The 56,682-nt window shown below is 62.6% G+C and carries 55 protein-coding genes and 1 tRNA gene; 44 read left to right on the top strand and 12 right to left on the bottom strand.

The annotated features are described in order from the left end of the window. Nucleotides 1–420: 420 nt before the first annotated feature. From AC72UB_RS11940 to AC72UB_RS11900, 9 genes are all read left to right on the top strand, one after another. Nucleotides 421–1,995, top strand: a complete 1,575-nt coding sequence (locus tag AC72UB_RS11940) for a 2-isopropylmalate synthase (RefSeq protein WP_505189987.1) — start codon at nt 421–423, stop codon at nt 1,993–1,995. 181 nt (nt 1,996–2,176) lie between these two features. Then, the gene (locus tag AC72UB_RS11935; protein WP_463291141.1) at nt 2,177–3,214 is read left to right on the top strand and encodes a rod shape-determining protein; all 1,038 of its coding nucleotides are present in this window, start codon (nt 2,177–2,179) and stop codon (nt 3,212–3,214) included. Nucleotides 3,215–3,358: 144 nt separating this feature from the next. Continuing rightward, nucleotides 3,359–4,300 carry a rod shape-determining protein MreC gene (mreC, locus tag AC72UB_RS11930; RefSeq protein ID WP_463291142.1) on the top strand — a complete coding sequence of 314 codons (942 nt, stop codon included), beginning with the start codon at nt 3,359–3,361 and terminating at the stop codon, nt 4,298–4,300. After that, on the top strand, nt 4,293–4,883 hold the full coding sequence (locus tag AC72UB_RS11925) for a rod shape-determining protein MreD (protein ID WP_505189986.1): 591 nt from the start codon (nt 4,293–4,295) through the stop codon (nt 4,881–4,883). The genes mreC and AC72UB_RS11925 overlap by 8 nt, the downstream gene beginning before the upstream one ends. Then, nucleotides 4,880–6,823: a penicillin-binding protein 2 gene (gene mrdA / locus AC72UB_RS11920; protein WP_505189985.1), complete on the top strand. Its 1,944-nt coding sequence runs from the start codon at nt 4,880–4,882 to the stop codon at nt 6,821–6,823. The genes AC72UB_RS11925 and mrdA overlap by 4 nt, the downstream gene beginning before the upstream one ends. A gap of 14 nt (nt 6,824–6,837) precedes the next feature. Beyond that, the gene (gene rodA, locus AC72UB_RS11915; protein WP_505189984.1) at nt 6,838–7,977 is read left to right on the top strand and encodes a rod shape-determining protein RodA; all 1,140 of its coding nucleotides are present in this window, start codon (nt 6,838–6,840) and stop codon (nt 7,975–7,977) included. 243 nt (nt 7,978–8,220) lie between these two features. Further along, complete coding sequence (locus AC72UB_RS11910) at nt 8,221–9,162, top strand: 2-hydroxyacid dehydrogenase (protein WP_505189983.1); 942 nt, start codon at nt 8,221–8,223, stop codon at nt 9,160–9,162. Between the two features lies 1 nt (nt 9,163). Next, a complete protein-coding gene (locus AC72UB_RS11905) occupies nt 9,164–10,543 on the top strand; it encodes an amidase family protein (RefSeq protein WP_505189982.1) in 1,380 nt (459 codons plus the stop codon). A 62-nt stretch (nt 10,544–10,605) separates the two neighbouring features. Continuing rightward, nucleotides 10,606–11,487 (top strand): DMT family transporter, encoded by an 882-nt coding sequence (locus AC72UB_RS11900; RefSeq protein WP_505189981.1) that lies wholly within the window; start codon nt 10,606–10,608, stop codon nt 11,485–11,487. 81 nt (nt 11,488–11,568) lie between these two features. Here AC72UB_RS11900 and AC72UB_RS11895 read toward each other — a convergent pair whose 3' ends face one another. Then, on the bottom strand, nt 11,569–12,435 hold the full coding sequence (locus AC72UB_RS11895; protein WP_505189980.1) for a MurR/RpiR family transcriptional regulator: 867 nt from the start codon (nt 12,433–12,435) through the stop codon (nt 11,569–11,571). 114 nt (nt 12,436–12,549) lie between these two features. Here AC72UB_RS11895 and AC72UB_RS11890 point away from each other — a divergent pair, with 114 nt between their 5' ends. From AC72UB_RS11890 to AC72UB_RS11855, 8 genes are all read left to right on the top strand, one after another. Continuing rightward, the gene (locus tag AC72UB_RS11890; RefSeq protein WP_505189979.1) at nt 12,550–13,326 is read left to right on the top strand and encodes an N-formylglutamate amidohydrolase; all 777 of its coding nucleotides are present in this window, start codon (nt 12,550–12,552) and stop codon (nt 13,324–13,326) included. Beyond that, complete coding sequence (locus AC72UB_RS11885) at nt 13,323–13,880, top strand: TRAP transporter small permease subunit (RefSeq protein WP_505189978.1); 558 nt, start codon at nt 13,323–13,325, stop codon at nt 13,878–13,880. The genes AC72UB_RS11890 and AC72UB_RS11885 overlap by 4 nt, the downstream gene beginning before the upstream one ends. Then, entirely contained in the window at nt 13,881–15,224 is a 1,344-nt protein-coding gene (locus AC72UB_RS11880; RefSeq protein WP_505189977.1) for a TRAP transporter large permease, read from the top strand. A gap of 54 nt (nt 15,225–15,278) precedes the next feature. Further along, nucleotides 15,279–16,319, top strand: a complete 1,041-nt coding sequence (locus tag AC72UB_RS11875) for a TRAP transporter substrate-binding protein (RefSeq protein WP_505189976.1) — start codon at nt 15,279–15,281, stop codon at nt 16,317–16,319. Nucleotides 16,320–16,543: 224 nt separating this feature from the next. Then, nucleotides 16,544–17,911: a glutamine synthetase family protein gene (locus AC72UB_RS11870; RefSeq protein WP_505189975.1), complete on the top strand. Its 1,368-nt coding sequence runs from the start codon at nt 16,544–16,546 to the stop codon at nt 17,909–17,911. 78 nt (nt 17,912–17,989) lie between these two features. Further along, a complete protein-coding gene (locus tag AC72UB_RS11865) occupies nt 17,990–19,372 on the top strand; it encodes an aldehyde dehydrogenase family protein (protein WP_505189974.1) in 1,383 nt (460 codons plus the stop codon). Between the two features lie 5 nt (nt 19,373–19,377). After that, a complete protein-coding gene (locus tag AC72UB_RS11860) occupies nt 19,378–20,550 on the top strand; it encodes an iron-containing alcohol dehydrogenase (RefSeq protein ID WP_505189973.1) in 1,173 nt (390 codons plus the stop codon). A 94-nt stretch (nt 20,551–20,644) separates the two neighbouring features. After that, entirely contained in the window at nt 20,645–21,889 is a 1,245-nt protein-coding gene (locus tag AC72UB_RS11855) for an NAD(P)/FAD-dependent oxidoreductase (RefSeq protein WP_505189972.1), read from the top strand. Between the two features lie 14 nt (nt 21,890–21,903). On the opposite strand, the gene AC72UB_RS11850 is transcribed toward AC72UB_RS11855, so the two are convergent. Both AC72UB_RS11850 and AC72UB_RS11845 read right to left on the bottom strand, forming a co-directional pair. Next, nucleotides 21,904–22,362 carry a pyridoxamine 5'-phosphate oxidase family protein gene (locus AC72UB_RS11850; RefSeq protein WP_505189971.1) on the bottom strand — a complete coding sequence of 153 codons (459 nt, stop codon included), beginning with the start codon at nt 22,360–22,362 and terminating at the stop codon, nt 21,904–21,906. Between the two features lie 3 nt (nt 22,363–22,365). Further along, nucleotides 22,366–23,352, bottom strand: a complete 987-nt coding sequence (locus tag AC72UB_RS11845; protein WP_505189970.1) for a 2-hydroxyacid dehydrogenase — start codon at nt 23,350–23,352, stop codon at nt 22,366–22,368. A gap of 140 nt (nt 23,353–23,492) precedes the next feature. Between AC72UB_RS11845 and AC72UB_RS11840 the strand changes: the two genes are divergently transcribed. From AC72UB_RS11840 to AC72UB_RS11820, 5 genes are all read left to right on the top strand, one after another. Continuing rightward, complete coding sequence (locus tag AC72UB_RS11840; RefSeq protein ID WP_505189969.1) at nt 23,493–24,227, top strand: SH3 domain-containing protein; 735 nt, start codon at nt 23,493–23,495, stop codon at nt 24,225–24,227. Nucleotides 24,228–24,309: 82 nt separating this feature from the next. Further along, entirely contained in the window at nt 24,310–25,194 is an 885-nt protein-coding gene (locus AC72UB_RS11835; RefSeq protein WP_505189968.1) for a cation diffusion facilitator family transporter, read from the top strand. Between the two features lie 114 nt (nt 25,195–25,308). Further along, nucleotides 25,309–25,938, top strand: a complete 630-nt coding sequence (locus AC72UB_RS11830) for a TetR/AcrR family transcriptional regulator (protein WP_505189967.1) — start codon at nt 25,309–25,311, stop codon at nt 25,936–25,938. After that, complete coding sequence (locus AC72UB_RS11825) at nt 25,935–27,134, top strand: pyridoxal phosphate-dependent aminotransferase (protein WP_505189966.1); 1,200 nt, start codon at nt 25,935–25,937, stop codon at nt 27,132–27,134. Before AC72UB_RS11830 ends, AC72UB_RS11825 begins: the two co-directional genes overlap by 4 nt. After that, on the top strand, nt 27,131–28,702 hold the full coding sequence (locus AC72UB_RS11820; protein ID WP_505189965.1) for a 5-guanidino-2-oxopentanoate decarboxylase: 1,572 nt from the start codon (nt 27,131–27,133) through the stop codon (nt 28,700–28,702). Before AC72UB_RS11825 ends, AC72UB_RS11820 begins: the two co-directional genes overlap by 4 nt. A gap of 30 nt (nt 28,703–28,732) precedes the next feature. Here the strand turns inward: AC72UB_RS11820 and AC72UB_RS11815 are convergent, their stop codons facing one another. Then, a complete protein-coding gene (locus AC72UB_RS11815) occupies nt 28,733–29,380 on the bottom strand; it encodes a glutathione S-transferase family protein (RefSeq protein ID WP_505189964.1) in 648 nt (215 codons plus the stop codon). Further along, nucleotides 29,380–29,835 carry a GNAT family N-acetyltransferase gene (locus AC72UB_RS11810; protein ID WP_505189963.1) on the bottom strand — a complete coding sequence of 152 codons (456 nt, stop codon included), beginning with the start codon at nt 29,833–29,835 and terminating at the stop codon, nt 29,380–29,382. The genes AC72UB_RS11815 and AC72UB_RS11810 overlap by 1 nt, the downstream gene beginning before the upstream one ends. A gap of 108 nt (nt 29,836–29,943) precedes the next feature. Between AC72UB_RS11810 and AC72UB_RS11805 the strand changes: the two genes are divergently transcribed. Then, the gene (locus AC72UB_RS11805) at nt 29,944–31,311 is read left to right on the top strand and encodes an aspartate aminotransferase family protein (protein ID WP_505189962.1); all 1,368 of its coding nucleotides are present in this window, start codon (nt 29,944–29,946) and stop codon (nt 31,309–31,311) included. 12 nt (nt 31,312–31,323) lie between these two features. Further along, on the top strand, nt 31,324–32,706 hold the full coding sequence (locus tag AC72UB_RS11800; RefSeq protein ID WP_505189961.1) for a glutamine synthetase family protein: 1,383 nt from the start codon (nt 31,324–31,326) through the stop codon (nt 32,704–32,706). A gap of 27 nt (nt 32,707–32,733) precedes the next feature. On the opposite strand, the gene AC72UB_RS11795 is transcribed toward AC72UB_RS11800, so the two are convergent. After that, a complete protein-coding gene (locus AC72UB_RS11795) occupies nt 32,734–33,438 on the bottom strand; it encodes a sirohydrochlorin chelatase (protein WP_505189960.1) in 705 nt (234 codons plus the stop codon). Nucleotides 33,439–33,556: 118 nt separating this feature from the next. On the opposite strand from AC72UB_RS11795, the gene AC72UB_RS11790 reads away from it, so the two are divergent. The 3 genes from AC72UB_RS11790 to AC72UB_RS11780 all read left to right on the top strand — a co-directional run bounded on the left by AC72UB_RS11790 (nt 33,557) and on the right by AC72UB_RS11780 (nt 37,429). Beyond that, on the top strand, nt 33,557–34,660 hold the full coding sequence (locus AC72UB_RS11790; RefSeq protein ID WP_505189959.1) for a mandelate racemase/muconate lactonizing enzyme family protein: 1,104 nt from the start codon (nt 33,557–33,559) through the stop codon (nt 34,658–34,660). 54 nt (nt 34,661–34,714) lie between these two features. Next, nucleotides 34,715–36,514: a translation elongation factor 4 gene (lepA, locus tag AC72UB_RS11785; RefSeq protein ID WP_505189958.1), complete on the top strand. Its 1,800-nt coding sequence runs from the start codon at nt 34,715–34,717 to the stop codon at nt 36,512–36,514. 174 nt (nt 36,515–36,688) lie between these two features. Further along, nucleotides 36,689–37,429 (top strand): hypothetical protein, encoded by a 741-nt coding sequence (locus AC72UB_RS11780; RefSeq protein ID WP_505189957.1) that lies wholly within the window; start codon nt 36,689–36,691, stop codon nt 37,427–37,429. A 568-nt stretch (nt 37,430–37,997) separates the two neighbouring features. Here the strand turns inward: AC72UB_RS11780 and AC72UB_RS11775 are convergent. Then, a complete protein-coding gene (locus AC72UB_RS11775; protein ID WP_505189956.1) occupies nt 37,998–38,225 on the bottom strand; it encodes a hypothetical protein in 228 nt (75 codons plus the stop codon). A 194-nt stretch (nt 38,226–38,419) separates the two neighbouring features. Continuing rightward, nucleotides 38,420–39,352: a fatty acid desaturase gene (locus AC72UB_RS11770; protein ID WP_505189955.1), complete on the bottom strand. Its 933-nt coding sequence runs from the start codon at nt 39,350–39,352 to the stop codon at nt 38,420–38,422. Nucleotides 39,353–39,454: 102 nt separating this feature from the next. Here AC72UB_RS11770 and AC72UB_RS11765 point away from each other — a divergent pair, with 102 nt between their 5' ends. Next, on the top strand, nt 39,455–40,306 hold the full coding sequence (locus AC72UB_RS11765) for a helix-turn-helix domain-containing protein (protein WP_505189954.1): 852 nt from the start codon (nt 39,455–39,457) through the stop codon (nt 40,304–40,306). Here AC72UB_RS11765 and AC72UB_RS11760 read toward each other — a convergent pair. The 3 genes from AC72UB_RS11760 to AC72UB_RS11750 all read right to left on the bottom strand — a co-directional run bounded on the left by AC72UB_RS11760 (nt 40,303) and on the right by AC72UB_RS11750 (nt 42,364). Continuing rightward, the gene (locus AC72UB_RS11760) at nt 40,303–40,803 is read right to left on the bottom strand and encodes a lipocalin family protein (RefSeq protein WP_505189953.1); all 501 of its coding nucleotides are present in this window, start codon (nt 40,801–40,803) and stop codon (nt 40,303–40,305) included. The two genes, AC72UB_RS11765 and AC72UB_RS11760, sit on opposite strands and share 4 nt — an antisense overlap. Next, a complete protein-coding gene (locus AC72UB_RS11755) occupies nt 40,791–41,252 on the bottom strand; it encodes a hypothetical protein (RefSeq protein ID WP_505189952.1) in 462 nt (153 codons plus the stop codon). The genes AC72UB_RS11760 and AC72UB_RS11755 overlap by 13 nt, the downstream gene beginning before the upstream one ends. Nucleotides 41,253–41,323: 71 nt before the next feature. After that, nucleotides 41,324–42,364, bottom strand: coding sequence for an aldo/keto reductase (locus AC72UB_RS11750; protein ID WP_505189951.1), 1,041 nt, complete (start codon nt 42,362–42,364; stop codon nt 41,324–41,326). Between the two features lie 119 nt (nt 42,365–42,483). On the opposite strand from AC72UB_RS11750, the gene metG reads away from it, so the two are divergent. The 16 genes from metG to AC72UB_RS11670 all read left to right on the top strand — a co-directional run bounded on the left by metG (nt 42,484) and on the right by AC72UB_RS11670 (nt 55,839). Continuing rightward, a complete protein-coding gene (gene metG, locus AC72UB_RS11745) occupies nt 42,484–44,202 on the top strand; it encodes a methionine--tRNA ligase (RefSeq protein WP_505189950.1) in 1,719 nt (572 codons plus the stop codon). Then, nucleotides 44,202–45,257, top strand: coding sequence for a GlxA family transcriptional regulator (locus tag AC72UB_RS11740; RefSeq protein WP_505189949.1), 1,056 nt, complete (start codon nt 44,202–44,204; stop codon nt 45,255–45,257). Before metG ends, AC72UB_RS11740 begins: the two co-directional genes overlap by 1 nt. Nucleotides 45,258–45,469: 212 nt before the next feature. Then, complete coding sequence (gene hisD, locus AC72UB_RS11735) at nt 45,470–46,777, top strand: histidinol dehydrogenase (RefSeq protein ID WP_505189948.1); 1,308 nt, start codon at nt 45,470–45,472, stop codon at nt 46,775–46,777. A 298-nt stretch (nt 46,778–47,075) separates the two neighbouring features. Continuing rightward, nucleotides 47,076–47,933, top strand: a complete 858-nt coding sequence (locus tag AC72UB_RS11730; RefSeq protein WP_505189947.1) for a hypothetical protein — start codon at nt 47,076–47,078, stop codon at nt 47,931–47,933. Nucleotides 47,934–48,606: 673 nt separating this feature from the next. Further along, complete coding sequence (locus AC72UB_RS11725; protein WP_505189946.1) at nt 48,607–49,113, top strand: transglutaminase-like cysteine peptidase; 507 nt, start codon at nt 48,607–48,609, stop codon at nt 49,111–49,113. Between the two features lie 120 nt (nt 49,114–49,233). Next, the gene (locus tag AC72UB_RS11720) at nt 49,234–49,710 is read left to right on the top strand and encodes a UPF0262 family protein (protein ID WP_463291219.1); all 477 of its coding nucleotides are present in this window, start codon (nt 49,234–49,236) and stop codon (nt 49,708–49,710) included. Continuing rightward, a complete protein-coding gene (locus AC72UB_RS11715; protein WP_463291218.1) occupies nt 49,707–50,168 on the top strand; it encodes an arsenate-mycothiol transferase ArsC in 462 nt (153 codons plus the stop codon). Before AC72UB_RS11720 ends, AC72UB_RS11715 begins: the two co-directional genes overlap by 4 nt. A gap of 105 nt (nt 50,169–50,273) precedes the next feature. Further along, complete coding sequence (locus AC72UB_RS11710; RefSeq protein WP_505189945.1) at nt 50,274–50,687, top strand: ketosteroid isomerase-related protein; 414 nt, start codon at nt 50,274–50,276, stop codon at nt 50,685–50,687. Next, a complete protein-coding gene (locus AC72UB_RS11705; protein WP_505189944.1) occupies nt 50,680–51,264 on the top strand; it encodes a GNAT family N-acetyltransferase in 585 nt (194 codons plus the stop codon). The genes AC72UB_RS11710 and AC72UB_RS11705 overlap by 8 nt, the downstream gene beginning before the upstream one ends. A 2-nt stretch (nt 51,265–51,266) precedes the next feature. After that, on the top strand, nt 51,267–52,130 hold the full coding sequence (locus tag AC72UB_RS11700; protein WP_505189943.1) for a carbon-nitrogen hydrolase family protein: 864 nt from the start codon (nt 51,267–51,269) through the stop codon (nt 52,128–52,130). A gap of 112 nt (nt 52,131–52,242) precedes the next feature. Next, on the top strand, nt 52,243–52,461 hold the full coding sequence (gene infA, locus AC72UB_RS11695; RefSeq protein WP_108434436.1) for a translation initiation factor IF-1: 219 nt from the start codon (nt 52,243–52,245) through the stop codon (nt 52,459–52,461). A 60-nt stretch (nt 52,462–52,521) separates the two neighbouring features. Continuing rightward, nucleotides 52,522–53,097, top strand: a complete 576-nt coding sequence (locus tag AC72UB_RS11690) for a Maf family protein (RefSeq protein WP_505189942.1) — start codon at nt 52,522–52,524, stop codon at nt 53,095–53,097. Next, nucleotides 53,094–54,140, top strand: a complete 1,047-nt coding sequence (locus AC72UB_RS11685) for a ribonuclease E/G (RefSeq protein WP_505189941.1) — start codon at nt 53,094–53,096, stop codon at nt 54,138–54,140. Before AC72UB_RS11690 ends, AC72UB_RS11685 begins: the two co-directional genes overlap by 4 nt. Beyond that, a complete protein-coding gene (locus AC72UB_RS11680; protein WP_463291212.1) occupies nt 54,137–54,313 on the top strand; it encodes a DNA gyrase inhibitor YacG in 177 nt (58 codons plus the stop codon). The genes AC72UB_RS11685 and AC72UB_RS11680 overlap by 4 nt, the downstream gene beginning before the upstream one ends. 95 nt (nt 54,314–54,408) lie before the next feature. After that, nucleotides 54,409–54,484, top strand: a tRNA-Phe gene (locus AC72UB_RS11675). A 557-nt stretch (nt 54,485–55,041) separates the two neighbouring features. Continuing rightward, nucleotides 55,042–55,839, top strand: a complete 798-nt coding sequence (locus AC72UB_RS11670; protein ID WP_505189940.1) for a hypothetical protein — start codon at nt 55,042–55,044, stop codon at nt 55,837–55,839. An 85-nt stretch (nt 55,840–55,924) separates the two neighbouring features. Here the strand turns inward: AC72UB_RS11670 and AC72UB_RS11665 are convergent, their stop codons facing one another. Continuing rightward, a complete protein-coding gene (locus AC72UB_RS11665) occupies nt 55,925–56,500 on the bottom strand; it encodes a hypothetical protein (protein WP_505189939.1) in 576 nt (191 codons plus the stop codon). Between the last annotated feature and the right edge of the window lie 182 nt (nt 56,501–56,682).

Below are 56,682 nucleotides of genomic sequence, written 5' to 3'. Positions count from 1 at the left end.
CTGGAACTGGTTTGCAGCCGATACACATGGGCCTGCGCGTGAAGTCAAGGGCAAGCGGCGCTCATCGTCGGGCTGACGCCCGCTCTTCGCGGCGGTTTTTCGCGTGACGGGACCGCTTGGGGCGGGCCGGGGCCTCCGGCGGGAGTATTTCGCAAGGCGCAAATCGGGGGCGTTGCATTTTTTCGGCCCACCCCCTTCCCTTCCGGGTCTGGCCTTGTATAGTCCAGCCCCATGGCACGGATGCGCACCCTTTGTGGCACTGAGATGCCCGCTTCGGCGGCCATGTGCCGCATTTTGCCCCGGCCTTTGCCCGGCGGCCTGCTTCTTCTTAGCTGCCTCTGAGCGTGCCGAAGGGCGCGACCGCTCGGAGGTGACCAGCGCCCACAGACAGGCCCAGCTAAGATCACAGGATATCCCGATATGACCAAATCCGCCCAACCCCGCGTCATCATTTTCGACACCACCCTGCGCGATGGGGAACAATCCCCCGGCGCGACCATGACCCATGAGGAAAAGCTGGAGATCGCCAGCCTTCTGGATGAAATGGGTGTCGATGTGATCGAGGCGGGGTTCCCCATCGCCTCGGAAGGCGATTTCGCCGCCGTGTCCGAGATTGCCAAGCGGTCGAAGAATTCGACCATCTGCGGGCTGAGCCGGGCAAACTTCAAGGACATCGACCGCTGCTGGGAGGCGGTAAAGCACGCCGCCTCGCCGCGCATCCACACCTTTATCGGCACCTCGCCCCTGCACCGCGCCATCCCGAACCTGACCATGGACGAGATGGCCGAGCGGATCCATGACACCGTGACCCATGCGCGTAACCTCTGTGACAATGTACAGTGGTCGGCGATGGATGCAACGCGGACCGAGCATGACTATCTGTGCCGCGTGGTCGAGATAGCGATCAAGGCCGGGGCCACCACCATCAACATCCCCGACACCGTGGGTTACACCGCCCCACGCGAAAGTGCCGATCTGATCGCCATGCTGCTTAACCGCGTGCCGGGTGCCGACAAGGTGATCTTTGCCACCCATTGCCACAATGACCTTGGCATGGCGACCGCCAACGCCTTGGCCGCCGTCGATGCAGGTGCGCGCCAGATTGAATGCACGATCAACGGTCTGGGCGAGCGCGCGGGCAACACCGCCTTGGAAGAGGTCGTGATGGCGATGAAGGTCCGCAATGACATCATGCCTTACCGCACTGGGATTGACACGACCAAGATCATGAACCTGTCGCGCCGGGTGTCGTCGGTCTCGGGTTTTCCGGTGCAGTTCAACAAGGCCATCGTCGGCAAGAACGCTTTCCTGCATGAAAGTGGCATCCATCAAGATGGCGTGCTGAAGAACGTCGAGACCTTCGAGATCATGAGGCCGGCCGATATTGGCCTGACGGCGAAAAACATCGCCATGGGCAAGCATTCGGGCCGGGCCGCCCTGCGCGCCAAGCTCAAAGAGCTGGGCTATGAATTGGCCGACAACCAGTTGAACGACGTCTTCGTGCGCTTCAAGGCGTTGGCCGACCGCAAGAAGGAAGTCTACGACGACGACCTGATCGCGCTGGTGGCCGATGAGCAGACCAATGACGCCCATGAATTCCTGCAACTGAAAAAGCTGCGGGTCGTCTGCGGCACCGAGGGCCCGCAAGAGGCCGACATGGTTCTGACCATCGACGGGGTCGATCACCACATCGACGCCACCGGCGACGGCCCAGTTGATGCAGCCTTCATGTGCGTGAAAATGCTCTTCCCCCACAAGGCCCAGTTGGAGGTCTATCAGGTCCATGCCGTGACCGAAGGCACCGACGCGCAGGCCACCGTCTCGGTGCGCCTGCAAGAGGAAGGGCGCATCGTCACCGGCTCTTCGGCCGATACCGATACGATCGTGGCCTCGACCAAGGCCTATATCAACGCCTTGAACAAGCTGATCGTGCGGCGCACAAAATCGGCCCCTGACAGCGATATAAAGTCGGTAAACTACAAGGATGTGACTTAGTTCCAGCGGTTTACTGGTCTCAATTGTTCGTTTTGTGAAAGCCTCAAAATCCCGGGCGGATTAATGCCGCCCGGCCCCTTGGGCCTTTTCCTTCTGCCGCCCAAAGCCTATACCAAAGCGCCTGCCTCATGAGCATGAGTCGTGGGTACAGTTTCGTTCGTGGATCAAGGACCAGACCTGCATGTCACTTTTCAACGGCCTCTTCTCGTCCGACATGGCCATCGACCTCGGCACGGCGAACACGCTTGTATACATGCGCGGCAAGGGGATCGTGCTGAACGAACCTTCGGTCGTGGCCTACCACGTCAAGGACGGCAAAAAGCAGGTTCTGGCCGTGGGCGAAGATGCCAAGCTGATGCTCGGCCGCACCCCCGGCACCATCGAGGCGATCCGGCCGATGCGCGACGGGGTGATCGCCGATTTCGACAGTGCTGAGCAGATGATCAAGCACTTCATCCGCAAGGTCCACAAACGCACCACCTTTGCCAAACCCAAGATCATCGTCTGCGTGCCCCATGGCGCCACCCCGGTGGAAAAGCGCGCCATTCGCCAGTCGGTTCTGTCGGCAGGTGCCCGCCGTGCGGGTCTCATCGCGGAACCCATCGCCGCCGCCATTGGCGCGGGCATGCCGATCACCGATCCCACCGGCAACATGGTCGTCGACATCGGCGGCGGCACCACCGAAGTCGCGGTGCTCTCGCTTGGTGACATCGTCTACGCCCGCTCGGTCCGCGTTGGTGGCGACCGTATGGACGAGGCGATCATCTCCTACCTGCGCCGCCACCAGAACCTCTTGATCGGGGAATCCACCGCCGAACGGATCAAGACCTCCATCGGCACGGCCCGCATGCCCGATGACGGACGCGGGCTGTCGATGACCATCCGGGGCCGTGACCTGTTGAACGGCGTGCCCAAGGAAACCGAAATCAATCAGGCCCAAGTGGCCGAGGCGCTGTCCGAACCTGTGCAGCAGATCTGCGATGCGGTGATGCAGGCCTTGGAAACGACGCCCCCCGACCTTGCAGCCGACATTGTCGACCGGGGCGTGATGCTCACGGGCGGCGGCGCGCTTCTGGGCGATCTGGATCTGTCCCTGCGCGAACAGACCGGCCTGTCGATCTCGGTCGCCAATGAGCCCTTGAACTGCGTCGCCCTCGGCACCGGCAAGGCGCTGGAATATGAAAAGCAGCTCAGCCACGTCATCGACTACGACAGCTGATGCTGGCGGCCGCCTCTGCCAGCCCGGCCACCCGCATAATTTGATTTAAATTGTGTTTCATCTTGGCCTAAATACTCTGCGGGGGTCCGGGGGTGCACAACCCCCGGCGGCTTCCGCTAAGATCCCGCATCAGATCAGGCACCCATGGCCCGCAACGCGACCGATCCAGAAGAGTTCCACCGCCCGCTGCGCCGGGTGCTGATCGGTCTTCTGGTTTTGGCACTGATCGGCCTGTTCACCCTGTGGCGCATCGACAGCCCGCGCGTCGAACGCTTTCGCGCCGCGCTGATTGACCGGTTCGTGCCCTCGATGCAATGGGCCATGGCCCCGGTGACCTGGGCCGCCGATGTGATGGACAACTTCCAGTCCTACCAAAGGCTATTGGCCCAGAACCAGCAGCTGCGCGAAGAACTCAAGCAGATGAAGCAGTGGAAAGAGGCCGCACTGCAGCTGGAACAGAAAAACGCCCGCCTGTTGGACCTTAACCAGGTACGGCTGGATCCGCGCCTGACCCATGTCACCGGCGTTGTGCTGGCCGACAGCGGCAGCCCCTTTCGCCAATCGGTGCTTTTGAACGTCGGCGCGCGCGATGGCATCATTGATGGCTGGGCCACGATGGACGGTCTGGGCCTTGTCGGCCGCATCTCGGGCGTGGGCGAAAAGACCAGCCGTGTCATCCTTTTGACCGACAGCAACAGCCGCGTGCCCGTTGTGGTGCAACCCTCGGGCCAGCGGGCGATCTTGTCGGGCGACAACGGCGATCTGCCGCCGCTTGATTTCCTCGAAGACCCCGCCGAGATCCGTCCCGGCGATCAGGTCATCTCCTCTGGCGATGGTGGGGTGTTCCCGGCAGGGCTTTTGGTGGGCTCGGTTGTGCTTGGCACCGACAAGCGGCTGCGGGTGGCCTTGGCGGCCGATTACCAGCGGCTCGAATTCCTGCGCGTCTTGCGCAGCCACGCGCTTGAGGCGATCACCGATCAAGGCGCGCTTCTGGCACCCGACCCGGCCGAGGTGCAGGGCCCTCCTGCCCCGCCCGCGCTGCGCCCGGGGGTGAACGCCTCGGCGGCAGGGGGCGGCAATGATTGATCCGGCCAACCGCGACGTCTGGCTGCACCGGGTTCTGTTCGTCGCCTTGGCGCTGGTGTTCTTGTTCTTCCGCCTCTTGCCGATGGGCACCGCCCCCGCCGAAAGCTGCGCGCCCGATGCAGGCTGGTGCCGCGCGATGGACTGGCTTGCCCATATGCCGGGCCCCGATCTGATGTTGTGCATCATCTTCGCCTGGACCATGCGGCGCCCCGATTATCTGCCAACCCTTCTGATCGCCGCCGTGGTGCTGACCGAGGACATCGTGCTTCTGCGCCCGCCTGGCCTGTGGACCGCGCTGGTCGTCATCGCCTCGGAGTTCATCCGCAGCCGCGTGGCGCTGACGCGCGAATTGAACTTTGGGGTCGAGTGGCTCTTGGTCTCGGCCCTGATGGTGGCCATGCTGATCCTGTACCGCATCGGCTTTGGCCTTGTACTTCTGCCGCAGCCGCCCTTTGGCTTTGCGCTGGTGCAGGTGATCTGGTCAATCTTGTGTTACCCCCTTGTGGTCTTTCTTTCCCGCGTGGTCTTGCAACTGTACAAACCCGCCATGGGCGAAGTTGACGCATATGGGAGACGGCTGTGAAACGGGTCGCGCGCGACAATGAGGCCAGCGCCCGCCGCGTCACCCGACGCGCGCTTTTGCTCACCGGCGGCATGGCGGCGATGTTTGCCGCCCTTGGGGCGCGCATGCGCTACCTTGGCGTCGAACAGGCCGACCAGTTCCGCCTTCTGGCCGAAGAAAACCGCATCTCGATCCGGCTCGTGCCGCCCACGCGCGGGGTGATCCATGATCGCAACGGCAAGATTTTGGCCGAGAACGAACAGAATTACCGCGTGGTGATGACGCGCGAAGATGCGGGCGATGTCGAGGCGGTTCTGAACCGGCTCAGCCATGTGATCCCGCTGACCCGCGCCGACATCGATGACGCGCTTGCAGCGCTGAAAAAGAACAGCTCCTTCGTGCCGATCACCGTCAAGGACCGGCTGAACTGGGAAGAGTTTTCCCGCGTCGCCCTCAACGCCCCCGCCCTGCCCGGTGTCACGCCCGAAACCGGCATGTCGCGCATTTACCCGCGCGACGCCGATTTCGCCCATGTCTTGGGCTATGTGGGGCCGGTGTCTGAAAAAGACCTCGAAGGTGTCGAAAACCCCGACCCGGTGCTGCAAATCCCGAAATTCCAGATCGGCAAGATCGGGGTGGAACGCTGGCTGGAAGATACGCTGCGCGGCACCGCAGGCACCAAGCGGATCGAGGTCAACCATATCGGCCGCGTCATGCGCGAGTTGGACCGGGTTGAGGGCGATCCGGGCAGTGATGTGCATCTGACGATCGATGCCGGGATCCAGAACTTCATTCAGGCCCGTCTGGGCGAGGAAAGCGCCTCGTGCGTCGTGATGGATGTGACCAACGGCGACATCATCGCCGCCGTCTCTTCGCCGTCGTTTGATCCCAACCTCTTTGTGCGCGGCATTTCCAGCACCAATTTCCGCTATCTGATGGACCATGACCACCGCCCCATGGCCAACAAATCGGTGCAGGGCGCCTATCCGCCGGGCTCGACCTTCAAAATGGTGACGGCTTTGGCCGCGCTGGAAGAGGGGATGATCACCCCCGAGACCACCTTCCGCTGCCCTGGATATCTGGAATCCGGGGGCCGCAAATTCCACTGCTGGCGGCACGGCGGCCATGGCACGGTGGATCTGGAACGCAGCCTGTCGGAAAGCTGCGACGTCTATTATTACGAGGTCGCCCTCAAGGTAGGCATCGACAAGATCGCCGAAATGGGCCGCCGGTTGGGCCTTGGGATGCGCCATGACCTGCCGATGTCGGCCATCGCGGAAGGCAATATGCCGGACAAGGCCTGGAAGATGGAACGCCACAAGGCCGAATGGCGTATCGGTGACACGGTCAACGCCTCCATCGGTCAGGGCTATGTGCTGGCCTCGCCCTTGCAACTGGCCGTGATGACGGCGCGGCTTGCCACCGGGCGGGCGGTCAACCCGCGTCTCGTCCGCGCCATCGAGGGTCGCGAAATTCCGGTTGAGCCTGCCGAGCCCTTGGGGCTGTCCACGTCGAACCTGACGGCGGTTTTGGGCGGGATGGATGCGGTGATGAACGGCAAATCCGGCACCGCGCGCTCGTCGCGCGTTGTGGCCGAGGACATGCGCATGGCCGGCAAAACCGGCACCGCGCAGGTGCGCAACATCTCGGCCGCCGAACGCGCGAGTGGCGTGATCTCGAACGATCAACTGCCGTGGAACCGCCGCGACCATGCGCTGTTTGTTGGCTATGCGCCTTATGACAACCCCCGCTATGCCGTCTCGGTGGTGGTCGAACATGGCGGCGGTGGATCTACCGCCGCCGCCCCCATCGCCCGCGACGCGCTGTTGCGCACGCTCTATGGGGCTGTGCCGCCGCTGGATGCCTATCCGACCGATCAGCGCGGGCGGATGGACAGCCTGCTAAGCACGCTGGTGTTGCGCGATGAAGAGGGCCGCTATCCCGGCCCTTCGGAAACCTGACGGGGGCCGCGCGGATGAGCTTTCTGGAATACCGCGTCAAGACGGCACCCACGGGCTTTGGCAAGGTGCTGGCGCTCAACTGGGCGCTGGTGCTGGTGGTCACGGCGGTGGCCGCAATTGGCTGGCTGATGCTTTACTCCATCGCAGGCGGCCGGATCGACGTCTGGGCCGAGCCGCAGATGAAACGCTATGTCCTTGGCCTTGTGGTCATGTTTATCGTCGCCTTCACCCCCATCTGGTTTTGGCGATCCATGTCGGGCTTTGCTTACGGCGTGTCGATGCTTTTGCTTTTGGCGGTCGAGTTTTTTGGGGCTGTCGGCATGGGCGCACAGCGCTGGATCGACCTTGGCTTCATGCGGCTACAACCGTCTGAGCTGATGAAGGTCACGCTGGTGATGGCCTTGGCGAGCTATTACGATATGCTGGATGACAAGAAGATCTCGCGCCCTCTGTGGGTGCTGATCCCGGTGGCGCTGATCGTGGCGCCGACCGTACTTGTCTTGATGCAGCCCAACCTTGGGACCTCGATCATGCTGTTGGTGGTGGGCGCTGCGGTCATGTTCGCCGCCGGCGTCAGCCTGTGGTATTTCGGCGGCGTGCTGGCGCTTGGGGGCGCGGCGGTGGCGGCGGTGTTTCTGACCCGCGGCACGCCTTGGCAATTGTTGCACAACTACCAGTACACCCGGATCGACACCTTCCTGAACCCTTCGGCAGACCCGCTCGGCGCGGGCTATAACATCATCCAAGCCAAGATCGCGCTGGGGTCGGGGGGCTGGGCGGGCAAGGGCTTTATGCAGGGCACCCAAAGCCGGCTGAACTTTCTGCCTGAAAAGCACACCGATTTCATCTTCACCACCTTGGCCGAGGAGTTTGGCTTTATCGGCGCCTTTTCGCTGTTAGTGCTTTATGCGCTGATCCTGATGTTCCTTATTGTCGCTGCTATCCAGAACCGCGACCGGTTTAGCCAACTCATCATCATCGGCGTGGCGGTGAACTTCTTTTTGTATCTGGCGATCAACCTGGCCATGGTGATGGGCATGGCCCCGGTTGTCGGGGTTCCCTTGCCGCTGCTCAGCTATGGCGGGTCGGCCACTTTGGTGATCATGCTGTCCTTTGGACTGGTCCAAAGCGCGATTGTGCACAGGCTGCGCTAGGCGGGCACGCCGCAGGAATGCGGCGGCCAAAATGATGAACGAGTTGGCGGGTTGGGAAGCCATTTCGGTCAGTATTGCGCCGAACGCCCTGACCAAAAAGCACAGCCTCTCCAATAGCGGCACGGACCTATACCTTCAGTCAGACAAACGCGGGCCACGCGCTTTGCATTTTCCGCCCCGCATTTTCCGCCTTGCCTTTGCCCGCCCCCCCGGCATTCTTGCGCCACAGCGCAGGAGCCCACCATGACGAACGCCCCCATCACCATCCTCATGGCCGCCGGCCCTGACAACTGGGACCGCTATCGCGCGCCCTTGGAAACCGCGCTGGCCGACGCGGGCATCACCGCCCAACTGGTGCAAGAGGCCGCCCCCGAGAGCGTTGATTACATCGTCTACGCCCCCTCTTCGACCTTGCAAGATTTCACCCCCTACACCCGCTGCAAGGCCGTGCTCAGCCTCTGGGCCGGGGTGGAACGGATTGTGGGCAATGCCACCCTGACCCAGCCCCTGTGCCGCATGGTCGACCCCGCGCTGACCATGGGCATGGTTGAATGGGTGCTGGGCCATGCCTTGCGCCATCACCTCGGGCTCGACAGCTATATCGTCAACCCAAACCGCGTTTGGAACCCCGATTGCCCACCCTTGGCGCGTGACCGCAAGGTCGCCATGCTGGGCATCGGCGCCTTGGGCGAGGCCTGCGCCCGCGCCCTGCAAGCCTTGCATTTCACGGTTGAAGGCTGGTCTCGCGCCCCGAAATCCTTGCCCGGCATCGTCACCCATCATGGCCGCGACGGGCTCAAGGCCGCGCTTCAGGATGCCGATCTGATTGTCACCCTCCTGCCGCGCACGCCCGAGACCGAAAACACCCTCAACGCCGAAACCTTAGGCTGGACCAAACCCGGCGCGGTGATCTTGAACCCCGGGCGCGGTGCGCTGATCGACGATGAGGCCCTGCTCGCCGCCCTCGACGGCGGCCAGATCGGCCACGCCACGCTGGATGTGTTCCGGATCGAGCCCCTGCCGCAGGACCACCCGTTCTGGGCCCACCCCCGCGTCACCGTCACCCCCCATATCGCCGCCGACACCCGCCCCGACACCTCCTCTGAGGTCATCGCTGAAAACATCCGGCGCGGCGAGGCAGGTGCACCTTTCCTCAACCTTGTTGACCGCACGCGGGGGTACTGACATGACCGATCTTGCCACCCTGACCGCCTCTGACATCACCGCCCTGATCGCCCGGCGCGACGTGTCCGCGCGCGAGGTGACCACCGCCACCCTGTCCCGGATCGACGCGCAGAACCCCACACTGAACGCCATCGTGCAGCACATGCCCGATGAGGCGCTCGCCGCCGCCGATACGATCGACGCGGCCTTGCGCCGAGGCGAGTCCCCCGGCCCCCTCGCCGGCGTCCCGATCACGATCAAGGTGAACGTCGACCAGACCGGCCACGCCACGACCAATGGCCTTGTCAGCCAGAAAGACCTGATCGCCGCCAAAGATAGCCCGGTCATCGCCAACCTGCGCCGGGCAGGCGCGGTGATTGTGGGGCGCACCAATACTCCGGCCTTTTCGCTGCGCTGGTTCACCCGCAACCGCCTGCATGGGGCCACGAAAAACCCGCATGACGCGGGCCTCACCCCCGGCGGGTCCTCTGGCGGCGCAGGCTCCGCCGTGGCCACCGGTATGGGGGCCATCGCGCATGGCACCGATATCGCAGGGTCCGTCCGCTACCCCGCCTATGCCTGCGGCGTACATGGGTTGCGCCCCTCCTTGGGCCGCGTGCCGGGCTTCAACCCCTCGGGCGGCGACCGGCTGATCGGCGGGCAACTCATGGCCGTCTCCGGCCCCTTGGCCCGCTCCATCCCCGATCTGGCGCTGGCGCTCGCCGCGATGGCGGCTCCAGACCCGCGCGATCCATGGTATCAACCGATGCCGCTGCAAGGCCCCCCCGTCCCCAAACGCGTGGCCTATGTCGAAGCCCCGGATGGCATGCCCGTGGCCGAACCAGTCCGCGCCGCGCTCCGCGCCGCGGCCGAGGCCCTGCGCGCGGCGGGCTATCAGGTGGAGCCCGTGCAAACCCCGCCATGGCGCGAGGCGATGGCCCTGCAACTGCGCCTCTGGATGGCCGAGTTCCGTCATTCCAATCTTGCCGGGCTCCACGCCGAAAACGACCCCGACGCCAACTTCGTCTATGCCCAGATGACGCGCCATTGCCCCGAGATCGACCTGCACGGGTTGATGGACACGCTTAAATCTCGCGCGCGCCTCACCCGGCTTTGGCGCAGCTTTCTGGCGGATTGGCCCTTGGTCCTCTGCCCTGTCTCGGGCGAATTGCCCTTCGCCGATCATCGTGATGTGGCGTCAGAGGCCGATTTCGACGCCGTCCTGCAGGCCCAGATGCCGCTGATCGCCACGCCCTTCATGGGCCTGCCGGGGCTGACCGTCACCACCGGGCGCCACGGCACCGCACCGGTCGGCGTGCAACTCATCGCCGATCAGTTCCGCGAAGACCTGCTGCTTGCGGCAGGCGAACATCTCAGCCCCCACCCCATCCCCGCCCTCTAAGGTCGCAATCAGAACAGACCCCCTGACCCAACCGCCGCCTTCTACCGCAAAGGGAGAGACCGATGACATATGGCAAAGGCGTGGCGCTGGTTTTGGGCGCGGGGATCTTGTGGTCCACCATCGGCCTTGTCGTGCGTCAGATCGAAGAGGCCGGAGCCGCCTCGGTGATGTTCTGGCGCTCAGCCGGGCTCTTGCCGGTGCTCTGGGCCTTCCTGCACTGGCGCACGGGCGGGCGCGTGCTGGCCAGCATGCGCGCCATGGGCCTGCCGGGCCTTGTCGGTGCCATGGGGCTGGTCGCGGCCTATGCAGGCGCCCTTTACGCGCTGCAAGCCACCACCGTGGCCAATGCCGTGTTCCTGTACTCCGCCGCCCCCTTCTTCGCCGCCCTCCTCGGCTGGCTCGCCTTGGGCGAACGCGTGCCGATGACCACCTGGGTCGCCATGGGCCTGGCCGGGGCGGGCATCTTCGTGATGATCGGCGGCGGCATTGAGGGCGGACGGATGGACGGCAACATCGCCGCGCTGATTTCGGCGGCGGGCTTTGCAGTATTCTCAGTCTCGTTACGCTGGGGCCATGTCGAGGACAGCCTGCCCATCGTGCTGATGGGCGGCATCCTGTCGATGATCGCGGCCTTTGGGCTTGCCCCCATGCTCGGCCAGACCGTCGCCGCCAACCCCCATGACATCGCCGTCTCCATGGCGCTTGGCGCGGTGGTGCTGACGGGCGGCATGATGCTTTACACCTACGGCTCCAAGGCGCTGCCCACTGCCGAGCTCACGCTGATGTCCTCGATCGAAAACATCCTCGCCCCGATCTGGGTCTGGCTCCTCCTTGGCGAAACCGCCTCTTCGGCCACCCTTCTCGGCGGCGCCATGGTGCTGGCGGCCGTCATGGGCAATGCCGTGATGGGCGCGCGTCGTCAGGCTGCTGCATCACAGGGCTGATTTTCATCTTGGCCGAAATACTCCGCAGGGGGGTCCGGGGGGACGCGAAGTCCCCCCGGGGGTTGCCAAGGGCACAGCACCTCAGCGATAGCGCCGGAACAGCCGTGTGCGGGTGTAAAGGTCCTCCAACCGCTTCATCCGCGCCTCGGTGACCTCCCATGTCAGCCCCTGCACCGCCGCCAACAGCGTCTCGACCAGCACCAAAAGCGTTGCGTTGCTGTCCCAAGCCGAGGGCGCCTCGATATGGCAGGGCAGCACATGGCGCGCATGGGCGGCGGCCGGTGACACCCAGCGGTCGGTGATCAGCACGATCTCCGCGCCTTGTTCGCGCGCCACTTCGGCCACCTGCAACACCGCGTTTTCATAACGCCGGATGTCGAACACCAAAAGCACATCGCCCGGCTTCATGTCCAACAGCGCGGGCGGCCAAGCGTTTGACATATCCGACATCAGCAAGACCTCAGGCCGGATCACCTTCATCAAGGTGACGAAGTAATCGGCAATCGCATGGGTGATGCGCCCGCCCATCGCAAATATCCGCCGCGACGGGTCGGCCAAAAGCGCCGCCGCCGCATCAAACTCGCCCGGATCAATCTGCGCCAGCGTCGCTTGCAGGTTCTCGGCCACCGCCCCGGCAAAGCGGGTCATGAGATGGCCCTTCATGGCCCCCCCTGCCCGCGATTGCTTGACCAAGGGCGAGACGAGCATCGCCTCCACCTGCCCCCGAAGCGCGCGCTGAAAGTCGGAATACCCCTGATATCCCAACTTTTGCACCAGCCGCACCACCGTAGGCGAGGACACCCCCCCCGCCTTGGCCAAAGCGGTGATCGAGCCAAGGGCCGCCACAGGATAATGCGTCAGAATATGGCTGGCCAGTTGCCGCTCTGCCCGGGTCAGGTCGGGCAAGGCCAAGCGCAACTCTTCGTCCATGGGCTGTGTCAGCGGCATCGGATCCTCCATTCTGTAACAATCGTAACAGGAAATTTTCAAAAGAAACATTCTTGACAGGTGGGGGCGGCGTGAAGGACGCTTTTCGTCATCACAGGGAGATGACTCGCGAAAATGCGGGCAGAGGTCAGATCAGACAAGGCAGGCCCGTTCCTGCCAGTGATCGAAAATGAAACCGGGCAAAGCCCGGTCCTATTGGTCTGCGAACATGCCTCTAACGCATTGCCCGCGCCCTGGGGCAATTTGGGCCTTTCGCCTGACCAAACCCGCGCCCATATCGCTTGGGACCCCGGCGCGCTGGGTCTGGCGCGCGGGCTTGCGCAGCGGCTGGATGCCACGCTGATCCATGCCCCGGTCAGCCGTCTGATCTATGACTGCAACCGTGCGCCGGACATGCCCGGCGCCATGCCCACCCGCTCCGAGGTTCATGACATCCCCGGCAATGCCGCCATTTCCGCGGCCGAGCGACTGGCGCGCACCCAAGCGGTCTACCTGCCTTGGGCCAACGGCCTGCACAGTCTGATCGCGGCACGCATCGCGCTGTGTCGCCGCCCGGTGATCGTGACGATCCACTCGTTCACCCCGGTCTTTCACGGCCGCCCGCGCGCAGTCGAATTTGGCATCATCCATGACGCCGATCCCACGCTCGCGCGCTCGATTCTTGCCGCCAGCCCGCAGACCGGGCTGAACGCACAGCTCAATGAACCCTATTCCGCCGCCGATGACGTCACACACACCCTGCGCCTTCATGCGACACCCTATGGCCTGCAAAACGCCATGCTGGAAATCCGCAACGACCTGATCGCAGACCCGCAGGCCGAGGCCGCGATGGCCGACAGGCTCGCCCCCGTCCTCGCCGCCGCCTTGCACGCCGCAAAGGCCGCCGCATGACCGCCGCGACCTTTCCCCAACCGCTGATCGGTTTTGTCCGGCTGGTTGACCGGATGAATTACGGCGTCGGGCGCTTTGCGATGTATCTGCTCTTCGCGCTGATGGCGGTCTTGATGTGGTCGTCGATCTCCAAGACCTTCTTCAACCCCTCGCTCTGGACGCTAGAGATGGCCCAGTTCGTCATGGTCGCCTATTACATCTTGGGCGGGCCCTATGCGATGCAGATGGGCGCCCATGTGCGGATGGACCTCTTTTATGCCAAGCAGTCGCCGCGCACCCGCGCCGCTTGGGACGGATTCACCGTCTTTGCGCTCATCTTCTATCTGGGTGTCATGATCTGGGGTGCGGCGGAAAGCTTTGGCTATTCCCTTGGCCTGCGCTGGGAGGACGGGCTTTTGCCCGAAATCGGCCGGCTTGAGCGCAGCGCCACCGCATGGCGACCTTATCTTTGGCCGATCAAGCTGGTGATGCTGGTGGGCTTCACGCTCATGCTGTTGCAGGCCCTCTCGGCGCTGATCCGCGACATGGCCACGCTGCGGGGGGTGCACCTCTAAATGCCGCAGGAACTTATCGCGCTTTTGATGTTCTCGACCATGCTCCTCATGATGATGACGGGGCAGCGGGTCTTTGGGCTTATCGGCTTTGTCGCCGTGGTCGCCTCGATCGCGCTGTGGGGCACGGGCGGGCATACCATGGGCTTTTCGGCGGCGATGAAGCTGATGAAATGGTATCCGCTTCTGTCGCTGCCGATGTTCGTCTACATGGGCTATGTGATGAGCGAGAGCCGTCTCGCAGACGATCTTTACCGCATGTTCCATGTCTGGTTTGGCCGCATCCCCGGCGGGTTAGCGATTGGCACAATCCTGTTGATGGTGCTGATCTCTGCCATGAACGGGCTGTCGGTCGCGGGTATGGCGATTGGATCGACCATCGCCCTGCCCGAGTTGTTGCGTCGCGGCTATGACAAGCAAATGGTCACCGGCACCATTCAGGCCGGATCGTCGCTGGGCATCCTCATTCCGCCTTCGGTCGTCTTGGTGCTTTACGCCATGATCGCCCGCGCCCCGGTGTCGGAACTTTGGCTGGCGGGTGTGATCCCGGGTCTCCTGATGGCCGCCTTCTTCATCGCCTACATCGGCATTCGGAGTGCCTTGCAGCCCCATCTCGCGCCGCCGCTCTCGGCCGAAGAACGCGCCGAGATCACTTGGGCCGAGAAAATGTCCACCCTGAAATCTGGACTTTTGCCCTTTGCGATCTTTGCCGCCATGATGATCCCCTTCATCAATGGCTGGACCAGCCTTGTCGAAAGCTCGGTCATCGGGGTGGCGACCACGGTCGCTGCCGCCATGCTGAAGGGCCGCTTTAACTGGACTGTCTTCGAAACCGCCACCCGCAACACGCTGGGGATTTCCTGCATGTTCATGTGGGTGATCCTTGCCGCCTTAGCCTTTGGGGCGGTGTTTGATGGGCTGGGTGCGGTCAAGGCGATTGACCAGTTGTTCACCGAGCAGCTTGGCCTCAGCCCCTGGACCATCCTGATCCTGATGCAGCTGTCCTTCCTTGTGATGGGCATGTTCCTGGACGACACGGCCATGCTGGTGATCGTCGCCCCGCTTTATGTGCCGCTCGTCGCCCGGCTTGATCTGGGCATACCGCCCGATCAGGTGCTGATCTGGTATGGCGTGCTTTACACCATAACCTGCCAGATAGCCTATCTGACACCACCCTTCGGCTATAACCTGTTCCTGATGCGCGCCTTTGCGCCGCCGGAAATTACCATGGGCGATATCTACAAATCCGTGACGCCTTTCGTTTTGGTCATGGTCGCCACTTTGGCGCTGATCATGGTGGTGCCGGACTTGGCACTTTGGCTGCCCAATACCATCTATCCTGATTGAACCACCCGCGGGGCGGCCAAACCGTCCCCGCCTATCCAACAAGGAGTTTGAGCTATGACAACCAGACGTTCCTTCCTGACCAAAGGCGCCCTTGCCGGTGCCGCCGCGGCCCTCGCCGCGCCCACCGTGGTGCGCGCGCAAGAGGTCATCAAATGGCGCATGCAGACCTATGCCGGGTCCGCCTTGGGCGAACAGGTGGTCAAACCCGCCGTCGATGCCTTCAACCGCATGGCCGCAGGCCAGATGGAGATTGAACTGGCCTATGCCGATCAGCTGGTGCCGACGGGCGAGCTGTTCCAAGCCATGCAGAACGGCACCATTGACTGCGTGCAGTCGGATGATGACAGCATGGCCTCGCCGACCGAGGTGACCGTGTTCGGCGGTTATTTCCCCTTGGGCCTGCGCTATTCGCTGGATGTGCCGGCGCTGTTCAACAAATACGGGCTGAAGGCGATCTGGGAAGAGGAATATGCCAAGGTCGGCGTCAAGCATATCTCGGCGGGCGCTTGGGACCCGTGCCACTTTGCCACCAAAGACCCGATCAATTCGCTGGCCGATCTGCAGGGCAAGCGCGTCTTCACCTTCCCAACCGCAGGCCGCTTCCTGACCCAGTTCGGCGTCGTGCCGGTCACCCTGCCGTGGGAAGACATCGAGGTTGCCATGCAGACGGGCGAGCTGGACGGCATCGCATGGTCGGGCATCACCGAGGTTTACACCGTGGGCTGGTCGAACGTGACCAACTACTTCCTCACGAACAACATCTCGGGTGCTTGGATTGGCCACTTCTTCGCCAATATGGACCGCTGGAACGCCCTGCCGCCGCATCTGCAGGAAATGCTCGCCACCTGCTTTGAACAGTCGCACTATCACCGCCAGCACTGGTACTGGGCTGGTGAGGCCGATCTGCGCCTGAACGGTGGAAAGCTGCAACTGACCACCATCCCCGACGAAGAGTGGAAAACCGTCGAAGATGCCGCCATCGCCTTCTGGGACGAAATTGCCGCCGAATCCGAGGTGAAAGCCAAGGTCGTAGCGATCTTCAAACAGTACAACGATGTGATGCAAAAGGCCGGGCGTCCCTATCGCTTTGGCTGATCGGTGAGCAAGGCGGGAGATGCCCGCCTTGCCTGAAAACGCGCCTCCCTCCCCCCTCGTGGGGGAGGGATGGGGTGGGGGGTAACCCCGAAGGGAGACTATGATGACCAAGATTTGCGATTGCTGGCCCAGAAAACCCGAATTCGGCGGCGGGCGCGGCTAAAGCCACAGCCCGACCCACGCGCCCTCTCGCGCGATCCGAAACCCGAACTGATGAGGCTGATATGCCCGGAACCCTGACCCTAGACGCCCTGAAAACCCTTGTTTCCAAGGGCGAGATTGACACTGTCCTCGTGGCCTGCATCGACATGCAGGGCCGCTTGATGGGCAAACGCTTTCACGCTGCCTTTTTCTGCGATGGCGGACATAAAGAAACCCATTGCTGCAACTATCTCCTCGCCGTCGATATGGAGATGAACACCGTTCCCGGCTACAAATCCACCGGCTGGGAAAAGGGCTATGGCGACTATGTGCTGCGCCCCGACATGTCCACGCTGCGGCTGGTGCCGTGGCTGCCCGGCACCGCGCTGGTGTTGGGCGATTTGCTGGATCACCACAGCCATGAAGAAGTGGACGTCTCGCCCCGCGCCATTCTGAAACGTCAGGTCGCCCGCGCCCGCGCCATGGGGTTTGAGCCGATGATGGCGACCGAGCTGGAGTTCTACATCTTCGAGAACGCCTATGAGAACCTGCGCGATGGCGGAATGCGCGATCTGAAGCCGATCTCGGGTTATAATGAGGATTACCACCTGTTCCAGACCACCAAGGAAGAGGGGCTGATGCGTGCGGTCCGCAACGGGCTTTATGCGGCAGGTATCCCGGTTGAAAACACCAAGGGCGAGGCGGATTCTGGTCAGCACGAGGTGAACTACAAATACTCCAACGCCTTGGACACCGCCGACAACCATGTGATCGTCAAGCAGGCGGTCAAGGAAATTGCCCATGCGCAGGGCAAATCTGTGACCTTCATGGCCAAGTATGACCACCGCAAGGCGGGGTCATCGTCGCACATCCACCAGTCGCTGTGGTCCTTGGATGGCAAGCCCAGCTTTGCCGATGACAAGGATGTGCATGGCATGTCGGCCGTGATGAAGCACTTCCTCGCCGGCCAGCTTGCCCATGCCCGCGACATCACGGCTTGCCTCGCCCCTTATGTGAACAGCTACAAACGCTTCACCATCGGCATGTTTGCCCCCACAAAGGCGGTCTGGTCTGCCGACAACCGCACTGCGGGGTTCCGCGTCTGCGGCGAACACACCAAGGCGGTCCGCGTCGAATGCCGTATCCCGGGGTCAGACGTGAACCCCTACCTCGCCTGCGCCGCGCTTTTGGCTGCGGGGCTTGACGGCATCGAAAAGAAGATGGAGCTAGAGCCGGAACTCAAAGGCGACATGTATTCGGCCAAAGGCATCCGCGAAATCCCTCACAACCTGCGCGAAGCGGCGGATTTGTTGAACAAGTCCACCATGCTGCGTGCGGCTTTTGGCGATGATGTGGTGGACCACTACCACCACGCCGCCCAGTGGGAAATCTCGGAAACCGACCGTGTGGTGACCGACTTTGAACTGCAGCGCCTCTTGGAGCGCGCGTAACTCCGTAGGGTGCGCATTCATTGCGCACCCGCCCAAGACATGGTGCGCAATGAATGCGCACCCTACAAGGTAACGACCATGAAACCCATCCAACTGATCTCCCCCGTCGATGGCTCGGTTTACGCCGAACGCATGCCGCTGTCGCCCGAGGCCGCCAAGGCCGCCGTGGCCCGCGCCCGTGCGGCCCAAGGCCCTTGGGCCGCGCGCCCCTTGGCCGAGCGTATCGCCCTTGTCAAAGCCGGGGTCGCCCGCCTGACCGCGATGAAGGAAACCGTCGCGCTGGAGCTGTCCCATCAAATGGGCCGCCCGATCCGCTATGGTCAGGGCGAAATGGGCGGCGTGAATGCCCGCACCCATTACATGTCCGACATTGCCGCCGAGACGCTGGCGCATCACATGATTGAGGACAGCGATAAGTTCCGCCGGTATCTCGCGCGCGATCCCTTGGGCGTGGTGTTCATCATCGCCCCGTGGAACTATCCCTACCTCACCACCATCAACACCCTCGCCCCTGCCCTGATCGCCGGGAATACGGTTGTTTTGAAGCATGCCTCGCAGACGCTTTTGGTCGGTGAACGTCTGGCCCAGGCCTTCCATGAGGCTGGCGTTCCCGCCGATGTGTTCCAAAACGTTGTGCTGGATCACGCAACCACCGAAAGCCTGATCGCGGGACGCGCGTTCAACTTTGTGAACTTCACCGGCTCAGTCGCCGGTGGTCAGGCGATTGAGCGCGCCGCGGCAGGCACCTTCACCCCCTTGGGGTTGGAACTGGGCGGCAAAGACCCCGGCTATGTCCGCGCCGATGCCAATCTGGATGCGGCGGTTGATACGCTGATGGACGGGGCGATGTTCAACTCGGGCCAGTGCTGCTGCGGGATTGAGCGGATTTACGTCCACGAAAGCCTGTTCGACGCCTTTGTCGAAAAATCCGTGGCTTGGGTGAACGGCATGAAGCTGGGCAGCCCCTTGGACCCTGAAACCACCCTTGGCCCGATGGCCAACAAGCGGTTCGCGAAGGTCGTGCGCGACCAGATCGCCGAGGCTGTGGCGGCGGGCGCCAAGCCGCTGATTGACCCGAAAAACTTCCCCGCCGATGACGGTGGCGCTTACCTCGCACCGCAAATCCTTGTGAATGTTGACCATTCCATGCGGGTGATGATGGAGGAAGCCTTCGGACCCGTCGTCGGCATCATGAAGGTCAAGGATGACGAAGAAGCCATCCGCCTGATGAACGACAGCCCCTATGGCCTGACGGCCAGCATCTGGACGCAAGATTACGACACCGCCACCGCCATCGGCGCGCGGATTGAGACCGGCACCGTCTTCATGAACCGCGCCGATTACCTTGACCCGGCCCTGTGCTGGACCGGCTGCAAAGACACGGGCCGTGGCGGCTCGCTCTCCTATCTCGGGTTCCACTCGGTCACCCGGCCGAAATCCTATCACCTCAAGAAAGTCTGATCCCCATGACTCTCCAGACCTCGCATTCGGTTCCAAACCGCAACTGGTCCTACCCCACCGCCATCAAATTCGGCGTCGGCCGCATCGCTGAGCTGGCCGAGCATTGCGCCGCTGCAGGTGTGAAAAAGCCGCTCTTTGTCACCGACAAGGCGCTGGCCTCCCTACCGATCACCGCGGACGCCGTCGCAGTGCTGAAAGCCGCAGGGCTTGGCACCGCCGTATTCTCGGAAGTAGACCCCAACCCGAACGAGAAAAACATGACAGACGGCATCGCCGTCTATCTGGCGGGTGGCCATGACGGGGTGATCTGCTTTGGTGGCGGCTCGGCGCTGGACCTTGGCAAGATGATTGCCCTGATGGCGCATCAGCGCAAAGACCTTTCCGTCTGGGATCTGGAAGACATCGACGATTGGTTCACCCGCGCCGATGGCTCCAAAATCGCGCCGATTATCGCCGTGCCGACCACCGCTGGAACCGGGTCCGAAGTGGGCCGCGCCGGGGTTCTGACCAACTCGGTCACCCACAAGAAGAAGATCATCTTCCACCCCAAACTGCTGCCCGTTGTCACCATCTGTGACCCTGCATTGACTGTCGGCATGCCCAAATTCATCACCGCAGGCACTGGCATGGATGCGCTAGCCCATTGCCTTGAGGCCTATTCCTCGCCCTTCTACCACCCGATGTCCCAAGGCATCGCTCTGGAAGGCATGCGGCTGGTGTTTGAAAACCTTCCCAAAGTCTATGCCAACCCGAATGACCTTGACGCCCGCGCCCATATGATGAGCGCGGCCGCGATGGGCGCTGTCGCCTTCCAAAAGGGCCTTGGCGCGATCCACTCGCTGTCGCACCCGATCGGGGCCGTCTATGGCACCCACCACGGGACCACCAACGCTGTCGTCATGCCGATGGTTCTCGACATGAACCGCCATGCGATCGAGGACCGCATCGAGAAAGCCGCCGCCTATCTGGGCATCAAGGGTGGCTTCGACGGCTTCCGCGCCGCGATCATGGACCTGCGCAAGACGCTGAACATCCCGGAAAACCTCACCGCTTTGGGTGTGACCAACCCCAATCTGGATGAACTGACCGACATGGCGCTGGAAGACCCGTCCTGCGGCGGCAACCCGGTGGCCATGACGCTCGAAAATACCCTCGCGCTGTTCAAAGCCTGCCTCTAAACCATCGCTCATCGTCGCCGTTCCGGCACTCTTCGCCCCCGCCTTCTGGCGAGGAGCGCCGGAACGGCGAACGACGAGCCTTCGCGGGGCCCGGATGACCGAGCACATCACCACCGAAATCGCTGTCATCGGCGCGGGCGTTGTCGGCCTTGCCGTGGCCGAGGCGCTTTTGGCCCAAGGCCATGAGGTCACGCTTGTTGACCCCAACACCCCCGGCATGGGCGCAAGCTATGGCAATGCCGGAACCATCGCCGATTACGCGGTCATGCCCGTCGGCACGCCGGATGTGCTGAAAAACCTGCCCTCGCTATTGTTGGACAAACACTCCCCCCTTGCCATTCGCCGCGCCGCCCTGCCCTCGCTGATGCCGTGGCTCTTGCGCTTTGCCCGCCAGTCGCTGCCCGGCCCCACCGCGCGCAATGCTGCCGCCATTGCCGGGCTCCTCGCTGGGGCTGCGCCGCTCTGGCAAAGCTTGGCCCAGCGCATCGGGGGCGCCGAGATCCTCCAGCATCGCGGCTGCCTTTACCTTTACGAAACTGCCGCCGCCTATCGCGCGGCGGGCAAGGATATGGCCTATCGCCGGACCCATGGCATCACGGTCGATCTGATCGGCCCCAATGAGCTTGCCCGGATGGAGCCGGGCCTGCCCCCGGTCGAAGGCGGGGCGGCGTTTTTCCCAAAGGCTGTGTTCATGTCCGACCCGGGGCAGATGGTGCGGCTTCTGGCGCTCAGGGTGTTGCAAAAGGCCGGTTTTCAGCAATGCCGGGTTGAGCGGTTGACCCGCCAGCTGGACGGGATCATCGTCGAAGGCCCCGGCCTGCGGCTGCGCGCGCGTCAGGTGGTGATTGCAGCGGGCGCCCATTCGCGCGCCTTGGCGGCCCAAGCGGGCGACCCCGTACCCTTGGACACCGAACGCGGCTATCATGTCGAATGGGATATGGCCACGCCGCGCCTGACACGGCCAAGCTGCCCGACTTCGCGTGGGTTCTACCTCTGCCCGATGACAGGCCGCCTGCGCGTGGCAGGCACAGTAGAGCTTGGCGGCCTAACCCTGCCGCCCTCGCCGCACCGGATTGCGAAACTGATCGAAGGCGCGCGGGCGATTTTCCCCGACCTGCCCGAACCCTCACGCGATTGGATGGGCTTTCGCCCCTCGATGCCGGATTCCGTTCCTGTCATCGGCCCCTCGCGCGCAGGCGCGGATGTCATCCACGCCTATGGCCATGGCCATATTGGCCTGACACTGGCCCCGATCACAGCCGAGATCGTGGCGGCACTCGTGGCGGGCAAGGCCCCGCCGGTGGATCTGGCGCCCTACCTGCCCCACCGCTTTGCCTGATGCCTCTGCGCCGATCAGGGAAAGGCTAGATCAGGTCCCGTCCGGAAGTATGAGACATTGTTGGTAAATGTGCTGTCCGGCACCAGCCGGATCCATCGCCCTTCGGGATCGTCAATCGCGGCGATTTCCTGAATGAACCAAGGGTTCCAACTGTCGGGGTCCGGCCCAAGATAACGCGCCAAGAGCCGCCTGAACCGCGCGGGCTCCATCGGCAAGACCTCGGCCTTGCCGCGCAAGCCAAGGTGCAACAGCACCCCGGCCGCCACATCCAGATGCACAATCTCAACCGCACAGCGCGGATCCGCCTGCAAACGCCGCACCGATGACCCTTCGCAATGCCCCAGCATCCACAAGGCGCCGTCTTCCCAGATGAACCAAACCGGCGAATTTCGCGGGCCTTCAGCTTCCATCGTCGCCAGATTGGCCATCAGGGGACGCGACAGAACGTCCTCAGGGTCAAAGGGCCCCGTCACCCCTTACAGCATCCCCGGCACAACCTGATCGGGTGGGCGGTGACCGTCGGCGAAGGTCTTGATGTTGATGATCACCTTCTCGCCCTGCTCAAGCCGCCCCTCGAGCGTGGCTGACCCCATATGGGGCAGCAAGACCACATTGGGCAGCGCGCGCAACGCGGGCGAGACCTCGGTGCCATGTTCATAGACATCCAAGCCAGCGCCCCCCAATTCCCGCGCGACCAGCATCCGCGTCAGGGCGTTTTCGTCGATCACCTCACCCCGTGAGGTGTTGATGATGACGGCGGAGGGTTTCATCAGCTTCAGCCGCCGCGCGTTCATCAGATGAAAGGTTGACGGGGTATGCGGGCAGTTGATCGACAAAATGTCCATCCGGCTGACCATCTGGTCCAGACTTTCCCAATAGGTGGCATCCAGTTCGGCCTCCACCTCGGGGCGCAGGCGCTTGCGGTTGTGGTAATGCACCTGAAGCCCAAAGGCGCGGGCGCGGCGCGCCACGGCCTGGCCAATCCGGCCCATGCCCAGAATGCCCAGCCGCCGTCCGCCCAGACGCCCGCCCAGAAACGCGGTCGGTGTCCAGCCCGTCCAGCTTCCGGCTTGCATCACAGTCAGCCCTTCCGGGATCCGCCGCGTCACCGACAGCATCAGGGCCATCGTCATGTCTGCGGTGTCCTCGGTCACCACACCGGGGGTGTTTGACACCAAAATGCCCCGGCTCCGCGCGGTGGCCACATCGATATGGTCCACGCCAGCCCCGAAACTGGCAATCAGTCGCAGCCGCTCGCCCGCCTTGGCGATCAGGCCCGCATCAATCTGATCGGTGATCGTCGGCACCAGCACATCGGCCCGCGCCATCGCCGCCGCCAGCTCTTCGCGGGTCATCGGGCGGTCATCGTCGCGCAGTTCGACGTCGAACAATTCCTTCATCCGTGTCTCAACGGGTTCGGGCAAGCGTCGCGTCACGACAACACTCAGACGTCCTGCGGGCATAAGGGGCCTCCCTGCACTTCCAAATCGCATCTCAGAATGGCAAAGTGACGACAAGCGGGGCAAGGCACAAGCCCCGGCAAGCAGTAACGGCGGCAGGCGGGGCGACAATACAGCCCCAAATGTCGCGAAAGGCACGGGCAATGACAGGGTTTTGGGGGTTTCGGGCTGTGGGCATCGGGATGATGCTGGCCATCGGCACGACATGGGGCACCCTGCCCGCCGCAGCGCAGGTCAGCGCAGGCGGCACGGTCTCGGTGGCCGCGCCGACCGAAGGCGGCCTTACCGCCTCGCCCCGACCAAAGCCCAACCCGATCCATGCCGCCGCAGCGCCCATCGCAGAGCCCGTGCCCGAAAGCGCGCCCGAGGCCGCTGCAGCCCCTGCCCCGGCAGCAGCCCCCGCCAATCCGGCCCCGGCGGCCAAGCCAGCCACCCCCCCGCGTGACCCCTCTAAAGGCGCGGTGACCAACCTGCCGATCCCACGCTTTGTCAGCCTCAAGGGCAATGAGGGCAACGCCCGGCGCGGCCCCAGCCTGACCCATCGCATCGACTGGGTGTTCACCACCCCCGGAATGCCGCTGCGCGTGACGGCCGAACATGAAAACTGGCGGCGCGTCGAGGATGCCGAGGGCTTGGGCGGCTGGGTGCATTACGCGCTTTTGTCCGGCGTGCGCTCGGCCATCCTCACCGCCAATCTTGCCGATTTCCGCATGCAACCCGACCCGGCCTCGGCCGTCAGGTTTCAGGCCGAACGGGGTGTGATCGGCAGGCTTCTGGCCTGCACCCCCGATTGGTGCCGGATGAACGTGCAAGGCGAACGCGGCTGGGTTGAGAAATCGGCGCTTTGGGGTGTGATCCCCGGCGAGATTTTGGAATAATCGCACCAGCTTTGTCGGCAACGCTTGATCGCACGCCCCACCGCGCCTAAAGCGCGCTGAACCTGTCGCAAAGGACCACCCGATGTCCGACCCGCATCCCGTCCGCCTGAACCTGACGGCTGGCGCCGCCTCGGTGGCGGTGGCCGCTCTTCTTGTGGCGCTGAAGCTTTGGGCTTTAGGCGAAACTGGGGCGCTGTCGGTGGCGGCCTCGCTGGCCGATTCTGCGATGGACCTGATGATCTCGCTCGCCGCGATGGCGGCGCTGATCTATGCCGCCAAACCCGCCGACGAAGACCACGCCTTTGGCCATACCAGCGCCGAGGATCTGGCCGCCTTGGGTCAGGCGATCTTTATCCTCATCGCATCTGGCGTCATCGCCTTTGCCGCCACCCAGCGCCTTTTGGACCCGTCAACGCCGCAACTCCAAGCGCAAGGGCGCGGCATGGTGGCGATGGGGCTGTCGGTGGTGCTGACGCTGGGGCTTGTGTGGTGGCAAGGCCGCGTGGCGCGCGCCACGGGCAGCCGGGTCGTGGCTGCCGATCGGCTGCATTATCTGGGCGACCTTCTGCCCAACATCGGGGCCATCGTGTCGCTTTGGGCCTCGTCGGCCTATGGCATGGGCCAGATCGACTCGGTTGTGGCGATTGGCGCGGCAGTGATGCTGGCCTTAGGCGCCCTGCGCATCGGCAAGGGCGCGTTTGATGCGCTGATGGACCGCCGCGCCGATCCCGCCATCATTGCCAGCATCGGTAAGATTGCCGCCGACTGGCCGGGCGTGCATGGCTATCACGATCTGAAAACCCGCACCGCTGGAAGCCGCATCTTCGTGAACATTCATATCGAGTTGGACGGCAGCCAAACCCTGCGCGAAGCCCATGACATAGGCGCAGGCCTGCGCCGCGCCATCCTGAGCGCCTATCCCCAGACCGATGTCATCATCCACAAGGACGTGGTGGGCGAGACCTGAAGCTCTTCATGGCCAAGCTGCCACTTTTTTCAGCAAATTTGCCCATATCTCTTGCATCGCGCGGCGACTGGCCGCACTCTCGCGGGAATTATCCATTCGTATAACAAGACACTCATGTCCACTGATCGCCGTCCCTATCGCCGCGAACCCGAAGAAGCTCGCCGCGAGGCGCTGATTGAAGCCGCGCTCGAGCTCGTGGCGGTTGGCGGGCCACAGGCGGCGACCGTGCGCGCCATTGCCGCCCGCGCGGGCGTGACGCCGGGGCTGATCCGCCATTACTTCGCCACCAAAGAAGAACTGACCCGCGCCGCCTATCGCCGCTTCGTGCAGATGCTGACCGATGACAGCGCCGCCGCCCTAAGCGATGCCGGCCCCGACCCCACAGCAAGGCTTGCCGCTTTCGTCGCGGCCTCGCTCCGCCCGCCGGTGGTGGACGCGCATCGCCTTGGGCTTTGGGCCGGGTTTCTGAACAGCTTGCGCAGCGACCCCGAGATGCGCCAGATCCACGAACAAGGCTACCGCGCCTATCGCGACATCCTCGAAGGGCTGATCGCCGCCCTGCCGCGCAAGGCCAACCCCGCGCAATGCCACCGCGACGCCATCGCCTGCAACGCGGTGATCGACGGGCTATGGCTGGAAGGCTCGGCCCTGCCGCAAGGCTTTGCCTCGGGCGAGTTGCAAGCCATCGGCCTTGCCGCCGTCTCCGCCATCCTCACCATTCCTCTGAAAGACCCCAGCGCATGAGATATTCCGCCCTGACCGACCGCCTCCAAGGGCTTGGCGGTGCCAAATGGGAAATTCACGCAGCGGCCCGCAAGATGAAGCGTGAGGGCCGCGACGTTATCGAGCTGACCATCGGTGAGCCGGATGTGCCCTGCCCGCCCGATCTGATTTTGGCCGCCACCGCCGCCATGGAGGCAGGCCGTACGGGCTATTCCAACGGCCATGGCGAACCCGCAACGCTGGCGGCCATTGCCCAGCGCTACACCGCCCGGCGTGGCCGCGCCTTTGGGCCTGAAAACATCATGACCCTGCCCGGCACCCAGACCGCGCTTTATGCCGTGCTCTGCACCCTTCTGGGCCCCGGGGATGAGGTGATCGTGGCCGACCCGATGTATGCCACCTATGACGGGCTGATTGCCGCCACGGGTGCAACAGCGGTTCCCGTGGCCCTGCGCCCCGAACAAGGTTTCCGCCTGCAAGCCGCCGATGTCGCGGCCAAGATCACGCCCCGCACCCGCGTTTTGTTCCTCAACACCCCCCACAACCCCACGGGTGCGGTGCTGCGCGCCGATGAGATCGCCGCCTTGGGCGCGCTCGCCCTTGCCCATGACCTCTGGATCGTCTCGGACGAGGTCTATGAGGATATGGTGTTCGACGGCGTGCCCTTTGCCTCGCCGCTGGATCTGCCAGAGTTGGCCGAGCGTACGGTTGTCACCTCCTCGATCTCCAAATCCCACGCAGCGCCCGGCTTTCGCTCGGGCTGGTGCGTCGGCCCGGCCGAGTTTTGCGCCCGGATGCTGCCCCTCTCTGAAACCATGCTGTTCGGCAGCCAACCCTTCATCGCCGACATGACCACGCTGGCCGTGACCCAAGGCTCCCCCGTCGCGCGCGGCATGGCGGCGCGCTTTGCCGCCCGCGCGGGGATGATCCATGACCGGCTGCACGGGGTTGCGGGCCTTGCCGTTCACCGCCCCGAAGCGGGCATGTTCGCCCTTCTCGACATCCGTGCCTCGGGCCTGTCCGGCAGCGCCTTTGCCCGCGCGCTTCTGACCGAGGCCGGTGTCGCCTGCATGCCCGGCGAAAGTTTCGGTGTCGGGGGCGATGGGGGGCTTGCAGGCTGGCTGCGCCTGTCGCTTACTCAACCCGATCCCGCGATTGATGCGGCCTGCACCCGCATCGCCGCCTTTGCCGCCAAGACCATAGGAGAGCCTAAATGAACACCGTCGGCATGAGACTGGTCGAAGGGCTGCATGCCCGTGGGGTTGAGGTGGTCTTTGGCATCCCCGGCGTGCATACCGTTGAAATGTATCGCGGATTGTCCGGAAGTCCGGTGCGACATGTGACGGCGCGGCACGAACAAGGCTGCGCGTTCATGGCCGATGGCTATGCCCGTGCCACCGGCAAGCCCGGCGTTGCTTTGGTTATCACTGGCCCCGGCCTGACCAATGCCATCACCGCCATGGCCCAAGCGCGCGAAGATTCGATCCCGATGCTGGTGATCTCGGGCGTCAATCGGCGCGGGTCCTTGGGCAAGGGCTGGGGCCTGCTGCACGAATTGCCCGACCAGCAGGCGATGATTGCCACCCTGTGCCCGACCCGCCGGATCACCGACCCGTCGCAAGTGGCCGAAACCCTGGATTGGGCCTTTGCCGCAATGACCACCGGCCGCCCCGGCCCGGTGCATATCGAAGTGCCGACCGACGTGATGCCGATGGAATGCGCGGCCCTGCCCGCGCCCGCCCCCCTGCCCGCCCGCCCAGCGGCCAAAGGCCTTGAACAGGCGGCCGAACTTCTGAATGCCGCCGCCGATGTGGTGATCCTTGCCGGCGGCGGCACCCGCGGCCAAGAGGCCGCGCTTAAGGCGCTGGCCGAGCGGCTGGACGCGCCAGTTATCCAGACCGTCAACGCGCGGGGCATGATGCATCATCACCCCTTGACCGTGCCCGCCTCGCCCAGCCTGTCCTCGGTGCGGGATCTGATCCATTCCGCCACCTGCGTGCTGGCCATCGGCACCGAATTCGGCTGGACCGATTATGACATGTATGTCGTGGGCGATCTGCCCGCACGCCCCGACATGATCCGCATTGATGCCTGCGCGGAACAACTCGCCCGCCTGCCCGCCGCGCTCACGCTGCAGGGCGACGCCGGGGCCACCATGGCCGCGCTTCTGCCGCACCTGACCGCCAAACAGGCCAGCGGCCCGGCCCGCGCCGCCGCCACCCGCGACAAGGCCCGCGCCGAACTGGCCCAGCTTGACCCCCTGATGCCCAACCGCCTGACCATGGTCGAGGTGGTGCGCGCCGCCCTGCCCGGCTGTCTGATCGTGGGCGACAGCACCCAAGCGATCTATGCCGCCAACCTGTACTATGACCACGACCGCCCGGGCGGCTTTTTCAACGCCGCCACCGGCTATGGCGCCTTGGGTTACGGCCCCGGCGCCGCCGTGGGTGCGTCCATCGGCACGCCCGGCGCCAAAGTCGTCTGCCTGATCGGCGACGGTGGGCTGCAATTCTCGCCCGGTGAACTCCGCACGGCGGTGGATGAGAAATTGCCGATCACCTTCCTTGTCTGGAACAACGCCGCCTATAACGAGATCGCCGACGCCATGCGCGCGGCCAATACCGAGGTGATCGGCTGTCACCCCTCGCCCCTGAACATGGAACCCTTCGCAGCCGCCTGCGACCTGCCCTATACCTCGGCCCCCCTAGACCCCGAGGCGCTGTATTGGGCGCTGTCCCAGCCCCATAACGGCCCAAGGTTGATCGAGGTGCGGGTCAGGGCCTGAGGCACACTGATTTTCGGTCGAAAATATTCCCTATCCCGGCAATCCCGGGTTTGTACGGATCAGGCTGGGACGCTCTGCCACGTCCGCCCACCAACGCGACAAGGCGGAACAACGCGCCAAAAGCGCCGCCCCTTCTGGCGCAACGGTGAAATAGTCCAGCATGGGGGCGAGGTGGCACTCGGCCAGCGTCATTTGGCCTTTGGCCAGCACCAACCCTTCAGCCGCAACCGACTCGAGCGCCGCAAGCACCTTGCCGGACGCCCGCAGCCCCGCCGCAACTTCGGCCTCGTCCAAGGCTTCCCCGTTTGCCGGACGAAAGACCCTGTGTTCAAAGACCTGCCGCACCATGTGCCGGTAGCCGTAGGCATCGATCATCGCGATTACCTGCGCCATACGTGCAATGGCGCTTGGCAGGCGGGGCGTCAGCGCCGGGTCTGGAAAGGCTGCGTCAAGATACCGGGTGATCGCGTTCGTTTCGTAGATCTGAAAGCCCCCATTGCTCAATACCGGCACCATGCCAAAAGGATGTGGGTTTGCCGCAGCAGAACTTTCCTCCTCAAACGGGTTTACTTCGGACAGATCATAGGCCAACGACTTTTCTGCCAGAACCACCCTGACAATGCGGGTATAAACGCTGTAGCGATACCCATGAAGGCAAAGCACTTTGTCTGTGGTCATCATGTCGCGCCCAGTTCCATCACCATCACCCAGCGATCCAACCCAGGGCCAATGCCGTTTTTCGTGACCTCTGTAACGCTGAATCCCAGCCGGACATAGAACCCGGCGCTCAGTTGGCTGGTTTCCATTGCTACCCGGTCCACCCCCACCACAAGGCGGATTGCCCCCAGCCGCGCATCTGACAACGCCTGACCGATGCCCTGCCTCTGCCGGGCTCGGTCAACCATACCATAGGTCAGCCTCGCCGTCTCACCCGCCACCTCAAAGCCGCCACATGCCACCACTTGGCCCCTCGCCTCGCCCACCAGATAGGGCCAAGGCCCGATGTCGTTCAGAAAGGCGATAAACTCGGCCCGTTCCTCCGGGGCAAAGGATTCCGGCGTATTGCTGTCAAACAGGCGAAGACAGGCGGCGAAATCGCTGGAACGGTAAGGGCGGAACAGTAGGTCATCCATCGCCCAAGGCTAGCGCCCCACCCCACGCGGGTCCATCCCCGCAACGCCCCTTTATTTTGATCAAATTTTTCTGCATAACAGCGCCAACCACCCTCAGGGAGTCGCCCCATGGCCCAAGACCTGATCGCCGGCATCGCCAAGGATCGGCTGGAAAAACTCGCCCAGCGCGAGGCCAAACGCTATGCCGCCGCCCGCCCCAAGGCCAAGGCGGCGCTGGCGAAGGGGGCTGATGCGTACTTGGGCGGCGTGCCGCTGCATTGGATGACCGACTGGCCCATGCCGCACCTGCCGATTGTGGCCCGCGCCAAAGGCGCGCGTCTGACCGACATCGACGGCTATGAGATCGACGATTTCTGTTTGGGCGATACCGGGTCGATGTTCGGCCATTCGCCTGCACCCGTCGCCAAGGCGATCCGCGCCCAAGCCCCCCGGGGCCTGACCTATATGCTGCCCACCGAAGACGGCCTCGCGGCGGGGCGGCTGTTGCAAGAGGTGTTCGGCCCCTTCCGCTGGCAGATCGCCACCACCGCGACCGATGCCAACCGCTTTGCCATCCGCGTCGCGCGCGCCATCAGCGGGCGGCCCAAGATCCTGGTGTTCAACGGCTGCTATCACGGCACCGTAGACGACGTGATGGTGGAGCTCTCAGGCGGCAAAACCCAAAACCGCCAAGGGCTTATGGGCCAAGTGGCAGACCTGACCCTTGGGGCGACAGCGGTTGAATTCAACGACCTTACCGCCGTGGAAGCCGCGCTGAAAACCGGTGAGATCGCCGCGATCCTGACCGAACCGGTGATGACCAACTCTTGCATGGTCCTGCCCGACGCGGGCTTTCACGATGGCTTGCGCCTGCTCTCGCGCCGCTACGGCGCGCTCCTTATCATCGACGAGACGCACACCATTTCTTCGGGCCTTGGCGGCTATACGGCCGTGCACTCCCTCTCACCCGATATCTTCGTCGTCGGCAAATGCGTGGCCGGTGGCCTGCCCACCGCCGTTTGGGGGCTGAGCGACGAGACCGCAAAGCGGTACGAGGAGGCCAATGCAAAACGCGCGCCCGGCCATTCCGGCATGGGCACCACGCTTTCCGCCAATCCTTTGCAATTCGCCTGCCTGAAGGCCACCTTGGGCGAGGTGATGACGGCCAAAAACTACGCGCATATGGAAAAGCTTGCCGAACGGCTCTCGCACGGTTTGGCCGAGGTGATCGCGCGGCACAAGGCCCCGTGGCACGTCGTGCGCGTCGGCGCGCGGGTCGAGTTTATCTGTGCCCCCGGCCCGTTGCGAAACGGCACCGAAGCCGGCCATGCCCACCAGCCGCAGGCCGAAGCCGCGCTGCACACCGCCCTTCTCAACCGTGGCAGCCTGATCGCACCCTTCCACAACATGATGCTTGTCAGCCCCGCCACGAAGAAACGTCAGGTCGACCGCCTGATCACCGCCTTCAATGACGTGCTGACCGAACTGTTTTCCTGAAAGATCAAGACCATGACCAGCCCATCTGGGTCCACCCCCGCCGAAGCCGAAGCCTTCCTCGCCGCCCATCCCGAGATTGAGGCCTTCGATATCGTCCTGCACGATTCCAACGGCATCGGGCGTGGCAAGATCATCCGCCGCCATGAGCTCTTGTCGATCTACAAGTCTGGCCGCCACATGCCGATCTCGATCCTCGGCTTGGATATCTGCGGCGAGGATGTCCATGAAACCGGACTGATCTGGGACCAGGGCGACGGCGACCGCCGCGCATGGCCCATCCCCGGCACGCTCGTGCCGCTTGTGGGCACCACCCCGCCGCGCGGCGAGGTGTTCATGTCGCTCTACAATCTCGACGGCTCCCAGATGACCTCGGACCCTCGCCACGCCCTGCAACGACAGGTCGACGCCATGGCCGCCGAGGGGCTTTACCCCGCCGCGGCCTTTGAGTTGGAGTTCTTCCTTCTGGAAAACGACCGCGACGCAAACGGCAAGATGGTCCCGGCGCGGGATGTGCTCGACCGCCGCCGCAACTCGAAAACCGATGTCTACTCGGTTGACCAGCTTCACGGCATGCTGCCCCTCTTCAACGACATCTACGCAGGCGCCAAGGCGGCAGGCATCAAAGCCGAAACCCTGATCTCGGAATTCGCGCCCGGCCAATACGAACTCACGCTGCACTACCGCGACAACGTTCTGCAGGCGGCGGATGATCTGATGCGCCTGAAGCGCCTCGTGCGGATGCACGCGCGGCTGCATGGCGTCACCGCCTGTTTCATGGCGAAACCGAATGAGGATTACGCAGGCTCTGGCATGCACTTGCATGTCTCCCTGCAAGACGCCAAAGGCCAGAACGTCTTTGTCGAGGCGGTCGAAGGCCAGTACAACGACACGATCCTGCACGCCATCGGGGGGCTTCAGCAAACCATGGGCGAGGCGATGCTGGTCTTTGCCCCGCACGCCAATTCTTGGCGCCGCTTTGCCAGCCAATCCTACGCGCCGGTCTCCCCCACATGGGGCGTCAACAACCGCTCGGTCGCGCTGCGCATCCCCGCCGGCGACATCCGCGCGCGCCGCATCGAACACCGCCCGGCTGGCGTGGACGCCAACCCCTACCTTGTGGCCGCCACCGTTTTGGCCGGCATTCGCCACGGCCTAAAGCACCGCATCGATCCAGGACCAGAGGTCACCGGCAACGGCTATGAGGCGGAAACCACCGTGGTCATCCCCGAAGACTGGCGCTCGGCCATCAGACTGGCCCAAGGCTCGGCTTTCCTCAAAGACGCGCTGGGCGAGGACATGCACCGCACCTTCACCGCCGTCAAAGCCGCCGAATACGCCCGCGTGATGCGCACCGTCTCCGAGGTGGATTTCGACCTGTATCTGCACACGGTCTGAAGCCGTAGGGCGGGGTTCAACCCCGCCTTACCCCCAGCGACAGGCCCCCGCGCAAACCGCGCGCCCTTCGCGCACAGCCTCTGCGATGATCCCCGGCACCCGGGCATCCAAGCCCAGCGCGGGCAAAAGCCGCCCCTGAAACCCAGCCTCATTCAAGGCCGCCGGAATGTCCTGCACCACATGCCCGCCCTCGGCGGCAAAGAACGGCAAACAGACCGCATCGGCCCCAAACCCTTGCAGGTCGGCAAGCCTCGGCTCCTGATCGATAAAGCCACAGACCGCGCGCCGCCCTTGCGCCACGACCATCCCCGCCACGCGCCCCGCAATCGCGGCCGGCACCGGGCTTTTGAAGCTGCCATGCGCGGCGATAATCGCCTCAGACGCCCCGCTTTCGGCCACCAGATCCACCGCCAAACCCTGCACGGCCTCCAAACAGCCAAAGGGCTCCAGCATTTGCCAACCCTGTGCGCCCGCCGCCGCCAATTGGCTCGGCAAATGCACCCGCGTGAACCAGCCCCCGGCCATGAACATCGGAAACACCAAAAGCCCCGGCCCCAGCCCCGCCACCGCCGCCGCCAGCGCGCCCGGGCTGGCCAAGGTTGCCGACCCCACCGCCCAGCCGGGCAACACCGCCGCCACCGCCTCGGCCAGCCGCGCCAAAGCCGCCTCCGCCGGACCGGGGTCCGAGGGCTGACCATGTGCCACAATCAAAAGCTGACCTGCCGTTTTCATCTTGGTCCAAATACTCCCGCCGGAGGCTCCTCAGGTCGCCCCCCAGACATCCGCGTCGGGAACTGACACGCCGCTGTCACCAGACCACCTTAACCTGCCGCAAACAAGGGAGAACCCGATGAAACTCGTCAAGCTGGAAACCTTCACCACTCCCTTCGTGAGCTTCGTGCGCGCCACGTCCGAAACGGGCGCGCAAGGCTGGGGCCAGCTGTCCACCTATCACGCCGACATCACCGCGCAGATCTTCCACCGTCAGGTGGCGCCCTATGCGCTTGGCACCGATGCGCTCGACTTCGCCGATACGATCCAGCGCAACTATGAGAAAGAACACAAATACCCCGGCAGCTACCTGCGCCGCGCGCAGACCGGGCTCGACACCGCGCTCTGGGACCTGCGCGGCAAACATGAAGGCAAGTCGGTGGCCACCCTTCTGGGCGGCAGCCCGGGCAAGGTCCGCGCCTATGCCAGCTCGATGAAACGCGACATCACGCCCGAGGATGAGGCCGCCCGCTTTGTCCACCTGCGCGACACCTACGGCTTTACCGCCTTCAAATGGCGGGTGGGGGCCGAATGTGGCCGCGACATCGACGAATGGCCCGGCCGCACCGAGGCGGTGGTGCCCGTGGTGGCCAAAGCCCTTGGCGACGGCATCGACAAGCTTGTCGATGGCAATTCCTGCTACTCCCCCGCCCGCGCGATCGAAGTGGGCAAGATCTTACAAGACAATGGCATTGGCCATTTCGAAGAACCCTGCCCCTATTGGGAGCCTGAGCAGACAGCCGAGGTTCGCGCGGCCCTCACGCTCGACGTGGCCGGGGGTGAGCAGGATTGCGAATATTCCAGCTGGCAATTGATGTTCGACCGCAAGGCGGTCGACATCGCCCAACCCGACATCATGTATATGGGCGGCATGCACCGCACGATGCATGTCTGCCGCATGGCCGCCGCCCATGGCCTGCCCGTGACGCCCCACGCCGCAAACCTTTCGCTCGTCACCCTGTGCACAATGCACCTTCTGCGCGCGATCCCGAACGCCGGTAAGTATCTCGAGTTCTCCATCGAAGGCGCGGATTACTACCCGTGGCAGCAAGATCTCTTCGTCAACGACCCCTATAAGATCGAAGATGGCCACGCGACCGTGACCGACGCGCCGGGCTGGGGGGTGGAGATCAATCCCGCTTGGCTCGACCGCGCCCAGTATCAGGTCTCCACCCTCGACTGACCTGCGCCAGATGGCCCCTTTCCCGGGCCTCTGCACTCCTATATATCCGCGCGCATGACCCAGCTTGACCTCATCCGCAACTTCTCCATCGTGGCCCACATCGACCACGGCAAATCCACCCTCGCTGACCGGCTCATCCAGATGACCGGCACAGTGGCTGCGCGCGATATGAAGGCGCAGATGCTGGACAGCATGGATATCGAGCGTGAACGCGGCATCACGATCAAGGCCAACACGGTGCGGATCGAGTATCCCGCCAAGGATGGCAAAACCTATATCCTGAACCTGATCGACACCCCCGGCCACGTTGACTTTGCCTATGAGGTCTCGCGCTCCATGCGCGCCGTCGAAGGCTCGCTTCTGGTCGTCGACGCCTCCCAAGGGGTCGAGGCGCAAACGCTGGCCAACGTCTATCAAGCGCTGGACGCGGGCCACGAGATTGTGCCCGTCCTGAACAAGATCGACCTGCCCGCCGCCGAGCCCGAACGCGTGCGCCAGAACATCGAAGACGTCATCGGCCTTGATGCCTCTGACGCCCTTATGGTCTCGGCAAAGTCCGGCATCGGCATCCCCGATGTGCTGGAAGCCATCGTCACCCGCCTGCCCGCCCCCAAAGGCGACCGCGACGCGCCGCTGAAAGCGATGCTCGTCGATTCATGGTACGACCCCTACCTCGGCGTCGTCGTCATGGTCCGCATCATGGACGGCGTCATGAAAAAGGGCGACCGCGTCCGCATGATGCAAACCAACGCCGTCTACGGCATCGACAAGCTGGCGGTTCTCAAACCCCAGATGGTCGATATCCCCGAACTGGGGCCGGGCGAGATCGGCATCTTCACCGCCTCGATCAAACAGGTCCGCGACACCCGCGTTGGCGACACCATCACCCACGAACGCAAAGGCTGCGCCGAGGCCTTGCCGGGCTTCAAGCCCGCGCAACCCGTGGTGTTCTGCGGCCTGTTCCCGGTCGACGCCAACGAGTTTGAAAACCTGCGCGAGGCGATTGAAAAGCTTTCGCTCAACGACGCCTCCTTCTCGACCGAAATGGAAACCTCTGCCGCGCTTGGCTTCGGCTTCCGCTGCGGCTTCTTGGGCCTGTTGCACCTTGAGGTCATCCGCGACCGGCTTGAGCGCGAATATGACATTGACCTCATCACCACTGCGCCATCCGTGGTGTTCAAGCTTTATATGAAAGACGGCGAAGTGCGCGATCTGCACAACCCCGCCGACATGCCCGACCTCACCTTGGTCGACCACATCGAAGAGCCGCGCATCAAGGCCACCATCATGGTGCCCGACAACTACCTCGGCGATATCCTGAAGCTGTGCCAAGACCGCCGCGGCATCCAGCTTGACCTCAGCTATGCCGGCAACCGCGCCATGGTGGTCTATGACCTGCCCTTGGCCGAAGTGGTCTTCGACTTCTACGACCGCCTGAAATCGGTGACGCAGGGCTATGCCAGCTTTGACTATACCCTGTCGGAATACCGCGAGGATCATCTGGTCAAGATGTCGATCCTTGTGAACGAAGAGCCGGTCGACGCCCTATCGATGATGGTCCACCGCGACCGGGCCGAGGCCCGCGGCCGCGCCATGGTGGAAAAGCTGAAAGACCTGATCCCCCGGCACATGTTCAAAATCCCGATCCAAGCGGCAATTGGCGCCCGCGTGATCGCGCGTGAGACGCTGTCGGCCATGCGCAAGGACGTGACGGCCAAATGCTATGGCGGCGACGCCACGCGGAAGAAAAAGCTGTTGGAGAAGCAGAAGGCCGGCAAGAAGCGGATGCGCCAGTTCGGCAAGGTGGAGATTCCGCAGGAGGCGTTTATTGCTGCCCTCAAAATGGACAATTGATTGTCCTATTTTGAGGGGCGGTGGGCGGCAGCGATTGGCCTGCCAATCGCGTGCCCACTCGGTGGCAGGATGTGGATGGCGGTTTGGCGCTGAAGATAGATGGGTAGCGTTATATAATGATGCGTTGATGCAATGGTTTTGTGCTCATTCGTTACATCAAGCATAGGTGCTGAGTTGGACATTATTTTTGTTGATGAGCAAACGGCAAAAGTGAACGGACACGCATTTACAGAATTGATGGGCTTTCGCATCCCAGCGACAGAATATCCCATCCTAAGGGAAAGGTTGGTAATTGAATTAAGCGCGGTCCTGCAGCTTGTTACTCAGGGTCAAGAGCAGACCAGATTTGTCAAGAATTTTCCAGTTCTGCATGGAACAGATTTTTTGAACGACTATTCTGACTTCATAAAAATTGAAGCTTTGCATGTAATTTTTTCAGTTGTTGCGAATCATAATGTAACCTTCTCTAGGATTGGCTATTTTCATGATTCTGACCTTATCAAAGGCCAAGCACTGGCCAAGGAGCATAGCGCAAAGTCTACATCCTTTTTTGGATTGTGGGCTGCCTTGTGGAAGAAGGAAAGATCACCAGCAGTTGTTGTTTCTGAATTAGATGTTCAAAGTCTTCGGCATTTCAATATGACTAGTACATCCAAAATACCTGACTTATTCAATCTTGGAAAGGAGAGCGCTTCGCTTCCGGTGGACAAGATGATTGGTCACTTCTTTGCATTGAAGGATGAAATTGGGTGCCAAGTTGCTGACTTGGCGCTCTACGCAGCTCTAAAATCCATGTCGTCTGGATCGGAGTACCACAACGCCGTTGGAAATAAATTTTCTCTAATCAGCGATAGATTTGAAGTTGATAGAATTATTTGGTGGAACGACACGTCCAAGAGCGTGCTTCGAGTTTAGCGCAAGCCTAGCGTACTGAAATTCATATCATCCGTTTCCGCTTTATGCGCCCGTACTGTGGGCAAGTGCATGATGCGCATTCATTGCGCACCTCCCCCCACACAGGCCCGCGCCCGACCTCGGGACGGCGCGCCAACCAATGTTCTAGGCACTTTATCCCTCAACCCCTCCCACCAAATTTCTGCTGGCTACGGTCGCAGACGCGCCCTCCCGGGGGGAGGTCGGGCGCGGGCCGGCGGCGCATTCGCGCCTTGATTCCGGCCAAGGGGTGATTGTGGCGGACGGTCTGTCCTACCCGGCCCGCGAAAGCGTTCGCGGGCGTTCGCACCTGAAAACGGTCCACTGGACCGTTTTCCCCCGCCAAGGGGCGGGGCGGTTCTCACCCCACCGAATTTCTGCTGGCAACCGTCGCAACGCGCCCTCCCGGGGGGAGGTCCCATCTCGGCGATTGCAAAGGGCAATCGCCTGCCGGGCAACGGGGCGCGGGCCGGCGGCGCATTCGCGCCTTGATTCCGGCCTTTGGCGGCGCAAGCGCCGCTAAATCCACCTCTGTTTGATGGGGTTTTCGTTACTCAACACACCCCGGCACCCGCAGATCGCGGCAGAAATAGCCCGCGGCACCGCCGACGATAGCGCCTGTGAGCGGGCTGCCGCCCGTCGCGCCGCCAATCACCGCACCGCCCGCCGCTCCGGCAAGGCCGCGTTCGGCGTCATTGGCAAGGCAGGCCGACAGGCCAAAGGCCGCCGCCGTACAAAGGGCGAGTGTTTTCAGCATTTCAGGGGCGTTCAAAACCATGGCACATCTCCGGATCACTGCAGGATTGCAGGGGAAATCCTGCGCTGATCCGGGGGGCTTTGCACTGATGCACATTGGTCCGGGCGCAACATGGGCGGCATTCCCGCCCCCACGCCGCCCCAAACCGGCGAAACTTCGCTGCGCCATTTCTCAGATCGCCTGCGCCACGTAGGCCGGGGCACCCCGGCCTCACATCACGCCGGATCGGCGTCGTTCCGGTCCGACTTGCGCACCGGCCAGATCGGATGCGCCACAGGGTCTTTCGCCTTGAACAGATAGTGCCGGAAGATCTGGGCATAGTTTTCAAACACATAAGCCTCATTGCGCCGCCGGTAATGATCGCCGCGCGCCGCGTAAATCCCCGGCAGGCGATACCACGGCGCCTTGGGGTGCATGTGGTGCACCGCATGCAGGTTGTTGTTCAGGAACAACAGCGCCAAGGGTCCGCGATCCTCGACAATCACCGACCGCGCCCGAAACGCCTCATGCGCGCGATGCTCAAGATAGGTGCGGATTTTCAGAAGCCCATAGCCGAAATAGGCCGCCAGAACCCAAGCCCAAACCGGCATCTCGGTAAAGGCCCAAAGCCAAGCCACCACCATCGCCACCCCGATGGCATGCAGCCCCCAAGCCAGCCTAATCCGCGCATCCCCCGCCCGGATCGCCGCGATATCGGGGCCAGAGAAAAACCAGATGCTGATCGCAGGACCCAGCAAAATCCGCCCGATCAGCGTGTTATTGGCCCTGAGCAGCGCCTGAACCCAGCCCGGCGTGCGCGCCCAGACGGCCGGGTCCATGTAATTCGCCTCGGGGTCGTCATAGGGGTCGGTCAGGTTCGGGTCATAATGGTGCTGCAGATGAGAATCTTTGAACCGGATGTAGGGCACGAAAAGCGTGAAGCCGATAAAGACCAGCGCCTCGTTCAGGGTCTGGTTGCGGAACGGATGGCCGTGCAGAACCTCGTGTTGCAAGGATGAGAACTGCGCGATGGCCAGCGCCGTGACGATCACCGACAAGACCCCCGAAACCGGCCACAAGAGCGTCCCCGCCGCAAAAGCCCCATGGGCCAGCCCCAGCATAGCAAGCGTGGGCCATTCAATCTCATGCGGCATCGCGCGGGTGGTCATCGGCGGTCTCCTGTCGTCGTGGTGAAGCTAGCACTTGCATTGCGGCCCCGGAACTTGGAGGTTACGCAGCACAAAGTCGCAAATGTTTTGGAAAGTCACCAGATGACAGATAAACGCAACCGTGCGGCGCTGTTCCGCAGCAGGCTGGCGCTGGCCATGGCGGCCAGCGGCCAAAGCCAAAGCGCGCTGGCGCGGGCAGTGGGGGTGGATAGGTCCACCTTTTCCGCGCTTTTGGCCCCCGGCACGCGCCTGCCCAACGCCCAAGGCGTGGCCGAGGCGGCGACGGCGCTGGGGGTGTCGTCCGATTGGCTTTTGGGGCTGACGGACAGGCCCTTGCCACTGGACCGCGCCTTGGACCAAGCGATGAGCCTGACCGACGCGCCGCGCGCGCTGTTTGATGAGACGATCTTCGGCTGGCACCGCGAGGCCGCGGGTTACAAGATCCGCCATGTGCCCGCGACCCTGCCCGATATCCTGAAAACCCGCGCTGTGGTGGAATGGGAATACCGCGACACCTTGGGCGGCACGGCGGCGGCGGCTATTTCGGCCTTCGAGACCCAGCTTGGTCATCTGCGCGGCGCGCGGTCCGATTATGAAATCGCGCTGCCCTTGCATGAGATCACCTCATTCGCCCAAGGCACTGGCTATTGGGCGGGCCTGCCCGACCCGGCGCGCGCCGAGCAGTTGGACCGACTGATCCGCCTGACGGATGAGCTTTATCCCGGCCTCAGGCTCTACTTCTACGACGCCCACCAGGTCTATTCCGCCCCGGTCACCGTCTTTGGCCCGCATCTGGCGGTGATTTATCTGGGCCGCACCTATCTCAGCTTTCGCGACCCGGCACGCGTCGCTGCGATTTCGGCGCATTTCGACTGGCTGGTGCGCGAGGCCCCCTTGGGCGCGCGGGAGGCGGGCGCGCATTTGCGCGCGCTTCGGGCGGCGATGGCGGGTTAAAGCGGGCGGAACTGGGTCATGTCGTAGCCGTTCCAGTCCAAAATCTCGCGCGCCGCCGTCATGCGGTCACCGGATATGGCCACGCCCCGGTTCAAGACGAAGCCAAACCCGCCCGAGGGCGTGCCGATCACCAGCGTGCGATAGTCGCCATCGGCCCAAAGCACCCACCACTCCTGCCCCGCCACGGCAAAGCGGCCCGGCCCCGTAGGCTGCAAGCGGCCCGAACCCTTGACGTCCCGGCCATTCAGGCACAGCCGAAACGCAACGCGACCGTTCGGCTTGATATCCACCCCGCCAGCGCGGCAGCCTTCGGCCCCAAAGGTGCCAACCTGCTGCCAGCGGCCGGGCAGCTTGGCACTGTCCAGAACAGCCGAGGAATAGATCTGCCCGCCCGCCGGGCGAAAGGCCCCTTCGGGTGCAGCGGCAGGGGCCGCGACGCAGGCGCTGAGGCCCAAGGCGAGCGCGAGGGCGGCAAGTTTCGGGGTCAGTCCAGACATAGCGTCACCTCGCGACCATCATCTTGCAGGATATCATTGCAGCCAAACATCGGGGTGATCGGCGCACAGGTGCCGGACCGGGCCAGACAATAGCCCTCACATTGGCTTTGGCGGGTGCAGGCCTTGCCCCCGTCGCGGGTGAGCGTAACACAGGCCTTGGCCCCGCTTTTGCCCGCCTTCGCCCATGTGCCGCCGGTTTTCAGGCAGCGCGCCTCTTCCGGCGAGGCGGGGGGGGCGGGTGCGACCTCTTCGGTCGCCTCCGGCACCGCCGGAGCCGCCTCATCGGACGCGGGGGCGGGTTGTGCCGCAGGCGCGTCCAGCGAGGTGGTCTCGATCAGCTCGGCTGCAAGCGGGCTGGCCTCGGGCGCGGCTGAACTCAGGTCAGACGCCCCCTGCCCCGGCACACAGGCCGAAAGCATCACAACCGCCAGAAGAGCCATCCACCGCATCACAGCATCCCACGCGCCACTCATGCCCCTAAGCCAGAGATGCCCAGAAGCCGCCCGCTTCCGCAACCCCCTTAGAACGGCATGGGATGGGCGCGGTGGGCGGCGTCAATCTCGGCCAGCACCTTGGGCGAGAGCGTGACATCTGCTGCGCCAATCGCGACGTCCAATTGTGCAAGATTGGTCGCGCCGATGATCGGGATGCAGGGGAAGGGCCGGCTGCGGCAAAAGGCAATCGCCATCTGCGCCGGGTCCAGCCCATGCGCGGCGGCGATGCCCAGATAGGCGGCCACAGCGGGAAACACCTGCGGCGTGATGCGCCCACCAAGGCCGGGGTTCAGACTGCGGCGGCTGCCGGTCGGGGTGACGTCGCCTGCATATTTGCCCGTCAAAAGCCCGGTCGCCAGAGGGGAAAACGCCAACAGCGGCAGGTTTTCCATATGGGCAAGCTCGGCCCAATCGCTGTCAAACTGGCGGCACAAAAGCGAGTATTCGTTCTGCGCCGTCATCATGCGCGGCAATCCGTGCTTTTCCGCCAGATGCAGCCATTTCGCCGTGCCCCAGACCGTTTCATTCGACAAAGCCAGATGGCGGATCTTGCCCTCGGCCACGAGCTTTGCGGTCTCTTCCAAGATCTCAACCATATGCGCCTCGGTCTCGGCCGCCGTGGCCCCCCGCGGATCAAAGGTCCAGATATCGCGGAAGTGATAGACATCGCGGTTCGGCCAATGCAGCTGATAAACGTCGATGTAATCGGTCTGCAACCGGCCGAGCGATGCCTCGCACGCCGCACGCATCACAGCCGGGGTCAGGGGCGCCCCGCCCCGCACCTCAGGATGGCCCGCACCCGTGACCTTGGTGGCCAGCACCACGCGGTCGCGCCTGCCTTTGGCAAACCATGTGCCAATGATCTCTTCGGTCCGGCCCACCGTTTCAGCCTTGACCGGGTTCACCGGATACATTTCCGCCGCATCCCAGAAATTCACCCCCCGCTCAAGCGCGTGGTCCATCTGGGCATGGCCTTCGGCCTCGGTGTTCTGGCTGCCCCATGTCATGGTGCCAAGGCAGATTTCCGAGACGCTGATGCGAGTCCGGCCAAGGGGAATGTGTTTCATGGGCAAGGCTCCTTTTCGCCGACCCTAGCCGAAGGGCGCGCGGCGACAAGAGCAAAGGGATGCGCTTCCCCCCGACCGCGCCTTGCGCTAAAGCGGGCGCGACAAGACAAGAGGGCGCCATGGCACGGATTCTTATCACCTCGGCTATTCCTTATATCAACGGCATCAAGCATCTGGGCAACCTTGTGGGCAGCCAGTTGCCTGCCGACCTGTTCGCGCGGTTCAACCGGGCCATCGGCAATGAGGTGATGTTCATCTGTGCGACCGATGAGCACGGCACCCCGGCCGAACTGGCGGCGGCCAAGGCGGGCAAGCCGGTGGCCGAATACTGCGCCGAAATGCACGGCGTTCAGGCCGAGATTGCCAAGGGCTTCCGCCTGTCCTTCGACCATTTCGGCCGATCCTCCTCGCAGCGCAATCACAAGCTGACCCAGCATTTTGCCGGCAAGCTGGCCGAAAACGGTCTGATCCGCGAAGTCTCCGAAAAGATGATCTATTCCATAGACGACGGCCGCTTCCTGCCCGACCGCTATATCGAAGGCACCTGCCCGAACTGCGGGTTTGAAAGCGCGCGTGGCGACCAATGCGACAACTGCACCAAGCAGCTGGATCCGACCGACCTTATCAACCCACGCTCCACCATTTCCGGCTCCACCAATCTGGAAGAGCGGGAAACCAAGCACCTTTACCTCATGCAGCGCGCGCTGAAGGACAAGCTGGAGGCTTGGATCGACAGCAAGACCGACTGGCCGATCCTGACCACCTCGATCGCCAAGAAATGGCTGAACGATGGCGACGGGCTGCAAGACCGCGGCATCACCCGCGATCTGCATTGGGGCATCCCGGTGATGCGCGGCGATCAGCCTTGGCCGGGGATGGAAGGCAAGGTGTTCTACGTCTGGTTCGATGCCCCCATCGAATACATCGCCTGCACCGCCGAATGGGCCGATGCGAACGGTCTGGATGATGCGGCATGGCAGCGCTGGTGGCGCACCGACAAAGGTGCTGCGGATGTGACCTATTACCAGTTCATGGGCAAAGACAACGTGCCCTTCCACACCCTGTCTTTCCCGGCGACCATTCTTGGGTCGGGCGAGACGTGGAAGCTGGTCGACTACCTCAAGTCGTTCAATTACCTGAATTATGACGGCGGCCAGTTCTCCACCTCGCGCGGGCGCGGCGTGTTCATGGATCAGGCGCTGTCGATCCTGCCGTCGGATTACTGGCGCTGGTGGCTGTTGTCCCATGCCCCGGAATCCTCGGATGCCGAATTCACATGGGAAAACTTCCAAGCCTCGGTGAACAAGGATCTGGCCGATGTCTTGGGCAATTTCGTCAGCCGCGTGACCAAGTTTGCTGTGTCGAAACTGGGCGACACCGTGCCCGAGGCAGGGGCCTTCGGCCAGATGGAAACCGCGCTGATTGCCGATCTGGGCGTGCGGATTGCCGATTACACCCGCGCGATGGAGGGGATGGAGGTCCGCAAGGCCGCCGCCGAACTGCGCGCGATTTGGGTGATCGGCAACGAATACCTGCAGGCCGCCGCCCCGTGGTCGGTGGTCAAAACCGACCCTGAACAGGCCCAAGCGCAAATCCGCCTCGCGCTGAACCTGATCCGGATCTATGCAGTCCTGTCCTCGCCCTTTATCCCCGATGCGGCCCAAACCATGATGACGGCCATGGGGTCGGATGACTGGACATGGCCTTCGGACGTGCACGCCGCCGTACGCACCCTGCCGGCAGGCCACGCCTTTGCGGTGCCCGAAAACCTGTTCCGCAAGATCACCGACGAAGAGCGCGCCGACTGGCAGGCGCGGTTTGCCGGGATTAGAACCTGATGCGCCACGCGCCACCCTCTGCTATGGTGACCACCGACGAGGTGCAGATGACCGATCAGCAGAGATATGTCGCCAAAGGATCGGCCCATGTGACGCTGTCGGGCAAGCCCGAGAGCATCGACGTGGCCTTTGTGCTGTTGCCCAAGTTCACGATGCTGGCGTTTTCCTCGGCGATTGAACCCTTGCGCATGGCGAACCAGTTGACCCAGCAAGTGCTGTTTCGCTGGTCGGTGCTCTCCGATGACGGCGGGCCGGTCGCCTGCTCAAATGGCGTGCCGGTGATGGTGGATGGGCCATGGAATGCGGCAAAACCTGAAGGCATCATCTTGGTGGTCTCGGGGGTGGAACCCGAAGGCAAGGCGTCGGTCGCCTTGGGCGACTGGCTGCGCGGGCTCTGGCGGCGCGGGCGGATGGTGGGGGGCCTGTGCACCGGCGCCTATGCGCTGGCCCAAGCGGGCATCCTCAAGGGCCGCCGCTTTACCATGCATTGGGACAACACCACGGCTTTCTCCGAAAACTTTCCCGATCTGGAACCCTCGCGCCAAGTGTTTTCCATCGACGACCGGGTGATGACCTGCGCGGGCGGGGTGGCGGCGGCGGACCTGATGCTCAAACTGATCTCCGACCGCTTCGGCGCAGAACTCGGGCAAGAGGTCATGAACATGTGCCTCCTGACCCAGCGCCGGGACGAGGCCGACAGCCAGACCGCGAGCCTTGCGACCCGGCTGGGCACGCGCCACGACAAGCTTCTGCAAGCCGCCGCCTATCTTGAGGCGCGCATCGAAGAAGAGTTGGATCTTGACGGCTGCGCCGCCCACCTCAACCTGTCGCGCCGTCAGATCGAGCGGCTCTTCAACCGTTATCTGGGCCTCACCCCGGTGCGCTACATGAACGACCTCCGACTGGCCCGCGGCCGCGCGCTTTTGGCCGAGACCGACATGAAGGTGACCGATGTGGCCGTGGCCTGCGGCTATGCCTCCACCTCACATTTCTCGAAATCCTTCCGCAAGAAATACGGCGTCAGCCCCTATCGGTTTTCGCATTTCGGCGGCTGAGGCGATCTGACCCCAGGCGCCGGGGGTTTTCCACCCCCGGACCCCCGGAGGATATTTGTCACCGCATTGAAGGCAGCGGCACTATGGCCTTCAATGCGGCCAAAATATCCTCGGGGGTGAGCCGCGCATGCGGCGAGGGGGCAGACAGCCCCCTTCTTCTTGCGGCGCTGCGGGCTTTGGCCTAGGACGGGCGCAGGTTGCAGGAGAGGCCGATGCCCAGCTTTCTGAACACAAAGGACGCCGATTTCGAGGCCCGCTTTACCACCCTTCTGGGACAAAAGCGCGAGGACAGCCCTGACGTTGACGATGCGGTAGCAGCCATCATCGCCGATGTGCGCGCGCGCGGCGATGCGGCCGTGCTGGAGCTGACCGCACGCTTTGACAAGCTGGTGCTGACCTCCGAGACCATGGCCTTTACCAAAGCCGAGATTGAGGCCGAGATTGCCAAGGTCGCACCTGAAGATCGCGCTGCCCTGGAACTCGCGGCCGACCGGATCCGCGCCTATCACGCGCGCCAGATGCCCGAGGATGCACTCTGGCAGGATGCCACCGGGTCCACCCTTGGCTGGCGCTGGACGCCGGTTTCAGCGGCGGGGCTTTATGTGCCGGGGGGGCTCGCCTCGTACCCCTCGTCGGTTTTGATGAATGCCATTCCGGCCAAAGTCGCAGGGGTCAAGAGGTTGGTGGTGACCTGCCCGACGCCCGGGGGTGTGGTGAACCCGCTGGTGCTGTTGGCCGCTGAGATTGCTGGGGTGGATACCGTCTACCGCATTGGCGGCGCGCAGGCGGTGGCGGCCTTGGCCTATGGCACCCAAACGATCCAGCCCGTCGACAAGATCACCGGGCCGGGCAATGCCTATGTGGCGGCGGCCAAGCGGCGCGTCTTTGGCCGCGTTGGCATCGACATGATCGCGGGGCCGTCGGAGATATTGGTCATTGCGGACAGAGACAATGATCCGGATTGGATCGCGCTGGATCTGCTTTCGCAAGCCGAGCACGACGAAAGTGCGCAGTCGATCCTGATAACGCCTGATGCGGGTTTTGCTGCGCGCGTGGTTGCAGCGGTCGAGAAACGCCTTGAGACGCTGGAGCGCCGCGCCATTGCGGGGGCCTCTTGGCGCGATTTTGGCGCTGTGATCCTGTGCCGTGATCTGGCCGAGGCGGCGGTCCTGTCGAACCGGGTGGCGCCTGAACATCTGGAGCTTTGTGTGGCCGATCCCGACGCCCTTGCGGCCGAAATCACCCATGCCGGGGCAATCTTCCTCGGCGCTTGGACGCCTGAGGCGATTGGCGACTATGTCGGCGGGCCGAACCATGTGCTGCCCACCGCCCGCTCGGCGCGGTTTTCCTCGGGCTTGTCGGTTCTGGATTTCGTCAAGCGCACCACGCTGGCCAAAATGACGCCCGAGGCTTTGGCCGCCATTGGTCCTTCTGCCGAACGGCTTGCCCGCAGCGAAAGCCTAGAGGCGCATGGGCTTAGCGTAACGGCGCGGCTGGCCAAGCTGAACAAGCCGATCTGACAGATAAAGACGCAGCCCCTTAGGGCTGCGTTTCGAAAAGGGAAAACAAACTGGCTTGCAGAGTGTTCTGCTACCAGGCCGAAGTTGACCCCTATTTGTCTTTCTTGCCACCACCGTTTCCGCCGGCATTGCCGCCTTGGCCACCACTATTGCCGCCGGCTTGACCGCCGTCAGACCCGCCGGGGCCGTTTTCGTTTCCACCGCTTCCACCTGGGGACGTGTCGCCGTTGATCCCGTTGTTGTTGGTGTTTCCGCCGCCAGTGTTTCCGCCGCCTTGGCCACCACCATTGCCGCCGGCTTGACCGCCGTCAGACCCGCCGGGGCCGTTCTCGTTTCCACCGCTTCCACCTGGGGAGGTGTCGCTGTTGGTCCCGTTGTTGTTGGTGTTTCCGCCACCAGTGTCACCACCGGTATCGCCACCCGTATCACCGCCAGTATCACCACCGGTATCGCCGCCCGTGTCACCACCGGTATCACCGCCCGTGTCGCCACCGGTATCACCACCTGTATCGCCGCCAGTGTCACCACCGGTATCGCCGCCCGTGTCACCACCGGTATCACCGCCCGTGTCGCCACCGGTATCACCACCCGTGTCACCACCTGTATCGCCGCACGCGCCGCAACCGGTATCGCCGCCCGTGTCACCACCGGTATCGCCCCCAGTGTCACCACCGGTATCGCCGCCAGTGTCACCGCCGGTTTCGCCACCAGTGTCACCGCCGGTTTCGCCACCAGTATCGCCGCCAGTGTCACCGCCGGTATCGCCACCAGTGTCGCCACCCGTGTCACCGCCGGTATCGCCGCCAGTATCACCACCGGTATCGCCACCCGTGTCACCACCTGTATCGCCACCAGCGTCACCGCCGGTATCGCCGCCCGTGTCTCCACCAGTATCACCGCCAGTGTCACCACCGGTAGCGCCGCCCGTGTCACTGCCGGTATCGCCGCCCGTGTCACCGCCACTGTCACCGCCAGTGTCACCACCGGTATCGCCGCCAGTGTCACCGCCGGTATCGCCGCCCGTGTCACCGCCGCTACCACCACCCGTGTCACCGCCGGTACTACCGGTGGATGCAGTCACAATCGACGCACCGCAGATGGACGCGGCCAATGTCGTGAGTTGATTGCGTGTTGCTGTGGCAGTTGCTTTCTGTGACAGGGCCAATATGCCGGTCTGAGCAACACTGCATTGGCGGCCGCTTGTCCCGGCCAGGAGGGTCGCCTCCGCAAGGTCAGCTGCAACGGTGGAAAGAACGCGATCACGCTGCCCACCCGCTGGCACGACGCTGGCAAATGCCTCAATGTTGGCCTCACAGGCCTGATCGCTAGATTTGCAAGCCTCGATCAGTTGATCTGCTGCGCCCAAGGACCAGCTTGGGCCAACTGACGCACCAAGAATCGCTAAAGTCATGGCCGTAACATGTGATGAAAAACGTGGAAGCATTCCCCCACTCCTTTGAAATTAATTGTTTTGAAAATGGAAACGAATAGGAAAACGGCACAAAGCGACACAATTTCGCTGCAATATTCTCTATAATTGCACTTTTATGTCTTTTTTTCGACTCCTTATTTTGCCTTACGCGCGCCTTCATCAAGAAGTATATTTCTGCACCTTAAGTATATAATAAATATAGGTTTTCAGGACTAATTCGCGGCTGCTAAGCATTTTTGCCAATGTCTAGACACACAATTTCCCCGCGCTTGCCATGGCGGCAACTTGGCCAAGCCGCAGTTTCATGAGAATCATCCCCCGTGTTGGAGCCGTTTGGGCACCACTACAACCCGGAGGGCAAATGACGAATACGTCCACAATCCGAAGGTTTATCCCGATGCGGACCTATGTCGTGGCTGTCGCCTTGGCGATTACGCTGCCTGCTCCGGTCATGGCCACGCAAAGCGGCACAGCAGCGCCCGTAGGCTTCCAAATCATGTGCCTTCGCACCCCAAAAGAATGCCAAGGCGGTGGCGCGGACCGGATCCATCTGGATACCGCGACACTGACGCATCTCGACCGGGTCAATCGGGCCGTCAACAAGGCGATAAGGCCGCGTACCGATGGACAACTGGACCGTTGGACTGTTGGAAAAACAGTCGGGGATTGCGAAGATTACGTGCTGGCCAAGCGCGCGCGGTTGGTCTCAGACGGCTTTCCACCCAGCGCCATGCGCATCGCGTATGTGAAGACAAGCGAAGGTGAAGGTCACGCCATTCTGATCGTGAAAACCGATCAAGGTGACTATGTTTTAGACAATCTTGCCAGGTCGCTGCTTTCCTTGCGGAAAAGTGGTTATCGGGTCTTGTCGATGTCGGGTGCCGATCCTCTGGCCTGGAACTGACATTCGGCCTCTCACAGCCAACCTGCAACGGTACAAGGTTGTGCTTGACGGGGCACGCGTGGACAGATCATTTGCGCCAGGGGCGACGGCTGCGGCACAGCCATTGAAACACGGTAAGCGATGAATAAGATCTGTCACATCGAGATTGACGAGCGCGGGCTTGCCCGCCCGACGCCAGAAATCGAACAGGAACGCAAGGTTGCGATCTTCGATTTGCTCGAAGAGAACGCCTTTGGCCTGCCTCTGCGCGAAGGGCGCGAGATTCCGGCTGGTCCCTATCGTCTGGGCCTCGCGATCCGCGAGGGTCGCTTGGTGTTTTCCATCTCGACCGAGAATGAAACCCCCGTGGGGGAGTTTCATCTGTCGCTTGGCCCCTTCCGGCAGGTGGTGAAGGATTACTTCCAGATCTGCGAAAGCTATTTTGATGCGGTGAAACGCCTGCCGCCAAGCCAGATTGAGGCGATCGATATGGCGCGGCGCGGCATTCACAACGAAGGCGCTCGCGTCTTGCAGGAACGGCTGGAGGGCAAGGCCGTGGTCGATACCGCCACATCGCGGCGGTTGTTCACCTTGATCTGTGTTTTGCATTGGGGATGAGCGTGGGCGAATTTCCTCAGGCTGTGTTGTTCTGCTGCGATCACAACGCCGTGCGCTCCCCCATGGCCGAGGCCTTGATGAAAAAGTTCTACGGTCAGCGCGCCTATGTGCAGTCGGCGGGCGTCAAGAACGACATGGAGATTGACGGATTTTCAGTGGCCGTGTGCGCCGAGATGGGGATCGAACTGTCGCGCCATCGCAGCCGCAGCTTTGAAGAAATGCAAGAGTTGGGCGACGATCTGGGCCAGTATGATCTGATCATCGCCCTGTCAGCCCGGTCCAAGACGCAGGCGCTGGACCTGACAAAGCATTACCATCTGACCGTAGAATACTGGCCAATCATCGACCCGACATCGCTGGGCGGTGACACGCGTGAGGCCAAGATGGCCGCCTATCGGCAGGTGCGCGACCAGATCCGGGACAAGCTGATTGAACGCTTTGGCCCGCCGACGGCCTGAGGCCATCCACCAAGCAACATGTCGCAAATGCGCGCCAAGGACGGCCTTTCCGACTTGGCCCCAGCCCGACAGCATGGCACATATTTGCCAAACCGGAGGAGCCCCATGACCCGCGCCACAGCCGAAGCCACCATCGCTGCCTATTACGCCGCCTTCAACGCCGGCAACACCGCAGGCATGATCGACACGCTGCATGATGAGTTTGTGCACCATGTGAACGAAGGTGCCACACGCATGGGCAAAGCCGCCTTTGCCGAGTTTTGCGCCCATATGTCCGAAACCTACCGCGAAGAGCTGAAGGAAATGGTCATCATGGCCAATGCCGAAGGCACACGCGGCGCGGCCGAGTTTGTGGTGCATGGCCAGTATCTGAAAACCGACCCCGGCCTGCCCGAGGCACGCGGCCAGCGCTATGTCCTGCCTGCAGGTGGGTTTTTCACCCTGAAAGACGGGAAAATCACCCGCGTGAGCACCTATTACAACATGAATGACTGGATCCGTCAGGTCTCGCATGGTTGAGGTCCGCGCCCTGACCGGGGCCGAGCTTGAGGCGCATCTTGATGATGTGGCCCGCCTGCGCATCGCGGTCTTTCGCGACTGGCCCTATCTCTACGACGGCACACTCGACTATGAGCGCGCCTATCTGACCACTTACCGCGACAACCCCGGGGCGCTCTTGGTCGGGGCCTTTGATGCCGGGCTTCTGGTCGGGGCCTCGACCTCAACCTTCATGGAAGACCATGCCGAGGGCTTTGCCGCCCCCCTGCGCCAGATGGGCCGGCCGGCGGGATCGATCCTCTATGGCGCGGAATCGGTTTTGTTACCCGCCTATCGTGGGCAGGGCTTGGGGCACAGGTTCTTTGACCTGCGCGAGGCCCATGCCCGCGCCCACGGCCGCAGCCATGTTGCCTTTTGCTCGGTGGTGCGGCCCGACACGCATCCGCTTTGTCCCGAAACCTACCGCACCAATGATGCCTTCTGGACAGGGCGCGGCTATGCGAAACTGCCGGGCGTGCTGGCCGAATTTGCCTGGAAGGATGTGGGGGACGCGGGCGAGAGCGTGAAGCAGTTGCAGTTCTGGATGCGGGGGGTGTGATTGTGAAACTTGCCGCCGCCGCCTATCCGCTGACATGGTTCAACCATTTCGACGATTTCGCCGCCCATCTTGGCGCTTGGGTGAATGATGCGGCCGCCCAAGGCGCAGACCTGCTGACCTTTCCCGAATACGGCGCGATGGAACTGGCCAGTCTGGGCGGACGCAGCGTGTCCGAAGACCTTGAGGCCGCCTTGCATGAGGTGGCGCGCTGGAAGCCTGCGGTGGATGCGGTTCACGTCGAACTGGCCGCGCGCCACGGGGTCTATATCCTTGGTGCCTCTGGCCCGGTCTTTACGGGGCCACGTCCGGTGAACCGCGCCACGCTTTATGGGACTTCCAGCATCATCGGCCATCAGGACAAGCAGATCATGACCCGGTTTGAACGCGAGACTTGGGATGTGGTCGCGGGCACCGGCCTTGCGCCCTTTGACACCGACCTTGGCCGCATCGGTGTGGTGATCTGCTATGACAGCGAATTCCCGCTTCTTGCGCGCAATCTGGTCGAGGCGGGGGCGGAAATCCTTTTGGCGCCGTCTTGCACCGACAGCCTTGCCGGGTTCACCCGCGTACGGGTGGGGTCGATGGCTCGGGCGTTGGAAAATCAATGCGTTGTGGTCCATTCGCCCACGGTGGGCCTGTGCGATTTCTGCCCGGCGGTGGACGAAAACGTGGGTGCCGCCAGCATCTATGGCCCGCCAGACCGCGGCTTTCCACCCACCGGAATCTTGGCCGAAACCGCGCTGAATGCACCGGGCTGGGCCATCGCCGAGGTCAGCCTCGACGCCATCCGCGAGGTGCGCCGCGATGGGGGCGTTTTGAACCACGCCCATTGGCCAGAACAACACGACCGTATCCGTCTGCGTTGACCAATCCACCGAATGCGCGTTTTTCCCTTGAAAACCGCCAAATTCCGGCGCATATGCCGCCCCATGCCTGCCGCCGGAACCCCGGAGCGGGCCAACCCCCATTGGAGTGACCATGGCCAAGGAAGACATTCTCGAATTTCCCGGCGTTGTGAAGGAACTCCTGCCCAATGCGACATTCCGGGTCGAGCTTGACAACGGCCATGAGTTGATCGCGGTGATGGCAGGCAAGATGCGCAAGAACCGCATCCGCGTTCTGGCAGGCGACAAGGTGCAGGTGGAAATGACCCCCTACGACCTGTCGAAAGGCCGCATCAACTATCGCTTCAAGTAACGTGAGCGCAGTCCGAAAAGTGGGAACCGGTTTTCGGACCCAACTGCGCGGAAAATCCTAATGCGCTTTATCCTCGGATCAGGCAGCCCGCGCCGAAAAGAACTTCTGGCGCAGCTTGGCATCACGCCTGACGCGATCCTTCCCCCCGATATCGACGAAGACCCCAAGCGGGCCGAACTGCCGCGGCCCTATTGCGCGCGACTGGCGCGGGAAAAGGCGATGGCGGTTAAGGCGGGCGACGATGACCTCGTGCTCTGCGCCGATACCACGGTGGCGCTTGGCCGCCGCATCCTCGGCAAACCCCGCGATGCGGGCGAGGCGGCCGAATTTCTGACCGCACTCGGCGGGCGGCGCCATCAGGTGATCACCGCGATTGCCGTGAAACGTGGGGCGCGCCTCTGGACGCGCGAAAGCGTCTCGGCGGTGAAAATGAAGCGGCTCTCGGATGATGAGCTGAACGCTTACCTCATGGGCGGCGACTGGCAGGGCAAGGCGGGTGGTTATGCCATCCAAGGGGCAGCTGGCGCCTTTATTCCGTGGATTTCCGGCTCGTTCACCGGCATCGTCGGCCTGCCTTTGGCCGAAACCGCCGCCCTTTTGCAAGCCGCGGGCTATCCCGTGTGGAGACAAGCATGACATCTGGCCGCGTGGTCCTGTTGGACAGCCTGAAGGGCCGCGACGCCGCCGCCCTCTTGGTGGATGGGCATCTGGAAGAGCTGGCGATTGACCCCGAAGGTGACAGCATCCTGCCCGGCGCGATCTATCGCGCGGTGGCGGATCGCCCGATGAAGGGTCAGGGTGGCATCTTCGTGAAACTGCCGAACGGCGGGTCAGGTTTCCTGCGACAGATTTCTGGCATCAGCCCCGGCCAGCGCCTTTTGGTGCAGGTCTCGGCCCCGACCGAACCCGGCAAAGCCACCCCGGTCAGCACGCGGCTCTTGTTCAAATCGCGCTTTGCCATCGTCACCCCTGACGCCCCCGGCCTGAACGTCAGCCGCGCGATCCGCGAGGAAGACACCCGCGCCGCACTGAACGATCTTGCGACGCAAGCCATGGCCGGGGCAGACCCCCGCCTTGGCCTCATCATCCGCTCGGCCGCGCTGGAGGGGGATGAGGACGAGATTGCCGCCGACATCACCGCGATGCGCGATCTGGCGACGGCCGTTCTGGCTGATCTTGACGGGCCGCCCGAACTCTTGCTCGACGGCCCCGGCGCGCATGAAACCGCGTGGCGCGATTGGGCCAGCCCCGCGCCCGATATGGTCGAAGACCGCACCGGCGGGTTTGAGGCGCATGGTGTCTTGGAGCAGATCGACGCCCTCATCAGCCCACGTGTGGCGCTGACGGGTGGCGGGCATATGATGATTGAACCCACCCGCGCGCTGGTGGCGGTCGATGTCAACACCGGCCCTGACACCTCGCCCGCAGCGGCGCTCAAGGCCAATATCGCCGCCGCCCGCGACCTGCCGCGCCAATTGCGGCTGCGGGGATTGGGCGGGCAAGTGGTGGTGGATTTTGCCCCACAACCCAAGAAAGACCGCGCCATTCTGGAACAGGTGATCCGCGCCGCCTTCAAAGGCGACGGCCCCGATGTAACGCTGGCAGGCTGGACGACGCTTGGCCTTTACGAGTTTACCCGCCGCCGCGACCGGCTGGCCCTGGCCGAGCTTATGGCATGAGCTGCCCGATCTGCGCCCGCGACAGCGACCCGAAATACCGCCCCTTCTGCTCGCGCCGCTGCGCCGATGTCGATCTGGCCCATTGGCTGCGCGGCGACTACGCCATTCCCGCCGAGGCGATCGACGACGAAAACCCCGCCGATCTGACCGATCCCCCTGCCCGCCCGCAATAAGCGGAAAAGCCGCGGAAATCTGCCAAAACCCTCTGGACAGCGAAAGCCCGCTGCACTATCACCCGCCCACCAACCAAGGTCATGCCTTGCACAGTGCCCAGATAGCTCAGTTGGTAGAGCAGCGGATTGAAAATCCGCGTGTCGCTGGTTCGATTCCGGCTCTGGGCACCACTTTTACTCTGTAAAATCAAACGCTTACGCACAGCACACTTCGGAATTCGTGCGTTGCACAGTCATAGCACAGTTCTGCAAGCGTTCGTGCGTCAGTTAAGTAACTCTGCCGACTCGTTTGCTATGTTGAACATAGTGAATGGGTTTGGTGTGTTGGACACAGTGAACTGGTTTGATGGTGTAACACAGCGTTTGCTGTGCTTACGGGCTCTACGGGAGCTCTTGAGCGCATTCTGCGCCTTCTGCATCCCCCAAGTGTGCCGGAACTGCTGGATCGTGCTGTAGGGACCGCTCAGTGCGTCAGTGACTTTGGTAAAACAGTGTTCGCGTCTGCGGACGGGATAAAGCAAGTGCAGCACAGTGCTCTGAACTCAGTGATTTGGATTGCCGTCGCATCAAAGTGTCTGGAACGCAATCCAAAGATAGGTTGATTTGACACAATGTTTGCTACCGCTGGAGCGCAATATGCGCTCGCAACACACCACTTGCGATGCGGAGATACTTTCCGCAAGGTAGTGCAAGTCTAGCACTTCACTTCTAGAGGCGAGGCAGGGGCAATGAACAGAACTTACTTGTGGTGGCTTTTTGGCGCGGTGATCTTCGTCTTCACGTTGTGGCTTCTGTCTATGCTCTTGCTCTTTAATGCTGAACTCTTTCTGAATTCTGAGATTCAGTTTCTACATGTTACTTCGGCAATAGGTGATTCATTTGGAACCCTCAATAGTCTGTTCACAGGACTTGCGCTTGCGGCTATCGTGGTTGCAATTTTTATGCAGGCGAAGCAGTTGGATGAACAAGTGAAGGCTAATGAGCTATATAAGCAAGAGGTTTCAGCCACCCTAGACAATCTTGAAAGGGAGAACTCTTGGAAAATTGTTGAAAGTAAGATGAATCTCATACCTTTGCTTTGCGACACCTACACTCGTCAACTCACTTCTCTAGCAGTAAAGCTGCAAACGAGAAGCCTAGAAGGCATGAAAACTGAACAACTCCACAAGGCGGATGAATCTATTGAGAAAATCTGTGAAGCGATTGATCGACATGATGTGATTATGCGGCAGCAGCGCGAAAGCCTTCATGAACGAATTTTGGAGATAAAAGAAGATCAGAAGGAACTGTCGGCTAGACTTGAAGAAGTCAAGAATTTCGACGGTCACGCGAGCGAATTGCAAGGGACCTATAGCGAACTTTTCCTAAAACTAGTTGAGGAAAGTAACTCGCTCAAGTCTGAGCTTGCAAGACATGATGCAGATGAAGAAGTAGTCTTGGCGATTCGACACGTAATTTCGAACATTAGAAAACTTAACCAAGAGTATAACTTAGCCTTCCAAAAAGCCTATGAGATGACGAGGTAGATCGTTGAGCTAGATTTTGAGAGCAAAAAGACGCCCAATGGGCATAACGCTATAGCGGGCACCCTCAGGTTATATCAGTCAGAAATTAGATTTCTGACGATCGACTATGCAAATCTGCGAAATGTTGATCGATGGCATTCAGCAGCGGGTCTATATCGCAGCTTACAATAAGAGGTTGCCTCTTCCAATTGTCGAGGCTGAGCTCGTGGGAAATAATTGAAAATGTTGTTTTAATCAGAAAGACTAAGTCTGCCTCTTTAACGCTAAAGCTGATTGGTGGGTAATGCAAAAACGTATTTCTATGTTCGTGGAGGATATAAAGCGCACGTAGAGACAGGTTATTTTCAGACTGGAACCCCTCCTTTGTGGGTACTCTATACCCCAACCTCCGCATCAAAACGGGAAACGTCGCAACATGCTGCTTCGACGCAAGCTTTGCGAAGTCGTCCGCATTGTGAAAGGTATCTTTCTTGTCTTGATAAAACTGCTGTATTTGACGCTCGATTTCGTCTGTCATCGCGCCAAAGCCATCAGTTCTCGTAAGCTTGCAGACAGCAAGACTTTGAAGACTGGCATGGGACGAAAGCAGCACCCATTTCCATAATGCAGAGTTAGTCTTTACTACACCGAGCAGGGCTTCAGTTGCTTTTATGTTGTTCAAAAGTGAGCTACTCCCCGAAAATCGGACAGTGACGGAAGCTACGATCTGACGTCTGCTGGTCTCCAAGAACGAGGAGATCAGAACATGAAGAAACGCAGGAACCATGACGCGGCGTTCAAGGCGCGTGTTGCGTTAGAGGCGCTGAAAGGCGAGCGCACAGTGTCGGAGCTGGCAGCCGAATA

Source organism: Allotabrizicola aquatica (SeqCode) (assembly GCF_965194375.1).
GTDB classification, from domain to species: Bacteria; Pseudomonadota; Alphaproteobacteria; order Rhodobacterales; family Rhodobacteraceae; genus Tabrizicola_A; species Tabrizicola_A aquatica.
The sequence above is the reverse complement of the archived record's forward strand: the minus strand, read 5'-3'. Positions and strand labels throughout refer to the sequence as shown.

Coding starts and splice junctions, on each gene's coding strand:
- AC72UB_RS11840 (WP_505189969.1), top strand. CDS start 23,493: ATGACAGGGTTTTGGGGGTTTCGGGCTGTGGGCATCGGGATGATGCTG.
- AC72UB_RS11815 (WP_505189964.1), bottom strand. CDS start 29,380: ATGACCACAGACAAAGTGCTTTGCCTTCATGGGTATCGCTACAGCGTT.
- AC72UB_RS11750 (WP_505189951.1), bottom strand. CDS start 42,364: ATGAAACACATTCCCCTTGGCCGGACTCGCATCAGCGTCTCGGAAATC.
- AC72UB_RS11925 (WP_505189986.1), top strand. CDS start 4,293: ATGATTGATCCGGCCAACCGCGACGTCTGGCTGCACCGGGTTCTGTTC.
- AC72UB_RS11870 (WP_505189975.1), top strand. CDS start 16,544: ATGCCCGGAACCCTGACCCTAGACGCCCTGAAAACCCTTGTTTCCAAG.
- mreC (WP_463291142.1), top strand. CDS start 3,359: ATGGCCCGCAACGCGACCGATCCAGAAGAGTTCCACCGCCCGCTGCGC.
- AC72UB_RS11800 (WP_505189961.1), top strand. CDS start 31,324: ATGACCAGCCCATCTGGGTCCACCCCCGCCGAAGCCGAAGCCTTCCTC.
- AC72UB_RS11910 (WP_505189983.1), top strand. CDS start 8,221: ATGACGAACGCCCCCATCACCATCCTCATGGCCGCCGGCCCTGACAAC.
- AC72UB_RS11880 (WP_505189977.1), top strand. CDS start 13,881: ATGCCGCAGGAACTTATCGCGCTTTTGATGTTCTCGACCATGCTCCTC.
- AC72UB_RS11890 (WP_505189979.1), top strand. CDS start 12,550: ATGCGGGCAGAGGTCAGATCAGACAAGGCAGGCCCGTTCCTGCCAGTG.
- AC72UB_RS11715 (WP_463291218.1), top strand. CDS start 49,707: ATGAGCGTGGGCGAATTTCCTCAGGCTGTGTTGTTCTGCTGCGATCAC.
- AC72UB_RS11895 (WP_505189980.1), bottom strand. CDS start 12,435: ATGCCGCTGACACAGCCCATGGACGAAGAGTTGCGCTTGGCCTTGCCC.
- AC72UB_RS11760 (WP_505189953.1), bottom strand. CDS start 40,803: ATGTCTGGACTGACCCCGAAACTTGCCGCCCTCGCGCTCGCCTTGGGC.
- AC72UB_RS11885 (WP_505189978.1), top strand. CDS start 13,323: ATGACCGCCGCGACCTTTCCCCAACCGCTGATCGGTTTTGTCCGGCTG.
- metG (WP_505189950.1), top strand. CDS start 42,484: ATGGCACGGATTCTTATCACCTCGGCTATTCCTTATATCAACGGCATC.
- AC72UB_RS11900 (WP_505189981.1), top strand. CDS start 10,606: ATGACATATGGCAAAGGCGTGGCGCTGGTTTTGGGCGCGGGGATCTTG.
- AC72UB_RS11820 (WP_505189965.1), top strand. CDS start 27,131: ATGAACACCGTCGGCATGAGACTGGTCGAAGGGCTGCATGCCCGTGGG.
- hisD (WP_505189948.1), top strand. CDS start 45,470: ATGCCCAGCTTTCTGAACACAAAGGACGCCGATTTCGAGGCCCGCTTT.
- AC72UB_RS11805 (WP_505189962.1), top strand. CDS start 29,944: ATGGCCCAAGACCTGATCGCCGGCATCGCCAAGGATCGGCTGGAAAAA.
- AC72UB_RS11860 (WP_505189973.1), top strand. CDS start 19,378: ATGACTCTCCAGACCTCGCATTCGGTTCCAAACCGCAACTGGTCCTAC.
- AC72UB_RS11835 (WP_505189968.1), top strand. CDS start 24,310: ATGTCCGACCCGCATCCCGTCCGCCTGAACCTGACGGCTGGCGCCGCC.
- AC72UB_RS11830 (WP_505189967.1), top strand. CDS start 25,309: ATGTCCACTGATCGCCGTCCCTATCGCCGCGAACCCGAAGAAGCTCGC.
- AC72UB_RS11825 (WP_505189966.1), top strand. CDS start 25,935: ATGAGATATTCCGCCCTGACCGACCGCCTCCAAGGGCTTGGCGGTGCC.
- AC72UB_RS11690 (WP_505189942.1), top strand. CDS start 52,522: ATGCGCTTTATCCTCGGATCAGGCAGCCCGCGCCGAAAAGAACTTCTG.
- AC72UB_RS11705 (WP_505189944.1), top strand. CDS start 50,680: ATGGTTGAGGTCCGCGCCCTGACCGGGGCCGAGCTTGAGGCGCATCTT.
- AC72UB_RS11670 (WP_505189940.1), top strand. CDS start 55,042: ATGAACAGAACTTACTTGTGGTGGCTTTTTGGCGCGGTGATCTTCGTC.
- AC72UB_RS11685 (WP_505189941.1), top strand. CDS start 53,094: ATGACATCTGGCCGCGTGGTCCTGTTGGACAGCCTGAAGGGCCGCGAC.
- AC72UB_RS11790 (WP_505189959.1), top strand. CDS start 33,557: ATGAAACTCGTCAAGCTGGAAACCTTCACCACTCCCTTCGTGAGCTTC.
- AC72UB_RS11940 (WP_505189987.1), top strand. CDS start 421: ATGACCAAATCCGCCCAACCCCGCGTCATCATTTTCGACACCACCCTG.
- AC72UB_RS11720 (WP_463291219.1), top strand. CDS start 49,234: ATGAATAAGATCTGTCACATCGAGATTGACGAGCGCGGGCTTGCCCGC.
- AC72UB_RS11875 (WP_505189976.1), top strand. CDS start 15,279: ATGACAACCAGACGTTCCTTCCTGACCAAAGGCGCCCTTGCCGGTGCC.
- rodA (WP_505189984.1), top strand. CDS start 6,838: ATGAGCTTTCTGGAATACCGCGTCAAGACGGCACCCACGGGCTTTGGC.
- AC72UB_RS11755 (WP_505189952.1), bottom strand. CDS start 41,252: ATGCGGTGGATGGCTCTTCTGGCGGTTGTGATGCTTTCGGCCTGTGTG.
- AC72UB_RS11795 (WP_505189960.1), bottom strand. CDS start 33,438: ATGAAAACGGCAGGTCAGCTTTTGATTGTGGCACATGGTCAGCCCTCG.
- AC72UB_RS11935 (WP_463291141.1), top strand. CDS start 2,177: ATGTCACTTTTCAACGGCCTCTTCTCGTCCGACATGGCCATCGACCTC.
- AC72UB_RS11775 (WP_505189956.1), bottom strand. CDS start 38,225: ATGGTTTTGAACGCCCCTGAAATGCTGAAAACACTCGCCCTTTGTACG.
- AC72UB_RS11710 (WP_505189945.1), top strand. CDS start 50,274: ATGACCCGCGCCACAGCCGAAGCCACCATCGCTGCCTATTACGCCGCC.
- lepA (WP_505189958.1), top strand. CDS start 34,715: ATGACCCAGCTTGACCTCATCCGCAACTTCTCCATCGTGGCCCACATC.
- AC72UB_RS11680 (WP_463291212.1), top strand. CDS start 54,137: ATGAGCTGCCCGATCTGCGCCCGCGACAGCGACCCGAAATACCGCCCC.
- AC72UB_RS11855 (WP_505189972.1), top strand. CDS start 20,645: ATGACCGAGCACATCACCACCGAAATCGCTGTCATCGGCGCGGGCGTT.
- AC72UB_RS11770 (WP_505189955.1), bottom strand. CDS start 39,352: ATGACCACCCGCGCGATGCCGCATGAGATTGAATGGCCCACGCTTGCT.
- AC72UB_RS11765 (WP_505189954.1), top strand. CDS start 39,455: ATGACAGATAAACGCAACCGTGCGGCGCTGTTCCGCAGCAGGCTGGCG.
- AC72UB_RS11810 (WP_505189963.1), bottom strand. CDS start 29,835: ATGGATGACCTACTGTTCCGCCCTTACCGTTCCAGCGATTTCGCCGCC.
- AC72UB_RS11905 (WP_505189982.1), top strand. CDS start 9,164: ATGACCGATCTTGCCACCCTGACCGCCTCTGACATCACCGCCCTGATC.
- AC72UB_RS11740 (WP_505189949.1), top strand. CDS start 44,202: ATGCGCCACGCGCCACCCTCTGCTATGGTGACCACCGACGAGGTGCAG.
- infA (WP_108434436.1), top strand. CDS start 52,243: ATGGCCAAGGAAGACATTCTCGAATTTCCCGGCGTTGTGAAGGAACTC.
- AC72UB_RS11845 (WP_505189970.1), bottom strand. CDS start 23,352: ATGCCCGCAGGACGTCTGAGTGTTGTCGTGACGCGACGCTTGCCCGAA.
- AC72UB_RS11725 (WP_505189946.1), top strand. CDS start 48,607: ATGCGGACCTATGTCGTGGCTGTCGCCTTGGCGATTACGCTGCCTGCT.
- AC72UB_RS11865 (WP_505189974.1), top strand. CDS start 17,990: ATGAAACCCATCCAACTGATCTCCCCCGTCGATGGCTCGGTTTACGCC.